The organism is Actinoplanes sp. NPDC049118, from assembly GCF_040648555.1.
In the GTDB taxonomy this organism is placed as follows: Bacteria; Actinomycetota; Actinomycetes; order Mycobacteriales; family Micromonosporaceae; genus Actinoplanes.
In genome coordinates this window covers 57672-107182 of record NZ_JBEZDY010000033.1, presented here as the reverse complement: position 1 = coordinate 107182, position 49511 = coordinate 57672, and the positions used below count along the sequence as shown (strand labels likewise).

Here is a 49511-nt window from a genome sequence, read left to right as displayed (position 1 = left end):
GAGAACATGGAGATCGGGCACAACGTCATGCACGGCCAGTGGGACTGGATGCGCGACCCGAAGATCCACTCGACCACCTGGGAGTGGGACAACGCGGCGCCGGCCGAGCAGTGGAAGCAGGCGCACAACGAGCTGCACCACACCTACACCAACGTGGTCGGCAAGGACAACGACCTCGGCTTTACCATCATGCGCCTCGACGAACAGCAGCGCTGGCGCCCGATCTACCTCGCACAGCCGCTCTGGAACTTCATCAGCGCCTGCGTCTTCGAGTACGCCTTCACCGCGTACGACCTGGAGCTGGTCCGCAACCTGAAGAGCAAGAAGCGGCGCCGGTCACCGGAGTTCAAGGCCCGGCTAAAGCAGGTAGGCCGCAAGATCGGCAAGCAGATGCTCAAGGACTACGGCCTGCACCCGGCCTTGTCCGCGCTGACCGGCTCCTGGCTGACCACGATCGCCGCCAACGCCGTCGCCAACCTGATCCGCAACCTGTGGAGCCACACGGTGATCATGTGCGGGCACTTCCCCAAGGGCGTCGAGACCTTCGAGTACACCTCGATCGAGGGCGAGACCCGCGGCGAGTGGTACCTGCGGCAGATGATCGGCTCGGCCAACATCGACGGCAACCGCCTCATGCACATCATGACCGGCAACCTGTCGCACCAGATCGAGCACCACCTCTTCCCGGACCTGCCGAGCAACCGCTACCAGGAGATCGCGCCGAAGATCCGCGACCTGTTCGAGCGCTACGACCTGAACTACATCAGCGGCCCGCTGCCGAAGCAGGTCGCCTCGGCCTGGGCGAAGGTCTTCCGGCTCTCGCTGCCCAACCGCGGCGCCGCCAAGATCGCCGCGGAGGCTCCCCGACCGGCCGCCGGCCGCAAACAGCCCGCCACCCGCTGGCAGCGACCGGTGACGGATTTGGTCGCCGCGGCGCCCACCGGCTCCCAGGACCGCGTCTCATTTGGTGATCTTGATGGCTCTCTTCCTCAGCGCGGAAACCAGCCGATCCGCCAACGCCACCACGGCGAATCCTTCTGCAATGAACCATCAACATCCTCAATGACTGATCTCGGCTGAGGCCTACGGGACCGGTACGACATTCGAGGCACGGCCACCCGATCGGATGAACCGCGTGCGAAAGGGCCTCGCACCAACAGGGTGCTCGTCAGCAGTCCTGCGACACAGCCGAGCCGCCCCGGTCGACGATCTCATCGTGCCGGGGCGGCGGGTCGGCCGCGTTGCTTGCCCGTATCGCAATGGCACGGAGCTACCGCCGCGCGTAGTAGTCGACCACGGTGGTGTCCGGTACGACTTCGGCGCCGACCGGCTACCGAGCTGGCACGTCGGGGCGCGGCCGGGCAATCGATGGAGGTCACACTGTCGAGCACCCAACCGAGAGAAGACACCCCCGCCGAGACCCGCACTCGGCAGATCAGGCAAAGACCACCGAACGAGCGTTCGTGTCACCGAGGTGTCGTGACCATCCACAACAGACACAAACACAGCATCGGCCCCAGCGGTCGCCACCGGGCGGCGCTTCGCCTCGACAGCCGACACCCCCGCCGCATAGAACGTGCTGCTCAACTGCACTTCCGAGGATCAGGCCAACCCTCGGGGCCCGCAAACGAAAGTCCAACCAAGGAACGAAAGACCCAACAAGATCGACAGAGGCTTTACGAAACCGTACGCCAGTATGGGCAAAAACATGTGTCACAGACCCCCGGATGCATCAACATCGACAAATGAAAAAGGCCAGCTACGCTGGCCTTTCACAAAGTCGGGCTGACAGGATTTGAACCTGCGACCCTTTGACCCCCAGGCTCATTGACGTGATCGTTCCCGCACGTCATTCACGATGCAGGCCTCGCCTGACTGTGCCTGGTATGAGCAGGACGGGCTCGCCGGGCTGGCGGACCCGTTCCAGCCGGCCACGGTCGTCACCGGCCCAGACGCCGCCTAAGGTGGAGGCGTTGATCTGTGAGATGCGGCGTCATCATCCGCGGTGGGGTGTCCGCCGTGTCCTGTGCGAGCTGGCCCGCATCGGTTGTCCTGGTCCGATCCCGTCGCGGATCACGGTGCATCGGATCCTGGTCCGCCACCGCTTAAGGCCCATACCGTTGTGGTTCGTGCGAGATAGCGGGCCCAGGTGCGTGCATCCTGGGCCGGCTTCTGTGCGGTTTCACGCAGTCAGTCCTCTGGTGTTGCGAACGCCACCGGTGTCGCCTCGAGGAGGTACCAGGACCAGAACCTGCGGCGGGCGTGCTCATCGGTATTCGGATCGAGCGACGATCCGCCCGCGAAAGCCATCGCCGACAGCACGGCGGCCTCCCACGCCTGCGGGTCCGCGTCCGGATCCGTGTCCTGCATGTCCCGCGGCATCAGGAAGTCGTCCGCGAGGGCGTATGTGTTCGCGTGTAGGCAGGCAAATCCGGCGGCTCCGGCATCGGGGCGATTGGGTGGAGCGACCGGGGCATTGTCGTCCAGGAATGACAACAGGTCGGCCAATTCGCCCTCGTCCTCGGTGAACGTCAGTTCCGGGTACTGCCAAGTCGTTCCCTCAACCGGAGTCGCGAATGGGAGGTCTTCACCGAATTCCTCCCGCCACAACGGCCAGGAATAGACCGCACAGCTCGCCTGGAGACGCTGGAATCCCGGCCAGAGGTCTACGCTGCTCAACGCGCGTAGTTCCTCGAAAAGCTCCCGCCGCACAGGCTGCGGCAACTCGCCACGGTCGTCGATGCGATCGACGTACCGTCGGCTCACCTCCAGAATCTCGGAGGATTCCATTCGTCAGCTCCCCTGAAGCGCAACTGACCAGAGGTCATTGCTAAAGATGTTTGTCCCGGTGGGATCGGTTACCGAGATGGTGGAGTTGTCGCGCCTGGACTTCGCGGAGAACCAGTCGACGCAGTCGTCACACTTCGGCCTGCTCACCTGAACGTCCGTATCCGGCTGCAGAACGCGCGCCTGCCGCACGGGCGTGAAGGCATAGTAGCGAAGCGTCAACTCCATTGTCATAGCAATGCGGTGTCATGACGCCGATGTCGTGAGGGCTGCCGAGCGTATTGCCGACATCGACCCGCTGATACGGGGCCGGCATTCCGCGCTGTACCCGCGCCCCTGATCGTCGGCACCCTGTCCTTCGCCGGCGTCGGCTGGCACACCAACGGTGACGCCCTGCTCGCCAACACGCCGCCGCGATGGCCCGCGAGCGACACGAAGCCGGCCGCGACGAGCTGGCCCACGAAGCCGGTTCCGCCGTGGCACGCACCCTGCAAGCCGCCTGACCCACCGCACAACCAGGAAGGAATGCCGTTGACCGAACCCCAGCGGAAGGCCCTATGCCGCATCCCCGAAGCCATGCGGCAACTGAGCCTCAGCCGCTCCGTGATCTACGAACTCATCCGCTCCGGCCGCCTGCGGACCGTCAAGCAAGGCCGCACCCGACTCGTCCCCGCGTCGGCCATCACCGAATACGTCTCCCTACTGGAACGGGAGAGCACGAAAGGAGTCGCCGCATGACCAAACGCCGTAGCAGAGGTGACGGCGGGCTGCACTGGGACGAAGCGCGACAGCGCTGGATCGCCTCAGTCACCGTCGGCTACACCCCGGCAGGCAAGCGCATCGTCCGCAAAGCCAGCGGCAGAACCAAAACCGAAGCGAACAACGCACTCCGGAAGAAGATCCGCGAGTACGAAGACGGGCTATCGATCGCCCACACCGGATTCACCGTCGCCGACGCACTCGCCGACTGGCTCGCCTACGGGCTGAGCGGAAAAGCTGCAAGCACTGTCGGCAACTACACCGTGCTGTCGCGTACCCACATCGCGCCGGACCTCGGCGCCCGGAAACTACGTGACCTCTACCTCGACGCGCTGTCCAGGGCGGCGGACCGGATCCCGATGTTCGTCAACGAGTTCGGCACCCAGCAGGCGTCCGGCGACGGCCCGAACAACTTCACCCGGGCCCAGGCGTACCTGGACCTGATGGCCACCAAGAAGATCAGCTGGACCAACTGGAACTACAGCGACGACTTGCGCTCCGGCGCCGTCATCACCGCCGGCACGTGCGGCGCCGGCCCGTACCCGGGCACGAGCCGCCTCAAGCCCGCCGGCGTCTGGGTCCGCGACCGCGTCCGCACCGCCGACGACTTCCCGACCGGCTGAGGTCGGTGGGTGGCCCGGTTCGATGTCCGGGCCACCCACCGATCCGGTCACCGCAGCACGTGCTCGGAGACCCCGGACGCCGCCGGGAGCGGGCCCGCGGCGTCGCGTACCGCGGCGCGGACGGCGTGCTCGATCCGCTCCGGGGTCGGGCCGCCGGTCAGGGCGTCCAGTGCCAACAGTGCGGCACCGGCGACCGGGGGGTCGGTCACCACGCCGACCTCGGCCCGAGGTGCCTGAGTCGCGGCGCCCGCCACGATGCGCTGGTGCAGCACGGGGTGCCGGGCCCGGAGCACCCCGCCGCCCAACACGAGCGCATGTGGCGCGTCCGTCAGGCCGAGGCGGGCCGCGGCGACCCGGTGCTGGGCGAGGATCTCGTCGGCCTGCCGCCGCACCAGCCGCAGCGCCACAAGATCGCCCGCGGCGGCGACCTCGAACAGCACCGGGGTCAGCTCGTACACCGCACTGTGTGGCAGCTCGCCGAAGTGCAGGGCGATGCTGACGCCCTGCACCGTCCGTCGCCCGAAATGCCGGGCGACGGCGTCGGTAAGCCCGGTCGGCTCGCCCCGTCCGTCCTCGCCGCGGGCGGCGTACCGCAGGGTGTGCTCCGCGAGGTCGTGTCCGCCACCCCAGTCGCCGGAGATCGGTCCGAGGGAGGGGAAGCGGGTGGTCCGGCCGTCGGCGGAGCGTCCCACGCAGTTGTTGCCCGCGCCGCACACCACGGCGACAGCGTCCGGGCTGGAGGTGCCGGCCCGCAGCAGGGCGAAGCAGTCGTTGTCGACCACGTACCGGCGGGCCCAGCCGCGGTCGGCGGCCGCGGCCTGCAGCTGGTCCACCTCGATCGGCAGGTCTGCCCCGGCCACGTAGACGCCCGCCAGGTCGACCGGGGTACCGGCGGGCACTCCGGCCCGGGTTCGGGCCTGCGCGATCAGGGAGTCGAGGACCCGCACGGCGCCGGGCAGGCCGAGCGTGTGGGGAGACGAGGTGCCGCCGCGGGCGAAGCCGAGCACCCGCCCGTCGGCGGTGCCGAGCACGACGTCCGTCTTGGAGTTGCCGCCGTCGACGGCGAGCAGCAGTGCCGTCATCGGGCCCAGGCCAGGTGCTCGCCCCCGGCGGCGAGGAGCTTGTCGGTGAGTTGGTCGGCTAGGTCGTGCTGGCCCACCAGGGGATTCGCGAGCAGGGCGCGGTACACCCGGTGCCGGCCGCCGCGCAGCGCCGCGTCCAGCGCCAGTTCCTCGTACCCGGAGACGTGGGCGATGAGTCCGGCCTGGTCGGGCGCGACCGGCCGGACCGGCAGCGGTGCCGGGCCGCCGGTGCCGACCCGGGCGGAGACCTCGATGACCGCGTTGGCCGACAGGTTTGGCAGGGTGCCGTCGTTGCGGACGTTGACCGAGTGGACCCCGTCCTGGTCCAGGCCGTGCAGGGCGGCGATGAGCCCGACCGCGGCCTCGGAGTAGTACGCGCCGCCGCGCTCGCCGAGCAGGGCGGGCTTGGCGGTCAGCGCCGGGTCGCGGTACATGTCCAGCAACCTCGCCTCGATCTGCGCGACCCGCGCGCCGCGGGTCGATGCGCCGCGTGCGGCGCGCACCACGCGGTCGTGGCCGTAGTAGTAGGAGAGGTAGTACGACGGGACGCAGCCCAGCGCGGCCAGCACCGGCTCGTCGATTTCCACCTCGGCGGCCAGCTCGGCGCGGTGCGCGTCGAGGAGTTCGGGGAGCCGGTCGACGCCGTCCACGTACGCGGCCCGCTCCCAGGTCAGGTGGTTGAGGCCGACGTGGTCGAGCACCACCGCGGCCGGGTCGACACCGAGGTATCCGGCAAAGCGACGCTGGAAGCCGATCGCCACGTTGCACAGCCCGACGGCGCGGTGGCCCGCGTCGAGCAGCGCCCGGGTGACGATGCCGACCGGGTTGGTGAAGTCGACGATCCACGCGCCCGGGCGGGCCCGCTCCCGGATCCGCGCGGCGACGTCGAGGACGACCGGCACTGTACGCAGAGCCTTGGCGAGCCCACCCGCCCCCGTGGTCTCCTGCCCGACGCAGCCGCAGTCGAGCGGGAACGTCTCGTCGCTGATCCGGGCCGCCTGACCGCCCACCCGCAGCTGGATGAGCACCGCGTCGGCGTCGGTGACCCCGGCGTCCAGGTCGGTCGTCCAGGTGACCCGGCCGGGGTGGCCGTACGCGGCGAGGATGCGCGCCGCGAACCCTGCGACGATCTCCAACCGTTCCGCGGCGGGGTCGATGAGCACGAGCTCGTCGACCCGCAGCCCGCTGTCGCGCAGCCGGGCGAACCCGTCAACCAGCTCGGGCGTGTACGTCGATGCGCCGCCGACGACAGCGATCCTCATCCTTTGACTCCCGTGAGCGTGACACCCTGCACGAACGCGCGCTGGGCGAAGAAGAACACGACGATGATCGGCGCCATGGTCAGCACGGTGGCCGCGATGACCAGGTTCCAGTCGACGTGATGGACACTGTGGAACGACGCGAGCCCGAGCGACAGGGTCCACGCCTGCTCGTTCTCGCTGGTGTAGAGCAGCGGGCCGTAGTAGTCGTTCCAGCAGTAGAAGAACTGGAACAGCCCGGCGGCCGCGATGCCGGGGCGAGCCATCGGCAGCACGACCCGGATGAGGGTCCGCCATTCGCCGCAGCCGTCCACCTTCGCCGCGTCCAGGTACTCCTGCGGAATGGTGAGCAGGAACTGGCGCAGCAGGAAGATGGCGAAGGCGTCGCCGAACAGCGTCGGGATGACCAGCGGCCACAGCGAGCCGGTGAGCCCGTTCCGGGCCCACATCAGGTACAGCGGGACGGTCACCACCTGCGGCGGCAGCATCATCACGCAGATGATGACCAGGAAGAGCAGGTTGCGGCCGCGGAAGCGCAGCTTGGCCAGGGCGTACGCGGCCGGGACGCTGGACAGCAGCATGAGCGCGGTGGCGGTGAGCGCGTACAGCATGGTGTTGAGCAGGTAGCGCGGCAGCGGGGTGACCTCGAAGACGCGCACGTAGTTCTCGGGGTGCCAGGAGTTGGGCCAGTAGTCGCTGGTCAGTGCCTGGTCGCTGGTCATCAGCGAGATCAGCACCAGGTAGACCACCGGGGTCAGGAACATGACGGCCAGGGCGATGGCGATGCTGTGCCGGCCGATCCAGGCCAGCCGGTTCTGCCGCCGGGCCCGCCGCGCGGCGGGCGGCGATGGCACCACCGTGGGCGGCGTTTCGAGTACGGCGGTCACGATGTCTCCTCCCCGGAGAACGCCTTGGCGCGGCGCAGCAGGATCACGGTGACCGCGAACGCCACCGCGAACAGCGCCACGGCCAGGGCGTTGGCGTAGCCGAGCGCGTGGTAACGGAACCCGACCGTGTACAGCCACAGCGGGTAGGTGAACGTGGACCCTTCCGGGAAGCCGAAAGACTGGGAGATGCCGCCGCCCGTGGTGGCCTGCCCGCTGGCGATCGAGCCCGCCACCGCGGCCTGGTCGAAGTACTGCAGCGTGTAGATGACGCCGGTCACCGCGGCGAACAGGATCACCGGGCGGATCGTCGGCAGGGTCACGTACCGGAAGCGGTGCCAGGCGTTCGCGCCGTCCAGCGCGGCGGCCTCGTACAGGCTGGTGGGCACGCCGAGCACTCCGGCCAGGAAGATGACCATCAGGTCGCCGATGCCCCAGAGACCGAGCAGCACCAGCGACGGCTTGGCCCATTCCGGCGAGCTGAACCACAGCGGCCCGTCGATGCCCAGGTGTGCCAGCGCGGTGTTCACCGGCCCGGTGCCGGGCTTGAGCAGGTAGACGAACGCGATGGTGGCGGCCACGGGCGGGGCCAGCGAGGGCAAGAAGAAGATCGTCCGGAAGAAGCCGGCGCCGCGCTTGAGCTGGGTGAGCAGCACCGCCAGGCCGATCGCGCTGACGATACGGACGGGGACGAACACCGCCACCATCCACAGTGTGTTGCGCACGGACTGGAGCAGGAACGGGTCGTCGGCCATCCGCCGGTAGTTCGCCAGCCCCACCCACTGCGGCGTGGACAGCAGGTCGAACTTCGTGAAGGAGAAGTACACCGCGGACACCAGCGGGTAGCCGAAGAACACCACGATGCCGATCAGGGCCGGGGCCAGGAACGACAGCGTGGTGGCGTGCCGCCGGATCCGGATCGCCAGGGGCTGGGCGCTCATCGTCAGCCGCCCAGGGTCATGACGCTGTTGACCTGCTTGTCGGCCTCGGCCAGCCCGGCGTCAAGGTCGGAGACCTTGCCCGCCTGCCAGCCGGTGAGGAACGTCTGGAAGGTCTCCTGGTACGCCGGCCCGGACTGTGACGGCGGGGTGGTGGAGGAGTTCGGGTTGGCGAAGATGTCCAGGAACGTCTTGAACGCCGGGTCCACCTTCAGCGCCGGGTCGGCCGTCGCCGCGGTCGTGGTGGGCAGGTTGCGCAGCGCGTTGGCCAGCTTGACGATCGTGTTGTCGTCGGTGGTCAGGTACTTGATCAGTGCCCAGGCCGCCTCGGGGTTCTTGGCGTTCTTCGAGATGCCGACGATGTTGCCGGTGACGTAGCCGCCGCCGTAGCGGGCCGGGTCGGTGGTGGGCAGCGGGGCCACCCCGTAGCTGAGCTCGGGCGCCTGGTCGGCGAGGAACGCGAGCCGGTACTCGGCGTCGACGTTGATCGCCACCTGGCCCTTCTGGAACGCGTTGTCCGCGCTGAACTCGTCACCCAGCCCGGCCCGGAACTTCTGCAGGTTCTCGTAGCCGTACCAGTCGACGAGGCTCTTCTGCCAGGTCAGCAGCGTCTTCCAGGCCGGGTCGGCGCCGATGGCCGACTTGCCGTCGGCGGTGAGCCACGTTGCGCCGACGGCCGGGGCGAGATGGCTCGGGGCGTTCTCGTAGAAGTCGAACAGCGGCAGGAAACCGACCCGCTTCAGGGAGCCGTCGGGGTTGCGTACGGTCAGCTTCTTGGCGGCGGCGGCGAGCTCGTCCAGGGTCTTCGGTGGCCCGGCGATGCCCGCCTTCGCGAACAGCTCCTTGTTGTAGAACATCCCGTAGGCGTCGGCGAGGAACGGCATCGCGCACCGCTTGCCGCCGTACTCGGTGTACTGCCGGGTGGTGGGGTTGAGGCCGGACAGGTCCACCTTGTCCCGGGTCAGGTACGGGGTGAGGTCGACCCAGGCCCCGGAGGAGCAGAATTTGCCGACGATGTCGGTGGAGTACGAAAGGCCGATGTCGGGGCCGTTGCCCGCGCCGATGGCCTGGGTGACCTTGGAGTCGTCCTGGCCGGACTTGATCGTCACTTTGACCTTCGGGTGGGTGGTCTCGAACTCCTTGACCACCGTGTCGATCGCGGCGGCCTCCCGTTCGGTGAAGAAGTGCCACAGTTCGACCGTGCCGGACACCTCCGCGCCCGGTTCGGCGATCTTGGTTTCCTGGGCTGCGGGGGTGCACCCGACGGTCAGTACGCCGGCGGTTCCCAGCGCGAAGAGGGCGCGCGGTATCCGGGTGTTCATGAGGGGTCCTCTCGGGGATCTGTAAGGGGTTGGTGATCAGTTGTCGCGGATGGACGCGATGAGGGCTTCGCGGACCGCGGTGAGGCCGGCGTCGAGCGCGCCGAGCAGCACCGCGTCGTCGTCGATGGCGGTGACCGCGACGGCGCTCTCCAGCGGTGCGGCCCGGTGGAGGGCGCTCTCGACGGCGGACAGCAGGGTGCGCCCGCCGGCCTGCGCGACCGGGCCGGCGAGCACCACGAGGCTCGGGTCGAGCACTGCGATCACCGCGGCCAGGCCGACCGCGATGCGGTCGGCGAGCTGGGCCAGGAACTCGCCCGCGGCCCGCGGGTCCGCGGCCGCGGCGCGGACCGCCTCGGGCGAGGTACGTCCGGGTACGCCGTGATCCTGGGCCAGGGCGAGCACGGCCGCGCCGCCGACCAGGTCCTGCAGGTCGACCTTGCGGTGGGTGGAGTCGGGGGCGTACAGGGGCATGTAGCCGATCTCGCCCGCGCCGCCGCGGGCGCCGCGCAGCAGTGTCCCGCCGGTGTCGATGGCCAGGCCGAGGCCCTCGAGGCCGAGCCAGAGCAGGGCGAAGCCGTCGGCGTCGCGGGCCACGCCGCGGCGGCGTTCGGCGACCGCGGCGAGGTTGACGTCGTTGTCGACTCCGATGCTGGTGTCCAGCGCCGCGGCGATCTCCGGCACCAGGCCGGTACGCCCGAGGCCGGGCACGTCCACGTGCCGGATGGTCTGGGTCTGGACGTCGTACGAGCCGGCGACGCCGAGCTGGACGTGCCGGATGCGGTCGGCCAGCACGCCGCTGTCGCGGCGTAGCACGGCCACCGCGTCGAGCACGGCGGTCTTCGGATCGGTCTGCAGGAAGTCGACCCGCAGCTCGACGCGGGAGCGGATCGCGCCCGTGAGATTACAAAGGGCGGCCACCACGGACGGTGCGTCGGTGGGGCCGATGTCACGCACCGACACCGCCGCCGCATACGCCGCGTCCGGGTTGGCCGCGTACAGCTCGGCGTTGGGGCCGGGCCGCCCGCTGTTGTGCCCGACCACGGTGACCAGCCCCGACTCGGTGAGCCGCCGCAGCGCCTCGGAGATGGTCGGTGTGCTGAGCCGCGTCAGCCTGCGCAGATCGGCGCGGGTCAGGGTGCCGGATTCGAGCAGGTGGGCCAGTGCCGCGCTCTCGTTCATGGCACGCAGCAGCTTCGACGAACCGGCAAGACGCGGCACAAGAGCCCCCGGACTAATTGGCAAACTAACTAACAATTAGCTCGGACGATAGGCCGGGTCGACAGGGCTGTCAAGGTCTCGATCGATGAACGAATCGGTGCAAACCGCGCGGCAGAGTACCAACCGGCGTCGATTAATTAAACACTTTGCCAATCATTGATAAACCTACTTAACTGTTGTAGCGTCGCCGTCACCGCCCAGCGGCAGCCCTCAGTCCCTCTTCATGCCGAACCTGCGCGGGTAATCCCCCACCCCCAAGGAGCTCACATGAACAACCACGGCACCCCCCGCCGCCGTCGCACGACGGCCTACCTCGCCGCCGGCCTGCTCATCCCCGGCGCCTCCATCGTGTACGGCCTCATGCCCGCCGACGCCGCGACCCAGCCGCCCGCCGGTACCGGGGCCCTTGTCGCGGCCGCCCCGGCCCGCAAGAACCTGGACGACCCGGCGAAGAAGGAGGTCGCGATGCAGATCGTCTCGGCGGCCGAGAACTCCTCACTCGACTGGCGCGCCCAGTTCTCCTACATCGAGGACATCGACGACGGCCGCGGCTACACCGCCGGCATCATCGGCTTCTGCTCCGGCACCGGCGACATGCTGGAACTCGTCGAGGCGTACACGCGCACCACACCGTCCAACGTCCTGGCCCGGTACCTGCCCGCGCTGCGCAGGGTGAACGGCTCCGACTCGCACGCCGGGCTCGACCCGAACTACCCCCGCGACTGGCGCCGCGCCGCCCAGGACCCGGCGTTCCGCGCCGCCCAGGAGGCCGAGCGCGACCGGGTGTACTTCAACCCGTCCGTGGCGAAGGGCAAGTCCGACGGAGTGCGCGCGCTCGGCCAGTTCGCGTACTACGACGCGGCCGTCGTGCACGGGTACGAGGGCATGGAGTCGATCCGCAGCCGCGCGCTGCGCAGGGCGAAGCCGCCCGCCCGGGGCGGCGACGAGACCAGGTGGCTCAACGTCTTCCTGGACGAGCGGGTCGTCGAGATGAAGAAGGAGGAGGCGCACTCGGACGTCAGCCGCATCGAGACCGCCCAGCGGGTGTTCCTGCGCAACGGCAACCTCGACCTGAACACCCCGCTCGACTTCGCCGTCTACGGCGACCCCTACCACATCGGCTGACGGTACAAAGCATTCCTTCGACCGGGCCTGCCCACCGGCCCTGAGCTGTGCGAACAGGGCCAGCGGGCGCCCGCGCACGCCGGCTGCACCGACAGCCGTCGCGGCCCTCGGCCACCCGCCGGCCATCGAACCTACCCGGCACCCGGATGCGGCAATGCCGGCAGCGGCCGCCGTCACCCAGCGCGTACGCCACATCGATGGGCGTCGCGCCCCTCCCTCACGGGCCAATCGCAAGACCTCTCGCCAACCTGGCCGGCGCACCCAGGCGGGGCCCGCACCGCCACGGGTGCGCCGCATCGACCGAAAGGAGAAGACCGTGATCGATTCCACCGCGCCCCGCGGTCACACCCGACGGGCTGTCCTCGGATCTCTCGCGGCGGCCGCCGTCGCAGGACCCGTCCTGCTCACCCGCAGGCCGGCCCACGCCGGCACCACGGCGGCCACGCCTACGAAACTGGTATGGAGCCCCGATCCGCGCCGCGAAGGCCTCTCGGCGTTCGAGGGGGTGGAGGACGACCGCAGCCAATCTCACCCCGGCACCAGACACATCTACGTGCAAGGCGACGCCTACCGCTTCGACATGCACACCCGGGACCGCGACGGCGACGACCGGCAGCGCAACGAGGTCAAGGGCATGCGCGCCGATGGAAGGATCCTGTCGTTGGGCAACGGCGAGACCTGGCGGATCACCTACGACCTGTTCATCCCGAACACCCTGCGCGGCACCCGCACCTTCACCCACATCTTCCAGCTCAAGCGGCCGGGTAACGGCAGCGCCCCGCTCGCCACCATCGGGCTGCGCCGCGACGACGATGCGGAGTACCTCACCTGGCGGCCGTTCGCCTCCGGCGGCGAACTGGGCAACGTACCGCTAGAGCAGATCTGGAACCGCTGGGCCACCATCGACATGACGTTCACCGTCGGCGACGAGGGCAGCGCCCGCTTCATCTGCCGCGAGGGTGGCCGGACCCTCGCCGATGCCACCCGCGACGGCATCGACCTTTGGCTCGGTGACCGGCTGCGTCCGAAGTGGGGCATCTACCGCTCGCTCGGCGACCCGGGACAGCTGCACAACACGTATCTGCTGCAGCGCAACCTGCGCGCTTACACAACCTGATGTCCTTCGGATTCCCCACAACCCGGACGAACCCCGCTTGCCTCATGCGCACACCTGCCCATGGCCCTGTTCCTGGTCACGCGATAGCTCGATCCCTTGCCGATCGCACCAGACGGTGATCCCGGCCCGGGCCGGCTGAGCCTCAGCCGGCCCGGGCCACATCGCGTCAGACGTTCTCGCCGATGCCGAGCTGGTCTGCAGTTCCTGCGCCCGCTCCGCGGCGGCGCTGGCACCGTAGTGCCGCGGCATGTCCTCCGACGACCAGCCGAGCAGCAGCATCAGGTCGCCGGTGTCACCGCCGGCCTTGTGCCATTCGTGGGCGAAGTTGTGCCGCCACCGGTGCGCGTGGACATGGCTCATCGCCCGCGCGGTCTTCGCGCCGAACCGCACCCTGCGGTCCTTGGCACCCTTGCCGTGCAGGTGCACCGATTGGGTGTTCATGTCGACGTCGGTCAACAACAGGTTGCCGATCTCCGAAAGGCGGGCCCCGGTGTTGTAGTAGAGCCGGATCAGGGCCTCGTCACGGATAGCGGAGAAGTCCTTCTTCGCACGGACGAAGTCGAGCAGCTTCTTGGTGTCCTCGTCCCGCATGACGGGGATGAGTTCTTCTCCGTCTTCGGCTGCGGCACCCGATCCATGGGCAAGGTGTCCATCTCGCCTTCGCCGACGAGCCATTTGCAGAACTGCTGCAGCCCTTTGTGCTTGTTCAGCGCCGTGGACGCGGAGCGGGTCTCGATCATCCAGGACTGGAATGCCTCGATGTGCCGTTTCTTCTCCGCGGTCGGATCGAGCGCCGCGCCGGAGCCCTGGTATTCGCTGTCGTCGGAGCGCAGGTACCGGGCCAGCTGGGCGACGGCGAGCAGGTAGTTGTAGCGGGTCGTTTCCGGGCGGTTCGCGGAGCCGTTTCTGGAGCCGAGGTGCGGGCGATGTCCGATACCGATGTGAGTTTGTCGGATTGCCCGCGGGCAGGGAAGCCGAAACCGCTCGTGCAGCTCTGTGAGCCAATGCTCCCGTTGTCGAATCCGGGAGGGTCTGCGACGCTCCCCGGCTGTGAGAGTCAGGGTGCGTCGGCCTCACCGGTCGCTCAGGCCTTCGTCGATCGCGACCTGCGCTACGTACGGATGAACGACACGCTCGCCGCCACGCACGGCGGCCCGGTCGGCGACCAGCTCGGCCGCACGGTCCAGGAAGGCAACCGTACCTCGCACCGATCATCGTGCCGCACTACCGCCAGGTGCTGGACAGCGGCAAGCCGCTGCTGAACCGGGAGGTCACCGGCCCCTGCCCGGCCCAGCCCGGCCGCACGGGCCGGTGGCTGGCCAGCTACTACCCGGTGCGCACCAACGGGGAGACCGTCGGGGTCGGCGTGGTGATCATGGACATCACCGCCCGCGCCGAGGCCGAGGAATTCCGGTCGGTCGTCATGGACAACATGGCCGAGGGGCTCTACACGGTCGACGCACGCGGCACGCTGATCTCGATGAACCGAGCCGCGGCGAGCATGCTCGGCTGGTCCGAGGACGAGTTGCGGGGCGAGCCGATCCACTCGATGGTCCAGTTCTGCGGCGACGGCGGCCCGTCGAGGAGGTTCGGCTCGTCGTCGACCAGCAGGATCCGGGGTCGATCGACGGCGCTGGTCATGCAGGTCCCCCGAGGTGCGGATCACCCGAATATATCCGGTATCGGCCGTTCCGCTGAGCGGTTTGGCGGCAATCTCGGGGTGGGAGGCTCGGCCGCACACGGTCGATCAGTCGGGCACCGCGCAGGCGGCGACGGCCCGCTTTCGTCCGCACCTGGCCGGCAACCCGCCCTGCCCGGATAGGCAACCGACCCACCCTAGCGTGAGGTGGCCAGGAGCGGGACACGAGGGAAATGCGGTGGTCATGAGCGTAGCTCTGCAGACGATGGTGACTGAAGAGTGTGCTGATCGAACTGATCCGGTTGTCAGCCTTGCCGGCATCCTTGACGGGCTGTCCGCCTCGGCCCCGGATGCCGAGGTGCGGCTGGCGGCCGCGCTGGAGGCGATGGAGACCGACTCGCTGGACGACTTCCGGGCCATCGAGGAGTCCGCCGAACACGCGGAGCGGTTGGCGGCCGACGTCGGCCGCCGCGACCTGCAAATGCGGGCGCGGCTGGTGCGCGCCGCGACGCTCATCATGCGCGGGGACATCACGACCTCGGGCCGCATCGCCCAGGAGGCGAAGGAGTGGGCCACCGAGCACCGGCACGGCTACGTGCTGGCCCGCAGCCACCTCGCGGTGTCCAGCTTCCGCCGTCACCTGGGGGACGCGCCGGACGCGCTTGCGCACGCCGTGGAGTGCCTGGCGTACACGGGCGACGACGTCCCCGCCGGCATCCGGGCGAGGCACCTGTGCCATCTCGCGGTGACGCTGTGCGAGAGCGGCTCGCTGGAGGAGGCCTACCGCCGCTACCGCGAGGCGTTCGACGTCGCGACGGCCATCGGCGATCTCGAAATGTCCCTGCGGCTGCTCAACAACCAGGCCTACACCGCGTACAAGACCGGCGATCGCGAGGAGGCCCGGCGGCGCATCGAGGAGATGCGTGCCTTCGTGGCCCGGCACGGCATCGCGATCAGCCTGCCCTACCTCGACACGATCGCTCGCATCGAGCTGATGTGGGGCCGGTACGCCGAGGTCGAGGAAGCCCTGCGCCCGATCCTGGAGGGCACGCAGCGGTCCGTCGACGAGCACACCCTGGCCGAGTCCCTGGTCACCGTGGCCGAGGCGCAGCGGCTGCGCGGTGCCGTGGCGGAAGCCCAGGCCAGTCTGGACCGGGCGGTCGTGGTGTGCGACGAGAGTGAGCTCCCGTCCGTGCGGGCCCGGGTGCGCGAGGAGCAGGCGAGGCTGTTCGCGGTGGCGGGACGCTTCCAGGAGGCGTACGAGGAGTACGAGATCTTCCACGCCGAGACGCAGGCGCTGCTGTCCGCCCAGCGGGAGGCGCGGGCCCGCACCCTGCAGGCCGTGTTCGAAGCGGACGAGGCGCGCCAGGAGAGCGTGCGGTTCCGGGAGATGGCTCAGCGTGACCCGCTGACCGGTCTACACAACCGCCGCTTCGTCGACGAGCAGCTGAAGCTCCTGCTGGACCAGTCGGCCGAGCGCGGTACCCCCTTGTCGGCGGCGCTGATCGATCTCGACTACTTCAAGCGCGTCAACGACACCCTGTCGCATGCCGTCGGTGACGCCGTGCTGCGCCAGGTCGCCGACATCCTCGCTACCACCGCCACCCCTTCGTCGGTCGTGGCCCGGCTCGGTGGTGAGGAGTTCGTCCTGATCCTGCCCGACACCCGCCTCGACGAGGCGGTGCGCCACTGCGAACGGGTGCGCATGGCCGTCGCGAACCACCTGTGGCAGCCGGTCACCGGCGAACTTCCGGTGACCGCAAGCATCGGTGTCACCGCCGTCGCGGCCGGAGCCGCCACACCGTCCGCGCTACTTGCCCAGGCGGATCGCAACCTCTACGCCGCGAAGCGCAGCGGCCGCAACCGGGTCGTGACCGACCCAGCCTGACGCCGACGAAGGCCAACACCGCGGTGCTCAGCACCGCGGTCTGGCCACCGAACGGACCCAAGAATCAGCACAACCCGATATGAGCCGAAGCCGATCCGCTGCCGGGCGGATCGATCAAAGGCAGCTGGCAGGAGGCACGGCTACCGATCGTCGAACACGTGTGCGACAACTCGGGTTGGTGTGGGCGTTGGAGCAGCTCGCAGGGCCTGTGACGGACAGCGAAAGTTGTCGGACAGTCGTAGCTGTCGCCGCGATCAACACGCCCCGCTGGGCTCGACGGTCAACCAGTAGTCCAGTGACGCTCCGCCATCAAGGCAGACCTAGTGCCCAAGACCAAGGTGCGCACTTCTGCCGAAGGGTTAGGCCGGCATCGCCCGCTCCACGATCGCCGCGGTGTCGACGCCGCGGGGGGAGCGTGCCGAAGATGTGCGCCTGCTCGAGTGCCCGCTCCGAGTAGCCCGGGAGGTGTCCGGGGCGGGGTCACCTATGCCGATTACGAAGATCCGGTTGTCCGTGTTCGGTGGAGGTTTCGTCGGCGGATCGCCGTGTCGATGAGGCAGGTGGCGCTGCCGATGAGTAGCAGTAGCGCGCCGGCTATCAGTGGTGCCGCGACTCTGGGCCCGGTGACCGGCAGGCCGTCGGGACCGGCGGCCCCCGGCATCGATGGTTCGGGCTGCTCGGGAGGGGTGGGCGTGGTCGGTTCATCTGGACCGACGTGGACGAGGACGGCTACTTCGTCGCACAGGCGTCGGGCTTCGGTTGCGCAGCTCATGTATCTGAAGGTGTCGAGTCCGACGAAGTGGGGTCCTGGTGTGTAGATCAGTGGCTGCTGCGGGCCGAGGTCACCGGTTGCGCCGAGGATGGCCCGTACCTGCGTGGCGGTCGAACCGGTGACGGTGCCGTTCGCCGGTGGGGTGATGACGATGGGGCGGATCGCGTCACCGAAGTCGTTCGCGGTGACGTCGATCGTGACTGGTTGCCCCGTGAGTGCGGCGGCGACGACGGGGTTCGCCACCGGGTAGATCGAGATCGCCACGGCCGCCTGGGTGCACAGCGGCGGCCCGGGTGTCGTGCACACCTGGCATGTGAGCGTGTCCTGCCTGGTGGAGGTGCCGCAGGGACGAGGTGAGGGTGCGGTCGGTGTTGACGGAGGCGGTCCCGCGGGTTGGCTGGGTGTCCACGGTGACGGTCGCAGCGGTGCCGGCGGTGTCGTTGCTGAGGGCGCGATGGTGACAGCGGTTCCGGCGAGGGTGTTGATCGCGTCCTCGCCCGCCACCGGTAGCACGTCGATGTCGACGCGGGCGGTGGCGCACACGTCGACGGCGCTTGCGGTGGCGGAGCAGACGTCGTAGGTGAACGAGTCGGCACCGACATGATCGGTGTCCGGGGTGTACCGGACCGCGCCGGACGTGATCTTTGCGGTGCCGTGCGCCGGCGTGCCGGCGCGGACGATGGGGCCGACGTCGCCGACATCGTTGGCGTCGACATGCGTGATGTCCGCAGCCACCTCACGGCCACGGAAACCACAGATTCCCTCCCAGGGTACTGGCTTACGGCGAACGGCTACGACATCGACGGGACGCGGGATGGCCGGTAGGACGTCGGCCGCGGCGCAGGTGCAGGTGGCCGCGATGCTGGCCGCCTGACCTGCGACGGGCAAGATCCGTGCAGGGATGCGACCACCCGGCGACCATGTCGCCCCGAAATGACCTCAGGGGATATGCATCTGCATGCATATCCCCTGGTCAGATTACGGCCTCACATCCGACTCCCACGGCCCGACGGACTCGACGAAGGAAACCGACACCAGCTCACGGGTCCGCAGGTTATAAATCGTGTCTCCGCACCTGGCCTCGGTGGCCGGATGAACGATCCGGTCCCAGCCGTAGCCTCCGCAGCATGCCGCCAGCACGAGGAAGAAGAGCGAGCGACAGCGCTGACCGGCGACCTCGCCGGGTGGGGTCCGTTCCCGGGCGTGATCGGATGGCTCGCCCGGCGGAGCGGCCTCGCGACCCGGACCGCGGTCACGAATGGCGGCTTCGCCGAGGCGGATCGGGCCCGGATACCAGCGCTCAGCGGTTGAGCCGACTGCGGTATGGCTGGCTATGGCGTGGCGGGCGCCCGCACGCCGTCATCGGCCGTCAGGCGCACCTCTCCGTCGGCTTCGCGCACGCACCGGGCGTTGCGTGCGGACAGGGCGTGAAAGTCCCGCAGACATCCCGCGATGTACCCGTAGCCGACGGCTTTGGGATGCAGGGACTGGGAGACCAGGTGCGGTCCCGGGCCGATGCGTAGACCCGGCAGGTCCACGAACGCTCCCCACATCCACTCCTGACTGCTGTCGATGCCCGGGGAGCAGGCCTGCCGGCCTTCCAGGGCCGCCGTGAGGTCGAGAAACCGCACCCCGGGCACCGTCTCGGCCGCCTGACGCAGGTATTGGGCGATCATCGGGAAGACGGTGTCGTGAACCCATGCGATGTCGGAATCCCGGAACGGGCAACCGTGCAGTACCCGCGCCGCGCCCCGGTAGCGGGTGCGTCCGCCCGACGGGGACGGATAGGACTGCAGGACCAGTTCGTAGGAATCATCCCGATACCCTGCCTGGCGCATGACCGCTCGGATGTCCCGAAGATCACCAACGACGCCTTCCCGGATGGTCGCGAGCTTCTTCGGTAGTCGCTTGTCCCACCATCCCGCGCACGCCTGCCCCCCGACGTACGCGAGAATACAGTGGATGGTCAGCCCTACGGACGGAACGTCGTTGGCGCCGACGGTCAGCACGATGCTTCGCACCTCGTAGCGGCGGGCGACGGCCTTCAGCTGCTCGGCCTGTGGCGGCTCGCCATACCGGCGCGTGCCACCCAGCCGGACGTCATCGGTCGTCGCCGCCGAGCAGGCCAGGTTTACCGTCGTGGTAACCCCGCTCAGCTTGGCCTGGTGGATCTCGCTCATCGACGACCGGTGGCAGTAATGGCCGAACTCGTTGCTACCGGGCTCGTAGTCGCCGCCGCCCTCACCGGCCGACAGGCTGTCGCCCATCGCAACGACGGCGGTCGGACGCGTCGATCCGGCGTCCGCCGCGGCCGGTGCGGACGCGCCGATGCTGAACGTGGTGATCGCGAGTACTCCTGCGGCAACCGCGGCGAGCAGGCGGCGAGGTCGACCGGGAAGGTGCTGTGGCGTCATCGGTGTCCTTCCGTGGATATCCGGCCATCAGGCCGGGGAGGAAACGGAACCCCCGCGGAGCACGGCAGGGAAAGCCGTTCCGCGGCCAAGACTCATAGACGTCTGTAAGCGTGTCGCTGCGAGGCTCACTGAGTGGTTCGCTAGCTTGCGAGCCATGTCCAGGGCTGCGAAGCGGGCGTTCAGGTACCGCTTCTACCCGAGCGCCGAGCAGGCCGCTGAGCTTGCCCGGACGTTCGGGTGTGTCCGGTTGGTCTACAACATGGCGTTGCAGGCCCGCTCCGAGGCGTGGACGCTGCGCCAGGAACGGGTCAACGCGGCCCGCAACCTTTTGGCCGCCGGACTGGCTGTGGCAGCCTGCGGAGACGGTGCAAGACCTCAACGAGAGTCCTCTCGGACGGGGCAGTCGTCGGCGAAACAGCAAAACCCGAGGGCTACCAAGGGAATCCCCGTCCCTTAGGGCCGGGAGAATGTCAACTCACGTTCCTCTTCCGATGTCACGAACCGGGCGACCAGAGTGGATCGCGGGAAGGGATGATTGACGCCCTTCGATCAAACCGATGTTGAGGCAACTCTATGAGACTTTCCGACCACGTCGAGCATGCGATCACAAACGTGATTTTAGGCACATAGTGCTGCACGCATCCACAGTGGATGGTAAGCGCCGCCATTGCGGAAAATGCCGTGCGACGGACAGCCGGTGAGCCGTAGCGTCTTCACCGCAAGGCCGACGTCAGACGGGGGACGAAATGACGAATCGAATCCGCGCGCTGTGGCAACGTTCCAGTCAACGCCGGGGTGTGCCGCGGCGTATCCCTGAACCGAGCACGTCCAGGCTATGGCTTGAACTTGGCGCCTGGCGCCCGCCGCCACAGGACGGGCCGCTCGAAACCTCCCGCGAGATCGCCCTGCGAAGGCTACGCGAAGAGGACCAGCGGCTCACAAGGTGGTAGCGCCGGTCTGATCACAGCAGGTAGGACGCCAGGCCGATGCCCTGTTCGCGCAGGGCGGTGGCGATCGGTCCGGCGATCTGCCGCGCCCGCGGTCTCGAAGTAGGTGTGGTCGTCGCTACGGTGGCGTTGTGATCGCAGATGAGGCGGCCGACCGCGCCGAGATCGCGGGCATCGTGCGGACGTTCTTCGCCGCTTTCACCTCCGGCGCGGGCCTAACCGCCCGGCTCGACGCCCTCCGGCAGGTGTTCCTGCCCGATGCGGTGATCGTCCGGACTTGCGGCGGCGAGCCCACCGTCTACGGGGTGGACGGCTTCATCGAACCTGCGCATGCCGAAACCTCATCCGTCCAGGCCATGGCCACTTTGATCACCGGGACGAGATTCGCTGCGGGTTGCGTGCTGTCAGGGCCCAACGCGGCAGGGATACACGCCGATAGCTGCGCGAGGATCATCTGCTGTGCTGCTTCGACTGGCCTACCTCGGCGTGACCAACACGCTCGCGCTGCTCCGCCTCCTACCCATGAGCGACCGCGCCAAAGACGCCGAGATCCTCGCGCTCCGGCATCAGATCACCGTCCTCGAACGGCACCTGCACGGCGAGAGAGTCCGCTTCACGTGGGCAGATCGGGCCTGACTCGCCGCCCTGCTATACCAGCTCCCCCGCGACGTACTCGGTGAGATCCGGCTGCTGGTCCGCCCGGAGACCGTGCTGCGCTGGCACCGCAACCTGATCACGCGACGGCACGCCAGGATCTCCCGCGCTACCCGAGTCGGGCGACCACGAACTATCCGGTCGATCCGCCGACTGGTGCTGCGCCTGGCCCGCGAGAACAGCACATGGGGGTATCGCAGAATCCACGGCGAGTTGCTCGTCCTCGGTGTCAAGATCGCCGCCTCGACCGTATGGGAGATCCTCCACAAGGCCGGCATCGACCCGGCACCGCAGCGCACCAGCGACAGCTGGGCGACGTTCCTGCGCTCCCAAGCCCACGCCATCCTTGCCGCCGACTTCTTCGAGACGACGACGTTGACCGGTGCCCGGCTCTACGTCCTGGCGGTCATCGAACACGCGACCCGCCGGGTACGCATCCTCGGCGCCACCACGCACCCGAACTCGGCGTGGGTTGCCCAGGCGGCCCGGAACCTGCTCATGGACCTCGACGATGCCGGCTGCTGGGTGCAGTACCTGATCCGGGATCGAGATGGGAAGTCTCCGGCGCTGTTCGACGCGATCCTCGCCGACGCCGGCATCACCATGGTGCTCAGCGGTGTCCGCATGCCCCGGATGAACTCGGTCATGGAACGGTGGATCCAGTCCTGCCGCCATGAACTGCTCGACCGAACCCTGATTTGGAACCAGGCGCACCTGCTACACGCACTACGCGAGTACGAACGGCACCATAACAGTCATCGTCCTCACCGGGGTATCGCGAACGCCCGCCCCCAGCGTCCGCTACCCGAGCCGATCACCAATCCTGCCGCGATCACACGTCTGCGCGTCTGCCGAAGTGACCGTCTCGGCGGACTCCTCCACGAATACGATCATGCGGCGTGAGCTGCACAGATGGGTTTTCGGCATCCGCAGGGACACGCTGGGGTGAGCCTGTTCCACGGGGGTATGGGTCGACGGGTACAGGATGGCGCCAGTGAGGTTGGAGTGACTGAGGATCTCGAGGTCGAGCCGAACGCGGGGATGGCTTTGGACCTTCGGGCGTGTTGGGCACCCGAACACGATGTTGTACTCGCCCGGTAATTCAGCCCGTCTCGCCGTGCCTTGATACGTGCGACAGCTCTCGGTCTATCCGTCGCTGTCGTGGGATCGCGTCAACCGTCGAAGGAAGCGTTGATGAATCTCCGCAGCACCGGTTTACCGCCGTGGGTTCTGCGAGTTGCTGCAGCGGCAACCCTTATGGCCGCCCTCATGCTGACGCTGCATTTCCGCGCGAACCTTGTCGTTGAGCGCACCGCCGTCGGTGACGAGGCGTTGTTCTCGATGGCGCGGGAGCTTTGCGGCGGCGCCGAGGGCGCAGCCGTCGACCCGTATCCGGGTTCGCGGGCAAGCTGGGCGTGTGAGTCGGGGCGGTTCACCAGTGAGGGCAGCGCCAGAGACTTCCTCATTGGTACAGGGTTCTTCATCGATCCGCAGCAGCCTGTAAGGGGCGTTGCCTGGCAGGTGCGGGCGGAGCGCGATGGCGTGCAGATCACCGTTGTTGGTGCCGCCCCGGCCGTGCTGGAGCTACACGCCGTTAAGCGTTGGCCGGGCCTGTTGGGATGATAGCCATCGGCGTTGCCGGATGTTCGCGTGTCCGTTGCCTGCGGGCCTGTCCGCCTAGACGGCAGTGAGGCGCGGCAACGTCAGCAGCCGTTCGAGCCGAGGCGGCGGGACCGGTCAATGCGCGGCTTCGGGGCACGGCGCTGCCGCCTTCGGCTCCGCGCCGGCCCCGGCCGCGCAGATCGGAAGCCCTGGCCGGACACGACGAAGCCCGGCACCTCCGGCTTCGGAGGATACCGGGCCCGTTGGTCAAGATCGTCTTGCGTGACTCGGAGTCGGCGATTGCGCCATCGTCGCAGCCGGGATCTGCTGGTACAACACGACCGCATCGGCCTTGAAATCGGGCGGATAGCGCTTGTTCACCCAAGGCTTTCCAAAACTCCTGACCCCCAGGAGTGTCACGGTCCCAGGCTCAGGTTGCCGCGTTCAGGAGGGCAAGCCCCTCATGACAACGACCACCTTTTCTGCGCCAGAAGGCCATTCTTTTTGCAGTCCCGACACACTACATTCTCGCCATGACCCGACCGGATCTACCGCGGCTCGTCGAGCAAACCCGAGCACTGCTGTTGTTGCAGATGTACATGACGGTGCTCGTGTTGTTTTTCATGACGTTGTTGATGAGGTTCTTGACCAGTAGTGCGATGGGCGCTCGCGGCGACAGGTTCGTCGTCATCTTCGTGACCCTGGCGTGTATCCCGGTCGCGCTGGGGCTGTCGGCCATGTTGTTCCGCCGGGGCTGGGCGCTCGGCTGGATGCTTGCGCTCGTCGCGGAGTTGGCCACGCTGGTAGTCGCCATCGCTTCCATCCTTGGCCCGTTCGCGGGCCTTGCAGCGATCATCCTGTTCGTGGTGGGGTCATGGAGCCTGGTCAACCTCTTCCGCGCGGAGGTACGCCGGTTTTTCTTCGGATGACTGCCATTGACCCCAGGGCCGCCTGATGTCGGCCCTGTGCGACGACTGATGCCGAGCGCCTCGACTGCTCACCGATTGCTCACACACGTCGGTAACAGGCCGATCTAGCCGATACCGGAAGTCGCGGCACCTAGCCAAGATCATCGGGCACAGATAACCGTGACTGGAAACATCGGTGTGATCAAGTAGTCGGCAAGGGGGAAGCGGTGTCCGCGTGTCGACTGCATGCCCGTCGCGGGGGGTCATCGCGGGCGGCGAAGGCGGGGGTGTTGTAGACGTCGTGCGGGCTGCCGCGACCCCGGTCAGGCACGGCTCGGTATCGGTCAGGCTCCGTCTGATCCTGGTCGCAGGTTCGAATCGCTGTTGTACGCAACGGCGGGCGACCGCCTCGGGCGGTGGGCCGGATGACGTTCGCCGAGTACGTCAACGACTGGTACGTGCGGCAAGACCTGGCGCTCTCGACGATGCAGAGCTACCGGCGCACCATCGAGGATCACCTACTCCCGGCGTTCCAAGACTTCGCGGTGGCGGCGATCTCGGCGGCCGACGTGGCGGTCTGGGAGAAGCGGGAGCGTGCCCTCGGTTACGCGGAGGCGAGTTTGCGGCTGTGGCGGACCACGCTGCATCTGATCCTGGCCGACGCGGTGGACGAGGGCCTGCGAGAGTCGAACCCGGCCGCCCGGCGGCGCGGGCGGGGTAAGCGTGCCGGCCGATCACAGAAACGCGCACCGGAGAAGACCGTCACGACTGGGCTCGGCGTCCTGCTGCTGGCCGAGCGGGCGGCGCTGCTGTCGGGCAGGGACGACGAGTTCGTCGCGGTGATGACGCTGGGCTTCACCGGCCTGCGCTGGGGTGAGCTCGTGGGCCTGGAGACCCGGCACGTGCGCCCGGATGCGGTGCGGGTCGAGTGGCAGCTCTACGAGTTGGACACCGGGGAGCTGCACCGCTGCCCGCCGAAGGACGACTCCTACCGGACGGTGCACGTCCCAGGCTGGCTCGGCGCGCTGCTGGCCGCCCAGGCCGGCCGGACGGCCAAGGACCCGTGCGGGTGCCACGGCTACCGGTACGCCTTCGGCGGCTACGGCACCGCCAACGGCGCCGCCCGGCGTCCGGGGCCGAAGCTGGTCGACGTCGCCCGCGCCGCCGAGGTCTCGGCCGGGACCGTGTCCAACGTGCTCAACCGCCCGCACGTCGTAGAGCAGGCGACGCGGGACGCCGTGACGGCGGCGATCGAGCAGCTCGGCTATGTGCGCCACGCGCTATGGCCCCCGACGCGGCCAGCTCGGTCGCGTCGCCCAGGCCGTGCCGGTCGGCTGCCGGACGGAACTCCCGCACCACGGACTCCGACGATCTTCGGCGAGCCCGACCTCCTCTCGCTGTCCACGAGTGTCGCCGAGGAGCGGTTAGCGTGCCGCCGCCCGCATCCCCGCACGGGCGGCGGTGCGCTGCCCTCGGCGACGGAGTGAGCGGCCCGTTTCGAGCCGCCTTGAAGACGTACAGAAAGTTTGAACAAGATCGGAAGTCGACACTGTCGAGTCTCAGGACCTGCGTGACAGATCGGTTTCAGGACGTGCGTGACACTCCGCCGAGTGTTGGTGGAGATCAGCGTGACGGAACAGCGGTATCAAGCGGTCCTGGATGTGCGGGCCGGATCGGCGGTGACCGCCGTCGCAGCTCGTTTCGGGGTGTCTCGGCAGGCGGTGCACCGGTGGTTGGCCTGGTATGAGCAGGAGGGCCTGACGGGGTTGGCGGACCGGTCGAGCGGGCCCCGGTCGTCACCGGCTCAGACGGCACCCGAAGTGGAAGCGCTGATCTGCGAGTTGCGCAGGAACCATCCGCGGTGGGGTGCCCGCCGGGTCCTGTTCGAGCTCGGCCGGATCGGTTGCCCCGGTCCGATCCCGTCGCGGATCACTGTGCATCGGATCCTGCACCGTCATGGCCTGGTCGATGAACGGCCTCGCAGGCGCCGCCGGGAGGACTACGTGCGGTGGGAACGCGACCGGCCGATGGAACTCTGGCAGATGGACATCGTCGGCGGGATCCTGCTCGCCGACGGTTCCGAGGCCAAGGTCGTGACCGGAGTCGACGACCACTCCCGTTTCTGCGTCATCGCCGCCGTGGTGTCGAAGGCCACCGGTCGGGCGGTCTGCTTCGCCCTGGTTGCCGCGCTGCGCGAATACGGCATCCCTGAGGAACTGCTGACCGACAATGGCAAGCAGTTCACCGCCCGGTTCAACGCCGGCGGAGGGGAGGTGATGTTCGACCGGATCTGCCGGGAGAACGGCATCACTCACCGGCTCACCAAACCCCGTAGCCCGACGACCACGGGGAAGGTCGAACGGTTCCATCTGAGCCTGCGCCGGGAACTGCTCGATGACCATCCGCCGTTCCTGTCGGTGGCTGACGCCCAGGCCGCGATCGACGCCTTCCGCCGCGAATACAACACTGACCGGCCGCATCAGGGCATCGGCATGGCGTTCCCCGCGGACCGGTTCCGCCCCACCGCCGCCGATGGGCTGCCGTTGACACTGCCGCCGTCGCTGGCCCCGACCGCTGCGGTCCCGGCCCTACCCGTGGTGGTCCCGCCGCCGGCGCCGGCAATCGGACCGCCGATCGGCCTGGCTGTCGAGGTGGACCGGATCGTCCCGGCCTCGGGGAACATGACCATCAGCGGGCACCAGTTCTGGTTCGGTCCCGTGCTGGCCGGGCAGCACGGGACCGTCTGGGCCGACACGACTATGTTCACCTGCTCCGCGCCGGGATCCGGCTCAAGAGCGTCCCGTCCCGGTTCAGCCTGACCCAGCTGCACCAACTGCTCACCGGCGGCGGCCGCCCAGCGGGTCCGCCACCCATCGCTTCTGCCCCGGCCGCACCCGGCGCCGCCGTCGAAGTGGACCGGACGATCAGTGCCTGCGGCCTGCTCAGCCTGGCCGGACGGCAGCATCCCGTCGGCTACCACCTGGCCGGACGCCGCGTCACCGCCCGCATCGACCACGGTGGTCATCTTGGTTCCTCCTGGTCGTGACGGGTGGTGCCCGGCGGTCGGGCACCGGCACCCATCCATGCCGACCGGTGTCGAGGGATCAAGCCGGTAGCGGGGGCGCACTGGCAGGCGCCGTCTGTGAGGCTGCGCCGGATGACTGCGGCGTGCGGTAGAAGGCTTCGGTGTCCGCGGCGGCGGCGCGCACGAGGGCGGCGGCGAAGCTGCGGGCCTGTCCGGGGGTGAGGTACAGCTGCACGCCGCCGTCATCGTCGATGGTGAACTCGACGTGGGGGCGTTCCAGGTCGGCGGGGTCGGTGCCGATCCAGTCCGGTTCCTTGTCCCAGAACGCGGCCCGTATGTGCGCGGCGACCAGGGCACATGCCTCGTCGTATACGGCCACGGTGGTGGGTGGGCTGCGGTGCAGTGCCGTGCCGGGCGGGTCGAGGTCGTCGTGACGGCTCTCGGTGCACCATGGCGGGCAGGACACCGGACGCGGCTCGAACAGGGGGGCGCCGGGTGCCGGGGTGGACTCGTCCATAGCGGTCTCCTCACGTCCACTTCTTCGCAGCGTTCGGCGATCTCGGGTTCGGTGTCGAACAGCTCAAACCTCCGTGGACCAGCGAGCTGGTGCCGTGACCACGAATGTTCACGGTGTTGATTGACACGCCGTCTGGCTTGTCGGGTGGCGGCGGTACAGGCTTCAGGCTGTGAGGGTGGCAGATCCCGTTCGCGTACGGCTCAATGACCAGGGAGGTCACCAGCTGCTACGTATCACCCGTCGAGGCACCGGTTCACCGATCCGACTACGGCGGGCGATGGTCGTGCCGGCGATCACGAAGTTCACCGGTCGGTGACGCCCGCCGAGCTGTTCGCCAGCGCGCGGGTCGCCCGCCTGGCCACGGTCGACGACACCGGCGCGCCGCACCTGGTGCCGATCGCCTTCGCCCTGGTCGGCGACGTCATCCACAGCGCGGTCGACGACAAGCCGAAACGGCATCGCAGGCTGCGTCGGCTCGCCAACGTCGCACGCGAGCCGCGGGTCAGCGTGCTCGCCGACCAATACGACGACGACTGGACCCGACTGTGGTGGGTCCGTGCCGACGGCACCGCCGCCGTACTGCCCGACTCGGCTGAGGGGCTCGCGGTCCTCACGGCCCGGTATCCGCAGTACACGGCCGTACCGCCGGCCGGGCCGTTCCTGCGCATCGAGGTGCACCGCTGGTCGTTCTGGTCTGCGCGTTGAGGGCGAGGCGCGATGTGCGGCTGAGCGGGCCCGCCGCTTGACCGTCTTCAACACTGTGAACGTTCGTGGTCACGGCACTGGTCGACGCACCTCGACCCGATTCTCGGACACGTTCATTGGTCCGGCTTGCCGTACTGCGGCGAGGATGGTCTCGGCCGTACTGTTCGCCTCGGCTCGCGCCAGCGCGTCGGGAACGGTGCCGTAGACGTCAGCGGTGAATGCGTGGCTGGAATAGCCCAACAAGTGCTGCACGGTGTGCAGGCGGGCCGAGCCGTGCAGGCCGGATCCGGCCGGGTTCGCTGGACCCGCCTTCAGCTGACCCGCCAAGGCCGCCTCGCACTACGCGCCCAAACTGATGCCCTGGCACACCCTCGTCGCCGCACCCGGCTGGAAGCCGTCCCGACCGAGCTGGCGTTGCGGCTGAGCAACCCTCCGACCGATGTGCGGGATGCCGGCGTCAGGACGGCGGCACGAGACCCAGCCGGCTGCCCGCGGCGAGCAGGTCGGCGGCCACCCGGTGCGCGACGCCGGCGTCGTCGTCGGCCGGGTGCAGCACCACATAACCGTCCGCCGGCAGGCGGGCCGGCCGGGTACCGAACGGCAGCACGGCCGCTGCCCGCCGGTGGACCTCGGCCGGCAGCATGCCCGGGGCGGCCTCGATCACGAGGGCGCCCGGGATGATGCGCTCGCTCGACAGATCGAGCGGCGCCGCCACCACGACCAGTGTGCTGCCGAACGCGATCGCGCCCGGATCGTCGGTCAGGGTGAGGCCGACGCCGGCGAGGTCCAACTGGTCGACCAGGCGGGGCAGGGGCCGCTCGTCGCGGTCCTCGTCCGCGGACCGGCTGATGCACAGCCGCAGATCGGTGATGCCGGTCAGCGCCCGCCCGAGCACTCCGGCGTACCACCACAGCCGGGGTATCGGGCCGATCATGCCGACGGTCAGGGTTCCCGCGCCGACCAGTCGGCGGGCCTCGGCGGCCAGCCTGGCGGCATCGCCCAGCGCGCCCAGCGCGGACCGCGGCAGCAGCGTGTCCGTCCCGGTCGACCGGTCCCGGTAGGTCACGTGGGTAGCGGTGTCGGTGAGCGCCGGAACCAGGCCGGTACCGTCCGCGGGCAGCGACCGGACCGTCTCCGCCGTGGCGGACAGATCGACGTGCTCGGACAACGTCCACAGGTCTTGGTCCTCGAGCACCCGAGTGTGGACGGGGGTGGGATCAGTGTCGGTGGTGGGCACCCGCCGAGAGTGCCGCCATCGGCATGATCAACGCTATCGCTTCGCTATCGAAGCCCTTAACCTTGGCGATAACCGAACTTTAGGCGTCCGGATGGCGGAGACCGGTCAACTGGTTTCAGCGCGGCGGACCGGCCGCACGAAACGTCGGATCAGAGGAGTTACCGCCATGATCAAAGCCATCGCCGCCCTTGCCCTGGCCACCGCTGTCGTCGTCTTCGGTGGCGCCGGCCAGAGCCTCGCCGCGAACGCCGCCGACAGCACCGTGATCGTGGTGGCCGCCGACAGCGAGGGTACCGGGACTGGCACGGGAACGATCCCCCCGCCCGGCGACAACGACACCATTCGGTCCGACACCCACTGGGGCTGACCGGTCAGGGTCAGGCGGGGCCCTGACTGAACGACGGCGCCTGCGGACCGATCTCGGCGGCCAGCCGCGCCGCCTGCTCGGTCAACCGCTTCCCCTCAGCGGAATCCAGCCCGGTAAGTAACGCGTCGGCATGGCCGAGGTGGCCCCCCGCGGCGGACCTGTCACCTTCGAGAATCTCCACCTCGGCGAGAAGAACCAGCGCCTTCGCTTGCCAGAGCGCCGCGTTCAGCCCCGCGAAACAGTCGGCGGCTTCCCGCAGGTGACGCACCGCCGCCTTCCCGTTGTGCCGGGCGAGGGTGACCTCGCCGAGGGCGAACAGCGCCTGCCCCTCGAGCCACCGGTCACCGATCTCCTGAGCCAGCCCGATCGCGTGGCTGAGGCTGGTGTGTGCCGCCTCCAGCCGGCCCTCTCGATAGCGCAGACTGCCGAGCGCCTGCAACGTGTACGCCTCGCCGACCTTGTCGTCCAGGTCGCGGACCGCCCGCAGGGTGTGGTGCAGCGCCCGACGTGCCTCGTCGAGGTCGTCGCAGCCCAGATGCAGTTCGGCCAGGCGGAAGGTCACCTGCGCCTCGACCCGCACGCATTTCGCCTCGACGCAGATCTGCAGCGCCTCGTCGAGCATCGCGCGCGCGGCCCGCGAGTCCCCGTCGTCGATTCGCAGCCGGGCCAGGCTGGACAGGATGTGCGCCTCGCCCATCCGGTCACCCGCCGTCCGCATCCCGGCCAGCGCCAGCGCGTAACGGGTGGCTGAGTCCCTGGTGTCGCCGCGCAACCGGCTGATGAACGCGATGTTTCGCTGGACCAGCGCCTGCCCGTGCACGTCAGCGATCTCGGTGAAGGTGTCGAGGGCGGCGGTGAACGACACCAGCGCGTCGTCGAGCCGTTTCTGCGCCATCGCGTAGGTGCCGAGGGCATAGTTGGCCGCGGCCAGCCCGCGGGCGTTGCCGGCCTGCCCGGTGACCCCGGCAGCCAGGGTGGCGGTTTCCGCCCAGTCGTCGTAGTAGCCGCGTGCCTCGAAGAGGGTCACCGAGGTGAGCGAGAGATCCCAGCACGCCTCGTCGAGACCGTCCGCGGCGGCCTGCCGAATGGCCGGCACGAGGCCCCGACGTTCCCGCTCCCACCAGGACAGCGAGTCGCCGATCGGCTCCGGCTGCTCGCCGTCCGGCGGGAGCCAACGCTCGGCGGTGCCGTGCAGGACCGTGTACTCGCCGCCGTATTCCCGGCGGTGCGCCTCGTCGGAAAGACTCAGCCAGCCGCCGAGATAGCGGGCGAGCGCCGCACGCTGCTCGGCCGGGCTCTCCTCCTCAGCGGCCTGTTCGAGGCCGAAGACCCGAATCAGATCATGGAACCGGAACCGCGGGGGATGCTCACCGGTGATCGTGGCGGCCGTCAGCACTTCTGCCTCGACCAGGCTCTCCAGCAGATCCTCCGCCTGGTGCAGGGTGGAGTCGAGCAGCGCGGCCGCCGCCCACCCTGGGAAGTCGGGAGCGTGGATCAGCGCGGCCAGCCGGAACAACCGACGGGCAGGTTCGGTGAGGCCACGGTAGGTGAGCGCAATGTTCGAGCGCAGTTCGAGGCCCTTGTGGGCGAACTCGTCGAGCCGGTGGGTCACGTCGGCCAGCCGGCGGACCAGGTCCGCGACCCGCCAGTGCGGCCGGGACGTCAGCCGGGCGCCGGCGATACGCAGCGCCAGGGGCAGCCCTGCGCACAGCTGGACCAGTTCGGCGCAGGCTTCCGGCTCGGCGGCGGCGCGCTGGACCCCGATGAGCTCGGTGATCAGATCGAGCGACTGCCCGGTGTCCAGGATGTCCACCGCGATCCGGTGGGCGCCGGGAAGGCCGGAGAGCCTGGTCCGGCTGGTGACAATGACCGCGCACGTCGGACTGCCGGGCAGCAGCGACAGAACCTGCTCCTCGTCGGTGGCGTCGTCGAGAACCACGAGCATCCGCCGGTCGGCCAGCTCGGTTCGGTACATCTCGATACGTTCGTCGCGGTCGTCGGGCACCGACGTCCCGGGTACACCCAGCGCACGCAGGAAACGGGCGAGCTGCCGGGTCACGCCCTCGTCGACGTCGGAACTGCGCAGGTCGGCATAGAGCTGACCGTCCGGAAACTCGCCGGCCAACTCGTGCGCGGCCCGGACGGCGAGGCTGGACTTGCCTACCCCGCCCGGCCCCGAGATGGCCACCACCGGCATCGCGTAGTCGCCGGCCCCGGTGACCGCGGACCGCACGTCGGCCAGCTGGGTGCTGCGGCCGGTGAAGTCGGCGATGCTGGGCGGCAGCTGGCGGGGCACCGTCCGTGCCGAACGGACCGCGGCACGCTCCTCACCGGACCGGGCCGAGGCCTGCCCGGGGGCACCCACGACGCGCGGCAGGTCGAGGGCCGGGTCGCGGGTGAGCACCGCCCGCTCGGTCTCCTGCAGTTCCGGGCCGGGATCGACGCCGATCTGGTCGGCGAGGATCGCCCGGGCGCGTCGGCCGGCCTCCAGCGCGTCGGCCTGCCGGCCGCAGCGGTACAGCGCGATCATGAGCAGGGCGTGCAGGTGCTCGCGCAGCGGCTGCTCGGCGACCAGCGCCCGCAGTTCGCCGACGCATTCCTGGTGCCGGCCCAGGGCGAGGTCGAGATCGAGGCGTTCCTCGAGCACCGCGGCGCGCTGCTCCTGCAGCTGGGTGCTCTGCCGCTCGACGGCCGTGCTGACGATCCCGGCGAGCGCCGGCCCGCGCCACAGCGCCAGGGCGGCACGCAGGTCGGCGGCGGCCTCGGTAGTCCGGCCGTCCGCGGCATGTGCGCGGCCGGTGGCGACCAGGGCGTGGAACCGGTCGATGTCGAGCTGGTCCGGCGCCAGCGTGAGGACGTAACCGGGGGGCTGGGTGCGGATCGCCATCGTCTGGCTGCCGGCGATCAGTTTCCGTAGCACCGAGATGCAGATCTGGATCTGGCTACGGGCAGTCGGTGGCGGGTCGTCGCCCCAGACCCCGTCGAGGAGATGGTAGACCGGCGTGACCCGGCCGGCATTGAGGGCCAGGATGCTCAGCACCGTCCGCTGCCTGGGCCCGCCCAGGTCAATCGGTCCACCCGCGGTGACAAGCTCGGGTGGACCGAGAAGACGAAGCTCCATTCGGCCCCCCATTTCCGACTGTCGTCGACCCTAACAACCGCGATCAACTACGACCTATCACCCGAACGGATCGCAGGCATTGTCCGCCTTCCGGACTTGCCAAGTCTGGCACGACAGGATTGGCCCGGCCTTCGGGCCGGTATCGACGATGCCCACAGCGCCGATAGCCGGTGGAAGGCAAATAACTAGGGCAGCCCGCGATCGTCTGTACATCAGCCGGGAGGCCGGACCGGGGGTCCCTGGTCACCGCTGAAACACACAGGGAGCACAAATGCCTGATGCGATCCGCGTCACAGTGATAGCAGCGGATCCGTTCCTCGAGGCGGGTGCCATCAGCACCCTGCAGCGGGGGGCGGGCCTCACGGTTGTCGCACCGGAAGAACCCGCGACCGTCGCGGTGATCATAGTGGACACGATTGCCGAGTCGACCTTCGACCTGATCCGCGCCGTCCGTGCCGGCGACCACCACCCGGAGGTCGTCCTGGTGGCCACCGAGATCGACGCCGGCCACGCGCATCACGCCATTGCGGCGGGCGCCCGCGGGCTGCTGCGTCGCCGGAACGCCAACGCCGACCGGCTGCTCCGGGCGGTGCTGGCGGCGGCCTACGGCGACTGCACAGTGCCTCCGGACACGCTCCAGCGACTGATGACCGACGAGGTCGCCGCGCCCGCACCGATCGGCGGTCGGGGCTTCCCCGGACTCAGCGAGCGGGAGCGGGCGGTGCTCAACCTGCTGGCCGAGGGCCACGAGACCGGTGAGATCGCCAAAGCCCTGGCGTACTCGACGCGAACCGTGACCAGTGTAGTGCAGGACATCACCCGCCGTTTCCGGCTGCGCAACCGGGCGCACGCGGTCGCATACGCCCTGCGGATGGGGCTGCTGTGAGCCTGGACGTCGGACCCGAGACAACGAAGGCCACCCGCGCCCGGGTGCTTGTCGGTTCCCTCAAGCTCGAGGCGCAGGTCGTCACGGCCCTGCGCCAGGCCGGCATCGGGGTGGTGGAGCGCGCCGGGGCGCACCCCCCGGAGCCGGTGACGATCGCCGTTGCCGCCACCATCGACGCGGCGCTCGACCTGTCCGGCACGACGCCGGCCCTGGTGCTGGCGGAGCAGCTCAGTCCCGGTGGGCTGCGGCGGGCGCTGCGCACCGGGGTTCGCGCCATCCTGCCGCTGACCGGGCTGGACGCGCAGCGACTCGGTGCCGCCGTCCGGGCCGCCGGGCACGGTGACGCGCGGATCCCGTACGACGTCCTGGTCCGGTTGTGGAGCCGACAGCGGCCCGGCACCGCCACGTCGACGCTGACCCCGCGGCAGACGACCGTGCTCGCGCTGATGGCCGAGGGGCACGGCAATGCCGCGATCGCGCGGGCGTTGTCCTGCTCCGAACACACGATCAAGAACGTGATCTACGAGATGATGGGCCGTCTACAGGCCCGCAACCGGGCGCACGCGGTGGCCTGCGCGGTCCGTGCGGAGTTGATCTGAGAAAGCAGACGAGGCACCCGGGCCGCGACGGCCCCGGTGCCCCATCCGCATGGTGGTCAGGAGGAAACGGCCGCCATCTGACGCCGCAGACTCAGCGGGCGCATGTCGGTCCAGATCAGTCCGATGTGGTCCAGGCACTCCTGTCGAGTTCCATGGGTTCCCTCGTCCTCCCAGCCGGCCGGCAGGTCCCTGTCCACCCGCCACAGTGAGTACTGCTCCTCGTGGTTGCGTACCACTCGCCAGCCACCCTCGTCGTTCGGCGTCATCGCCTCGTCCCTCCTTCTCACTGCATCGACCTGGCACCAGCCTGGCCCGGACGCCCGGGTCGCCGGCAGGGAAGAACGCGCAGAAACGGCCGTTCAGGGCTGCCGGTCCTTCCCTGCCGGACACCAGGCCCGCCGCAGCAAGGTTGCTCTCAGCCGGGCGGCGCGACCGAGCACCGAGGCAACCCCGGCAGCAAACGGAGGGAGTCGCGCCATGTCGGACGATCCGGAGAACGTACTCCTGCCGGGCGGGAGGTGGCGGCTGTGGGAGCATTTCGCCCTGCGCGGGCCGGGTTTCCCGGCTCACGGCGTGCTGCGCATGGCGCCCGACGGGCTGGCCACCGAGGCTGACAAGTTCGGTCCTGACGACCAGCGCAGCGGCCCGGAGTGGGCCGGCTTCCTCGAGCGCTTCGACGAGGCCGCGGTCGAGACGGCCCGGCTGCTGCAGGCCGTGGCCGCCGAGCCGCGCTTCCGCGCCGCGGTGGCCTGGCAGAACCCGACCGTCCTGCGGACCGGTATCGCCCCGTTCCTGAACTGGACCCCGACCGCGGCCGGCCGCACCAGCATGCCGCGGCAGCGGGAGGAACTGGTCGCCCACTACTGGCAGCGGTTCTGCGTCAAGAACGACACCATCGGCTTCTTCGGCCCGGTCGGCTGGGGACGCTGGGACACGTCCACCCGACACCCGCGGGTGCAGACCGGAACCGGCCCGATCGCCGCGTCAACGGTCTACTTCGCCAGCTGGGCCATCGACGCGCTGGCCCGCACCCTCGACGCCGATCCCGCCATGCGTGCCTGGGTGCCGCCGCGTCGCGTGCCCTACCTGCACGTGGCCGACGACCACGTCCGCATGCCCGGCCGCCCGGCCCGCCGGATCGCTCCCCTTGACCGCGCCGTGCTGGTGCTCTGTGACGGGACACGCCGGATCGACGAGATCGCCGCAGCGGTCGGTGTCACGCCGGCCGAGGCAGCCGAGATCGTCACCGGTCTGGTCGGGAGCCGCTGCGTCACCTGGCGCCTGGAGGTGCCGGCCAGCACCTGGCCGGAGCGGGCGCTGCGGAAGATCCTGGAACGCATCACCGACCCCGCGGTCCGGGAGCCCGCGCTGGCGAAGCTGGCCGTGCTGGAGCACGGCCGCGACGCGGTGCAGGCCGCCGGAACCGACGCGGCGGCCCTGACCGAGGCGCTGAGCACGCTGGAGACCGACTTCAGCGCGCTGACCGCCGCCAGTGCCCAGCGCTCCAAGGGCAGCCGGACGGCGCCGTGCCGCGGCATGGTCTACTCGGACAGCCGGCGCTCGGCGACGGCCACCATCGGCACCGCGATCCTCGACGAACTGGCGCCGCTGGAGCTGTGCCTGACCTCCGCGAGCTGGCTGACCGGCCGGTTCGCCACGGTGATGGAGCAGAAGCTCCGGACCGTCTACGACCGGTTGGCCGCCGGCGGGGAGAAGGTAGACCTCGGATCGCTCTGGCTGTCCAGTCTGCCGGCGCCCCACCCAGACGCCACCGCCGAGATCACCGCGCTCAGCGCGGAACTGAAGGCCAAGTGGGCGCGGATCATCGCGGCGCCGGAGGATGCCAGCCGGGTGCAGCTCAGTTCGGCCGAGATCGCCGAGCAGGTACGCGCCGAGTTCGACGAGCAGCCGGCCGGCTGGGCCACGGCCCGGTATTTCAGCCCGGACCTGTTGCTGGTGACCGACAGTCCGGAGGCCCTGGACCGCGGCGAGTTCACCCTGGTGCTGGGCGAGATGCACTGCGCCATCAACACGATGGCCGCCTCGCTGTTCGTGCACCAGCATCCCGACCGGGCGGAGCTCGTCGCCGAGACGGACCGTGACTTCCCCGGCCCGCGCCTGCAGTCGATGCTGCCCAAGGAACTGCCGCTGAGATGGTCGGTGCGCAGCCGGCCCTCGCTGGAACGCCCGTACGACTACCAGGTCGCGCTGGTCGACCAGACCTGTGACCCGCTGCGGGAGCGCTCGCTGCTGTCGGCCGACATCGAGGTGGCCGACCGGGGTGGTCGACTGGTCGCCGTCCTGCCCGACGGGGCCGAGTTCGGAGTGCTGGACGTCTTCGGCAACGCGCTGACCCAGCGGGTGATGGACCAGTTCAGCCTGCGCCCGGCCGGCCCGCACACCCCGCGGGTCACCATCGACCGAATGATCGTGGCCCGGGAGACATGGCGGGTCGAGGCCACCGGCCTGACGTTCGCCGCCGACAAGACCGAGGCCGGCCGCTTCGTCCTTGCCCGGCAGTGGCGGCAGGAACGGGGGCTGCCCCGGTTCGTGTTCGTGGTCTCGCCGACCGAGCCCCGGCCGTTCTACGTGGACTTCGACAGCCCGGTCTACGTCGGCATCCTGGCCAAGGCGGCCCGCCGGCTCGCCCGGACCGACCCGGCGGGGCTGCTCACCATCAGCGAGATGCTGCCCACGCCGGAGCAGACCTGGCTGACCGACGACCAGGGCGACCGGTACACCAGCGAGCTGCGGTTCGTCGCCGTGGACCAGCATGCGGTCGGGGAGGCGTGATGCGGACCCTGGTCGACGAGATCGAGGCGCACGCCGCCGCGGACCCGGACCGGGTCGCGGTGCGGACGCCGGACACCGAGGTCAGCTACGGCGAACTCGCCGAGCGGATCCGCGCCCTCGCCGCGGTCCTGCGGGAGCGTGGTGCACGTCCGGAGCGGGTCTGTGCGGTCGCGCTGGAGCGCGGGGTGGACGCGGTGGTCGCGGTCGCCGCGGTGATCCGCAGCGGTGCGGCGTTCCTGACCCTGGACGTGGAGGCACCCCCGGCCCGACTGGCCGGGCTGGTCGGTAGTGCCGGGGCCGAGATGGTGGTGACCACCACGACCCTGGCCGAGCGGCTCGAACTGCCCATCCCCGGGCCGGTGGTGCTGCTGGACGAGCAGCCGGTCGCCGCGTCGGCGGACCGGTCCCGGTGGGATCCGCAGCCGTCGTCGCTGGCCTACGTGAGCCACACGTCGGGGTCGACCGGGGAACCCAGCGCGGTGCTGATCGAGCACCGGGGCATGGACTCTTACCTGCGGTTCGTGGCCCGAGACTACGGGCTCGGCGAGCGGACGGTGGCGTTGCAGGTCGCCCCGCAGGGGTACGACGCGTCCATCCGCGACACGTTCGCGCCCCTGCTGGCCGGCGGCCAACTGGTGCTGGCCCCCCGGTCGGTCGTGCTGCGCCCGTCGGAGTTCGCCGACGCGGTCCGCCGCTACGGGGTGAACACCCTGCTCAGCGTCACCCCGTCGTTCCTGTCGTTCCTGGCCGGGCAGAGCGACCCGGCCGGCCTACTGGACGGGATCGGTCTGGTGGTCAGCAGCGGCGAGTCACTGCGACCGTTCCTGAACGCCGGCGGACGCAGCCTGATCCGCGGCGAGCTGATCAATCAGTACGGCCCGACCGAGTGCACCATGACGTCGACCCGGCATCGGGTGCCCGAGGTGCCCGACATCACCGTCGACACGGTCGGGAGCCCGATCGACGCGGTGGTGGTGCGGCTGTTCGCCGCCGAGATGACCCCGGTAGCCGACGGGGCCGTCGGCGAGGTGTACCTGGGCGGTGCCGGGGTGGCCCGCGGCTACCACGGCGACCCGGTCCGCACCGCGCATCGGTTCGTGCCGGACCCGTGCGGCCCGCCGGGTTCCCGGCTCTACCGCACCGGCGACCTGGCCAGGCAGGGCCCGGACGGGCTCCGGTTCGAGGGTCGCTGCGACCGGCAGCTCAAGATCCGGGGCTATCGGGTGGACCCGGCCGAGGTGGAGGGTGCCCTGCTGCGGCATCCCGCTGTCACCGAGGCGGTGGTGACCGGCGCGTTCGACGACCGCGGGCGCGGCTACCTGATCGCGCACGTCATCGGCGACCTAGCGGCCACCACCGACGGCGCGCTCCGCGCGCACCTGGCCGGGAGTCTGCCACCGCACCTGTTGCCCCGCCGGTTCGTCCGGCTCGGTGAGCTGCCGCGCAACCGCAGCGGCAAGACCGACCGGCGGGCACTCGCCGAGGTGACCCGGTGATCGCCCCCGTCCGGTGCGACCTGCCGGAGGTGGCCGACGTCCGGACCGCCGCCGATCGCATCGCCGGGCGCCTACACCGGACCCCGCTGCTCGGCGGGCCGGCCGGGCTGCTACTCAAAGGGGAGCACGGGCAGCACAGTGGCTCTTTCAAGATCCGTGGCGCGCTGAACGCGGTGCTGGCCACCGGGGCCGCAGAGGTGATCACCGGTTCCTCCGGAAATCACGGCATCGCCCTGGCCACGGTGGCCCGCGGGCTGGGTGTGCGGGTGACCGTGGTGGCGGCTGCCGGCGCGAGCCCCGCCAAGCTAGCGCTGATCCGGGAACTCGGCGGGCGAACCGTCTCGGTGGCTGGTGGGGTGGTGGAGCGCGAGGCGCACGCCCGGGAGCTGGCCGCAGCCGGAGGCGCCGTCCTGATCCCCTCGTCCGACCACCCGCTGGTCATCGCCGGGCAGGGCACCGTCGGCACCGAGATCCTCGAGGACGCGCCCAGCACGACGACCATCTACGTCCCCACCGGTGGCGGCGGGCTACTCGCCGGGGTCTGCCTCGCCGTGACCGGCCGACCGGTCCGGGTGGTGGGTGTCGAGCCGGCCGGCATTCCGCGCTACGCACGGTCACTCGCCGCCGGTCACCCGGTGCGCCTCGCCCCGAGCGACACGGTCGCCGACGGGCTGCGCGGCGAGCAGCCGGGCCGGTTCACGTATCCGATCATCCGGGACCACGTCGACGACCTGATCGCGGTCTCCGACGCGGAGATCCGCGCCGCCGCAAGTCTCCTCGCCCGGTACGGCGCTCGGGTCGAGCCCAGCGGCGCGGTCGCGGTCGCCGGTGCGCTCCGGGCCGGCCCCGGTAACGGCGACGTCGCGATCCTCTCCGGCGGCAACACGGCCGCCGCCCTCAGCCGCCGCACCATCGAGCACCGCCACCTTCGCCCCGCGCCGGTCAGCTGAACCGGCACCCACACAACCGCCCTGTCCCGGTCAGTCGAACCGGCACCCACACAACACCTAGGAGCACGCCATGACCGTCATCTCGACCACCAGCACCACGACCCTCTTGGTCGGCGTCTTCCGCGACGCGCTCGGCCTGCCCGAGGCGGAGGCCGACAGCGACTTCTTCGAGTGCGGCGGCGACTCGCTGTCCGCCTTCCAGATCACCGCGCGACTGCAGGAGGCCCTAGGCGTGGAAGTTCCGGTGGCGTTGGTGTTCGCCTACCCGACGCCCGGCGAACTGGCCGAGGTCGTCGAGACCGACTTCCTGCAGGGGTGACCGTCATGACGCGGACACCGATATTGGGGGAACGCTGGCGGTTCTGGGACGAGTTCGCCGTCCGCGGTCCCGGCTTCCCGGCCGACGGCGTACTCCGCCTCGCCCCGACGGGCGTCGCGGAGGCGGCCGACAAGTTCGTCGCCGGCGACCGGCTCGACGGACCCCAGTGGCAGGATTTCGCCGGTCTGTTCGCACAGGCCGGCCTCGACACGGCGCACGAACTGCAGCACATCGCCCGGCTGCCGGCCTTCCGGGCCGCGGTGGCCTGGCAGAACCGGCAGGTGCTGTCCTCCGGCATCGCACCGTTCCTGCGCTGGGATCCGGACACCCAGGCCCGCAGCAGCATGCCCCGGCAGCGGGAGGAACTGGTCGCCCACTACTGGCAACGGTTCTGCGTCAAGAACGACACCATCGGCTTCTTCGGCCCGGTCGGCTGGGGCCGTTGGGACGACGGGGTCGCCGGTGTGTCGGTGGAGCCCGGCGCCGGCGGCCTGGTCGCCCGGAGCACGGTCTACTTCGCCACCTGGGCGATCGACGCGGTTGCGGCCATGGTCGATCGACAACCGGAGTTGCGGGGGCGGGTGGCGCCGCGCCGCATGCCGTACGTGGCCGTCCGCGACGGTCGGGTGATCGTGCCCGGCCGCCCACCCCAGTCGGCCGACCCGACGGTCGTCGCGGTCCTCGATCGGTGCGACGGAATCCGCACCGCGGACGCCATCGCCGCCGCATTGCCCGGCGTGGACGTTCCGGCGGCGCTAGCCGAGCTGGTCCGACGCCGCTGGGCGGTCTGGCGCCTGGAGCTGCCGGCGGTCACCCATCCGGAGCGGCATCTGCGTGCCTGGCTGGAGCGGGCCGACTACCCGCCCGGGCTGGCCGTGCTCGACGAGTTGGAACGGGGCCGCGAGCGGGTGGCCGCGGCCGGCGACGCCGAGCAGCTAATCGACGCCCTCAGCGACCTGGAGCAGCGGTTCGCGACGCTGACCGGGGCCGCCGCGGTCCGCGAGAAGTCCGCCGGGGCGGCCCCGTGCCGGGCTCTCGTCTACGCCGACTCCCGGCGCGCGGCGACCACCCGGGTCGGGGCCGCCGTCCGGGAGGCGCTGGCTCCACTGGCCCCGCTGATGGCCAGCGCCGGCTGGTTGACCAGCCGACTCGCGGCGACGGTGACCGCACGGATCCACGAGGTGCACCGGCAGTTGGCAGCCTCCGGCCCGGTCGATCTGGCCTCGTTCTGGTTCGGGTGCATGCCGATCCTGCACGGTGCGGCCCGCGACGCCGCCGGCGACCTGCAGCAGGAGTTCCAGCGACGATGGGCGACCGTCCTGGCTCTGCCGGACGACACGGACCGGGTCCGGCGGACCCTTCCCGAGATCACCGCGGCGGTCGCCGACCAGTTCGGTGACCATGGTGGCGGCTGGAGTACAGCCCGATACCTCAGCCCCGACATCATGATCGCCGCCGACGGCGCCGACGCGGTGGCCCGGGGTGATTTCACCCTGGTCCTCGGCGAGCTGCACCTGGCCGCCAACACCGTCGGCTCGTCCCTGTTCGTCAACCAGCATCCGCGGCCCGCGGATCTGCTGGCCGCGACCGGGCGGGACAACCCCGAACCCCGGCTGCTGCCGCTGCTGCCCAAGGAACACCGCTCCCGCCTGTCCATCCGGACCCGCCAGCAGCTCGTGCGGCCCGAAGACTACCAGGTGGCGCTGGCCGACATGACCGCCGACCGGGCCGGGGCACGGACCGTGGCCAGCGCCGACGTGCGGGTCGTCGACGACGACGGAACGCTCACCGCGGTCCTGCCGGACGGCGCCCGTTTCCCGGTCACCGAGGTCTTCTCGCACGTGCTGACCACGCTGGCGATGGATCTGTTCCAGCCGTTGCCGGAGGCCGCGCACACCCCGCGGGTCACCGTCGACCGGTTCGTGATGGCCCGCGAGCGGTGGCGGATCCCGGTTGCCGACGCGACCTTCGCCGCCGAGAAGGACGAGGCGAAACGGTACGTGCTGGCCCGGCAGTGGCGGGAGCGGCATCGGCTGCCACGGTTCGTCTTCGTGGTCTCCGCGACCGAACCACGGCCGTTCTACGTCGACTTCGACAGCCCGGTCTACGTCACCATCCTGGCCAAGGCGCTGCGCCGGCTGGACCGTGCCGACGCACGCGCGGCGGTGACCGTCACCGAGATGCTGCCCGGCCCGGACCAGACCTGGCTGACCTGCGACGAAGGGCTCGGATACACGGCCGAGCTGCGTTTCGTCGCGGTCGACGAACGATAGCTGCGCACACGGCTGCGTCTTCTTCTCTACAAGCGCCCCGGGGCGCGGAGGAGGGTGAGGGAAACACGGTCCGGGGAGGTCCACAGTGGCACTCGACGCAGCGGAACTGCGGTCGGTCAACGACGACACAGCGAAGGCGGTGGCCTCATCCGCCCAGCGCCGCATCTGGTTTCTCGATCAGCTCGCCCGGGGGTCGTCCGAGTCCCTACTGCCCCTGGTGCTGAGGCTCCGCGGCCCGCTCGACGTGGCGGCGCTGCGCCGCTCCCTCGCCGGGATCATCGGCCGGCACGAGGTGCTGCGGACCCGGTTCGTCGCGGTCGGCGGCGAACCGGTTCCCCAGCCGGCCCCCGCCGAGTCGGTCGCCCTGACCGAGACGGCGATCACCGGGTCCGGGGCCGCCGAGGTCGCCGATCTTGTGGCTCGGGAGTCGGCCCGACCGATGGACCTGGCCACCGAGCCGCCGGTGCGGATGTGCCTTGCCCGCGTGACACCGGACGAGCATCTGCTGCTGGTGCTGGTGCACCACGTGGCGGTCGACGGCTGGTCGTGGGACATCCTGCTGCGGGAACTGGGGGCCGGCTACCGCGGTGAGCCGGTGCCGCACCCGGCGATCCAGTACGCCGACGTCGCCCGCGCCGAGGCACAGCGCCTGGACGACACCCGTATGCGCCGGCTGCTGACCCACTGGCGAGACCGGCTGGCCGGACTGCAGCCGCTGGAACTGCCGACCGACCGACCCCGCCCGGCCATTTGGGACGGCACCGGCGACGTGATCCGGTTCATCCTGCCGGCCGACCTGGTCACCCGGGTCGACCAGGTCGCACGCCGGCACCGGGCCACCCGATACATGCTGCTGCTCGCCGTCTACCAGGCACTGCTCGCCCGGTACAGCGGCCGGCAGGACATCGCCGTCTGCACCACCCTCGCCGAGCGTGGTCGCCCCGAACTGGCAAACGTGATCGGCCCCCTGGTCAACACCATCGTGCTGCGCACGGACCTCGCCGGCGGGCCGTCGTTCACCGACCTGCTGGCCCGGGTACGCGCCGGCGCGCTGACCGGTTTCAGCCACGCCGAGGCCCCATTCGACCGGGTGGTCGGCGCGGTCGGCGGGGAGCGCGACCTGTCCCGGCACCCGCTCGCGCAGGCGTCGTTCACCCTGCTGAATGTGGCGACCCATCGGCTGGAGCTGCCCGGCCTGGACGCCGTGCTGGTGCCGCCGCCGCTGGCCAGCACCCAGCTGGACGTGTTCCTCGACCTGACGGCCGAGCGAACCGGCGGGATCATCGCCCAGTTGCAGTACGCCCGGGCACTGTTCGACGCCGACACCATGCAGCAGTTCGCCGACGGTTACGTGGCGCTGCTCGGCGCGGTGCTGGACGACCCGGACGCGCCGGTCGACATGCTGGCGGCGGGGCTCGCACCGCTGCCGGGCCGGGAACGCCGCCGGGTGCTGACCGAGTGGAGCGGCGCGGTGTCGGTCCCCCGTGAACCGGCGGAGCCGTTCGCGGTGGGCGGCGCCCCCGACGTGACGGCCCTGACGGTCGGGGACCGGACGGTCAGCTACGGAGAGTTGGACCGGTTGGCCGGCGGGGTCGCCGCCGACCTACGTGCCGGCGGGCTGCGCCCCGGTGACGCGGTCGGGGTGGCGGTAGCCCGCGGTATCTGGTCGGTGGCGACGCTGCTGGGCGTGTGGCGGGCCGGCGGGGTCTACGTGCCGCTCGACCCGGCGCTGCCCGACGACCGGCTCCGTCACATGATCACCGAGGCTCGGGTCACCCGGTTGCTCACCGACCCGGTCAACGTGGATCGGCTGCCGGACACCGCCCCCAGGGTCGACGTAACGGCCACCGAACCCCGCGACGGCGTGCCGGCCCACCGGCACCAGCCGGGCGAACTCGCGTACGTGATCTTCACGAGTGGTTCGACCGGGTTGCCGAAGGCGGTCGGTGTCGAGCACCGGGCCATGGACGCGCATGTGGCCGCAGCCCGGGAGCATTTCGCGGTGACCGCGACCGACCGGGTGCTGGCGTTCTCGTCGTTCTCCTTCGACGCCTCGCTCGACCAGTTGCTGACCGCGCTGAGCGCCGGCGCCGGCCTGGTGATCCGGCCGGACGAGCAGTGGGCGCCGGCGCAGCTGCTGGCGGTGGTGGCCCGGCACGGGGTGACCGTGCTGAACCTGCCGCCGACCTACTGGGTGGAGCTCACCCACGCGCTCACCGCCCGCGATCTAGGCGCGCTGGCCACGGTCCGGCTGCTCATCCTCGGTGGGGAGGCGGTCCCGCCCGCCGCGCTGGCGCCGTGGCAGGCGCAGGTGCCGTGGGTCCGGGTGGTCAACGCGTACGGTCCGACCGAGGCCACCGTCACCAGTGCCGTGTACGACGTGGCTGTCCCGCACGGGGTCAGGCCGGTGCCGATCGGCCGGGCGCTGGGCCACCGGCGGCTCTACCTGGTCGGCCCGGACGGTGAGCCGGTGCCCGCCGGGGTGCCCGGGGAACTGCTCATCGGCGGCCCCGAACTCGCCCGCGGCTACCTCGGACAACCCGCACTCACCGCCCAGAAATTCACCCCCGACCCCCACCACGACAACGGCGGACGCCTCTACCACACCGGCGACCTCGCCCGCTGGAACACCGACGGCACCCTCGAATTCCTCGGCCGCACCGACAACCAGGTCAAAATCCGCGGCTTCCGCATCGAACTCGGCGAAATCGAAAACACCCTCACCGAACACCCCGCGGTCATCGCCGCGGCCGCGGCCGCCAAACCCGACCCGCACGGCGGCCTGCGCCTGGTCGGCTACGTGGTGGCGGCCGACGGCGAGGCGGTTGAGTCGGCCCAACTGCGCGACTGGTGTGCCCGCTGGTTGGCCGGGCACGCGGTGCCGACCGAGTTCGTCGTGCTGGACGCCCTGCCGGTGACCACCTCGGGCAAGCTCGACCGGGCGGCGTTGCCCGACCCGGCGGCCCCCGTCGGTCCCGCCGACGAGGGGTTCGTCCCGCCCCGCGACGACACCGAACAGGTAATCGCCGACATCTGGGCCGAGGTGCTCGGGGTACCTCGGGTCGGCATCGACGACAGCTTCTTCGAGCTGGGCGGGCACTCGCTGCTGGCCACCATGGCCGTGTCCCGGGTGGCGGCCCGGCTCGATCGCGAGGTCGAGCTGCGCACGCTGTTCGAGAACCCGCGGATCCGGCAGTTCGGCGCGGTGGTGGCGGCAGCCCGCCGGGTCACCAGCGGCGCCGGCGTCGTGCCGGTCGACCGGTCCGGGGCGCTGCCCCTGTCGTACGCGCAGGAGCGGCTCTGGTTCCTCGACCGGATGAGTGAGCTGGGCGACGAGTACGTGTTGTGGTTCAGCTGGCGGGTCCACGGCCGCCTCGACCGGGTCGCCTGGCAGGGCGCACTCGACGACGTGGTGGCGCGGCACGAGGTGTTGCGCACGGCACTCGTCGAACAGGACGGTCGGCCGGTGCAGCTCGTCCGGCACGGCGTCACGGTGCCGCTGGCCTGGGAACGGGCTGACGGCGAGGACCCGGCGGCGGTGCGGGAGCGCGCGGCGGCGTACGCGAAGGGTCGGTTTGATCTGGCCGCGCCGCCAATGATCCGTTCCGGGGTCTGGGGGCTGGGGGACGACGACCACGTGGTGGTGATCGCGTTCCACCATGTGGCCACCGACGGCTGGTCCAAGGAGATCGTCATCGACGAGCTGTCCGCCTGCTACCGGGCCCGGCTGGCCGGGACAGCGGCCGACCTGCCGGCGGTGCCGGTGCAGTACGGCGACTTCGCTGTCTGGCAGCGCGGCCGGGAAGGCCTGCTCGCCCGGCAACTGGACTACTGGCGGGACACCCTGGCCGAGCTGCCGGTGCTGGACCTGCCCACCGACCGGCCCCGGCCGGGCACCTGGTCCGGGCGCGGCGCGGCCGTCGAGGTGACGCTCGACCCACAGCTGGTCGCCGGGGTGGAGGCGCTGAGCCACCGGTTCGGGGTGACCCGCTACATGGTGCTCCTGGCCGTCGCGCAGGTGGCGCTGGCCCGGTGGTCCGGGCAGTACGACGTGGTGGTCGGCACGCCGGTCGCCGGGCGCGGCCCGATCGAGCTGGAGCGACTGGTCGGCTTCTTCGTCAACACGGTGGTACTGCGCACCGACCTGACCGGGGACCCGACCGTGGCCGGTCTGCTCGACCGGGTCCGGCAGAGCGTACTGGGCGCCTTCGACCACCAGGACCTGCCGTTCGAGCGGCTGGTCGAGGACCTGCGGCCGGAACGTGACCTGTCCCGCAACCCGCTGTTCCAGGTGATGTTCGACGTGCAGGAGGGCGGCGCCGGTCGGCCGCGCCTCGGCGACCTGCGGACCGAGTCGTTCGACCTGCCCTGGGGATCGGCGAAGTTCGACCTGACCACCACGTTCCTGGTCTCCCCCGAGCGCTTCGGCCTGGCCGTGGAGTACAGCAGCGACCTGTTCGACGAACAGACCGTACGCCGGTTCGCCACTCGGCTCGGCCGGTTGCTGACAGCGGCCGTAGCCGATCCGTCGACCCCGATCGGACGGCTGCCGGTGCTGTCCGCCGGCGAGCAGGAGGAGCTGCTGGCGCTGGCCGGTGCCGGAGTCACGAACGAGGTGGTCCCGCCGTTCGCACTGTGCGGGGCGCCGGAGGCGACCGCCCTGGTGTGCGCCGACGACGAAATCCGCTACGGCGAGCTGGAGGAGATGATCGGCGGGCTGTCCGCCGGGCTGCGCGCCGCCGGGCTGCGTCCCGGTGACCCGGTCGGGGTGCTGGTCGGGCGGGGCATCTGGTCGATCACCGCGATGCTCGGCATCTGGCACGCCGGTGGCGTCTACGTCCCGCTGGACCCGGCGCTGCCGGTCGACCGGCTGCGGCACATGGCGTCCGAGGCCGGCCTGACCCGGCTGGTGATCGACGCCTCCACCGCCGACCGCCTGCCCGACGTCACGCTGCCCACCCTCGACGTGGCCGACGTGGTGCCGCAGCCGCCCGCCGCGGCGCATCGGCACCACCCCGGCAACCTGGCCTACGTCATCTTCACCAGCGGCTCGACCGGGCGGCCGAAAGCCGTCGGCGTCGAGCACCACGCGCTGGACGCGCACGTGGCCACCGCCCGCGACCAGTTCGCGCTGCGGCACACCGACCGGGTGCTGACGTTCGCCTCGCTCACCTTCGACGCCTCACTGGAACAGATCCTCCCGGCGCTCAGCGTCGGCGCCCGGGTGGTGATGCGGCCCGACGACCTCTGGTCGGTCGAGGAGCTGGCCGTCCAGGTCCGCGCGCAGGGTGTCACCGTCATGGAGCTCACCCCGGCCTACTGGGAGGAGGTCGTCACCGTCCTGGACCGGGTGGTCGACGACCTCGGCAGCCTGCGGCTGCTGGTCACCGGCGGGGAGGTGCTGCCGGCGGCGCCGCTGCAGCGGTGGTTCGCCCTGCTGCCGACGGTGCCGGTGATCAACACGTACGGGCCCACCGAGACGGTCATCTCGGCGACCGCGCACCCGGTACACGAGCCGGTCGCCGGGCGGGTGCCGATCGGCCGTCCGCTCGGGCGGCGCCGGGCGTACATCGTGGACGCCCAGGACGAGCTGGTTCCCGCCGGGGTGCCCGGGGAACTGCTCATCGGCGGCCCCGAACTCGCCCGCGGCTACCTCGGACAACCCGCACTCACCGCCCAGAAATTCACCCCCGACCCCCACCACGACAACGGCGGACGCCTCTACCACACCGGCGACCTCGCCCGCTGGAACACCGACGGCACCCTCGAATTCCTCGGCCGCACCGACAACCAGGTCAAAATCCGCGGCTTCCGCATCGAACTCGGCGAAATCGAAAACACCCTCACCGAACACCCCGCGGTCGACAGCGCCGTCGTGGTGGTCCGGGTGCTGCACGGGGAACGGTCGCTGGTCGCGTACGTGGTGACGGCCGGGGCGGACCCCGCGGAGCTGACCGCCTGGTGTCGGCGGGTGCTGCCCGCGTACGCCGTGCCGGTGGCCGTGGTGCCCCTCGAAGCGCTGCCGCGGACCGTGCAGGGCAAGCTCGACACGGCCGCCCTGCCCGACCCGGAGCCGGCCGAGCCGATCGAGTTCGTGGCCCCGCGCAACCCGACCGAGCAGGTGATCGCGCAGATCTGGGCCGAGGTCCTGGGTGTGAGCCGGGTCAGTGTGCACGACGACTTCTTCGCCCTCGGTGGGCACTCGCTGCGTGCCGTGGCGGCGGCGTCGCGGCTGCGGGCGGCCTTCGACCTGCCGGTCCAGGTCCGGGACCTCTTCGAGCACCCGACCGTCGGTCGGCTGGCCGTCGAGGTGGAGCAGCGGCTGATCGAGGAGATCCTCGCCATGAGCGAGGACGAGATCGACGCGTCGCTGACCGCGGACGACTGACCGGTCGCACGGCCGCCGCACAGCTACCCACACGGCCGTCCACCGGACCACTCACCCACAAGCCATTCATCACCGGACGGAGCCTCCGATGACAACTTCCGAGATCCAGCCCCCCGCCCGTCGCGCCACGCTGTCGGACACCGCCCGCCGCCTGCTCGCAGAGCGCCTGCGCGGCCGGGCCACCGCGACCACCCCGGACATCCCGCGGGTCGACCCGCGGCCCGCGGCAATGCCGCTGTCCGCCGCCCAGCAGCGGCTCTACTTCCTCGACCAACTCGACCCGGGCGGGGTCGGCTACCTGATGCCGGCCGCCTGGCGGCTGACCGGGCCGCTCGACGTGGCCGCTCTGACCGCCGCCGTCGGCGACCTGGTCGACCGGCACGAGCAGCTGCGGACGGTCTTCCCCGCCGACCGGGGCCGGCCGGTGCAGCAGGTGCTGCCGGTCGGCGACGACCACACCGAGGTGGTCGACCTGGGCAGCACCGTCGAGCGAGGCGGCGAGCAGGCCATCGCCGCTGCCGTCCGGGCCGCCGCCCTGCGACCGTTCGACCTGGCCACCGAGCCACCGTTCCGGGCCACCGTGCTGCGGATCGCCGACCAGGACCACGTCCTGGCCCTCGCCATGCACCACATCGTCACCGACGGCTGGTCGCTGGACATCATGCTGAGCGACCTGCGCGAGTACTACCGGGCCCGGCTGGCGGGTGAGCCGGCCGACCTGCAAAGTCTGCCCATCGAGTACACCGACTACGCGGCCTGGCAGCGGGCCGCCGACGAGACCGCCGACCTCGGCTACTGGAAGTCCACCCTCACCGGGCTCACCCCGCTCGAACTGCCGACGGATCATCCCCGGCCGGCCGAGCACAACTACGCGGGTGCCGCGTACGCGGTGGAGCT

At 70.3% G+C, this 49511-nt stretch carries 38 protein-coding genes and 7 pseudogenes (1 of these 45 only partly in view); 27 read left to right on the top strand and 18 right to left on the bottom strand.

Annotated features, from left to right (window positions below; all coding sequences use genetic code 11):
* Both AB0B58_RS36715 and AB0B58_RS36710 read left to right on the top strand, forming a co-directional pair.
* Positions 1-834, top strand: a pseudogene (locus AB0B58_RS36715) (acyl-CoA desaturase); the annotation flags it as partial.
* Positions 835-1886: 1052 nt separating this feature from the next.
* Positions 1887-2033: pseudogene (locus AB0B58_RS36710) on the top strand (IS481 family transposase); the annotation flags it as partial.
* A gap of 157 nt (positions 2034-2190) precedes the next feature.
* Here the strand turns inward: AB0B58_RS36710 and AB0B58_RS36705 are convergent.
* Positions 2191-2790 (bottom strand): Imm5 family immunity protein, encoded by a 600-nt coding sequence (locus tag AB0B58_RS36705; protein WP_360233863.1) that lies wholly within the window; start codon positions 2788-2790, stop codon positions 2191-2193.
* A 528-nt stretch (positions 2791-3318) separates the two neighbouring features.
* On the opposite strand from AB0B58_RS36705, the gene AB0B58_RS36700 reads away from it, so the two are divergent.
* From AB0B58_RS36700 to AB0B58_RS36690, 3 genes and pseudogenes are all read left to right on the top strand, one after another.
* On the top strand, positions 3319-3525 hold the full coding sequence (locus AB0B58_RS36700) for a helix-turn-helix domain-containing protein (RefSeq protein ID WP_360233860.1): 207 nt from the start codon (positions 3319-3321) through the stop codon (positions 3523-3525).
* Positions 3522-3866: pseudogene (locus tag AB0B58_RS36695) on the top strand (site-specific integrase); the annotation flags it as partial. The gene AB0B58_RS36700 and the pseudogene AB0B58_RS36695, both read left to right, overlap by 4 nt.
* Positions 3861-4169 (top strand): annotated as a pseudogene (locus tag AB0B58_RS36690) (cellulase family glycosylhydrolase); the annotation flags it as partial. The pseudogenes AB0B58_RS36695 and AB0B58_RS36690, both read left to right, overlap by 6 nt.
* A gap of 47 nt (positions 4170-4216) precedes the next feature.
* On the opposite strand, the gene AB0B58_RS36685 reads toward AB0B58_RS36690, so the two are convergent.
* From AB0B58_RS36685 to AB0B58_RS36660, 6 genes are read right to left on the bottom strand one after another with little or no spacing between them, the layout of a single operon-like run.
* Positions 4217-5251, bottom strand: coding sequence for a BadF/BadG/BcrA/BcrD ATPase family protein (locus AB0B58_RS36685; protein ID WP_360233857.1), 1035 nt, complete (start codon positions 5249-5251; stop codon positions 4217-4219).
* Positions 5248-6513 (bottom strand): 6-phospho-beta-glucosidase, encoded by a 1266-nt coding sequence (locus tag AB0B58_RS36680; RefSeq protein WP_360233854.1) that lies wholly within the window; start codon positions 6511-6513, stop codon positions 5248-5250. The genes AB0B58_RS36685 and AB0B58_RS36680 overlap by 4 nt, the downstream gene beginning before the upstream one ends.
* A complete protein-coding gene (locus tag AB0B58_RS36675) occupies positions 6510-7397 on the bottom strand; it encodes a carbohydrate ABC transporter permease (RefSeq protein WP_360233851.1) in 888 nt (295 codons plus the stop codon). The genes AB0B58_RS36680 and AB0B58_RS36675 overlap by 4 nt, the downstream gene beginning before the upstream one ends.
* Positions 7394-8335 carry a sugar ABC transporter permease gene (locus tag AB0B58_RS36670; RefSeq protein WP_360233848.1) on the bottom strand — a complete coding sequence of 314 codons (942 nt, stop codon included), beginning with the start codon at positions 8333-8335 and terminating at the stop codon, positions 7394-7396. Before AB0B58_RS36670 ends, AB0B58_RS36675 begins: the two co-directional genes overlap by 4 nt.
* Before the next feature lie 2 nt (positions 8336-8337).
* Positions 8338-9654: an ABC transporter substrate-binding protein gene (locus AB0B58_RS36665; protein WP_360233845.1), complete on the bottom strand. Its 1317-nt coding sequence runs from the start codon at positions 9652-9654 to the stop codon at positions 8338-8340.
* Positions 9655-9690: 36 nt separating this feature from the next.
* Positions 9691-10833, bottom strand: coding sequence for an ROK family transcriptional regulator (locus AB0B58_RS36660; RefSeq protein WP_360233842.1), 1143 nt, complete (start codon positions 10831-10833; stop codon positions 9691-9693).
* 306 nt (positions 10834-11139) lie between these two features.
* Here AB0B58_RS36660 and AB0B58_RS36655 point away from each other — a divergent pair, with 306 nt between their 5' ends.
* Together AB0B58_RS36655 and AB0B58_RS36650 are read left to right on the top strand one after the other, a co-directional pair.
* Complete coding sequence (locus AB0B58_RS36655; RefSeq protein WP_360233839.1) at positions 11140-11997, top strand: chitosanase; 858 nt, start codon at positions 11140-11142, stop codon at positions 11995-11997.
* A gap of 316 nt (positions 11998-12313) precedes the next feature.
* The gene (locus tag AB0B58_RS36650) at positions 12314-13114 is read left to right on the top strand and encodes a hypothetical protein (protein ID WP_360233836.1); all 801 of its coding nucleotides are present in this window, start codon (positions 12314-12316) and stop codon (positions 13112-13114) included.
* 42 nt (positions 13115-13156) lie between these two features.
* Here the strand turns inward: AB0B58_RS36650 and AB0B58_RS36645 are convergent, their stop codons facing one another.
* From AB0B58_RS36645 to AB0B58_RS36635, 3 genes and pseudogenes are all read right to left on the bottom strand, one after another.
* Entirely contained in the window at positions 13157-13789 is a 633-nt protein-coding gene (locus tag AB0B58_RS36645; protein ID WP_360233833.1) for a tyrosine-type recombinase/integrase, read from the bottom strand.
* A gap of 44 nt (positions 13790-13833) precedes the next feature.
* Positions 13834-13947, bottom strand: a pseudogene (locus AB0B58_RS36640) (hypothetical protein); the annotation flags it as partial.
* Between the two features lie 240 nt (positions 13948-14187).
* Positions 14188-14322, bottom strand: a complete 135-nt coding sequence (locus AB0B58_RS36635; RefSeq protein ID WP_360233830.1) for a hypothetical protein — start codon at positions 14320-14322, stop codon at positions 14188-14190.
* A gap of 8 nt (positions 14323-14330) precedes the next feature.
* On the opposite strand from AB0B58_RS36635, the gene AB0B58_RS36630 reads away from it, so the two are divergent.
* Together AB0B58_RS36630 and AB0B58_RS36625 are read left to right on the top strand one after the other, a co-directional pair.
* Positions 14331-14936, top strand: coding sequence for a PAS domain-containing protein (locus tag AB0B58_RS36630; RefSeq protein ID WP_360233827.1), 606 nt, complete (start codon positions 14331-14333; stop codon positions 14934-14936).
* A gap of 61 nt (positions 14937-14997) precedes the next feature.
* Complete coding sequence (locus AB0B58_RS36625) at positions 14998-16641, top strand: diguanylate cyclase (RefSeq protein ID WP_360233824.1); 1644 nt, start codon at positions 14998-15000, stop codon at positions 16639-16641.
* Between the two features lie 493 nt (positions 16642-17134).
* On the opposite strand, the gene AB0B58_RS36620 is transcribed toward AB0B58_RS36625, so the two are convergent.
* From AB0B58_RS36620 to AB0B58_RS36610, 3 genes and pseudogenes are all read right to left on the bottom strand, one after another.
* On the bottom strand, positions 17135-17677 hold the full coding sequence (locus AB0B58_RS36620; protein WP_360233881.1) for an Ig-like domain-containing protein: 543 nt from the start codon (positions 17675-17677) through the stop codon (positions 17135-17137).
* A gap of 315 nt (positions 17678-17992) precedes the next feature.
* Positions 17993-18148 (bottom strand): annotated as a pseudogene (locus tag AB0B58_RS36615) (Ig-like domain-containing protein); the annotation flags it as partial.
* 596 nt (positions 18149-18744) lie between these two features.
* Positions 18745-19827, bottom strand: coding sequence for a GDSL-type esterase/lipase family protein (locus AB0B58_RS36610; RefSeq protein ID WP_360233821.1), 1083 nt, complete (start codon positions 19825-19827; stop codon positions 18745-18747).
* Here AB0B58_RS36610 and AB0B58_RS36605 point away from each other — a divergent pair.
* The 7 genes and pseudogenes from AB0B58_RS36605 to AB0B58_RS36575 all read left to right on the top strand — a co-directional run bounded on the left by AB0B58_RS36605 (position 19742) and on the right by AB0B58_RS36575 (position 26757).
* On the top strand, positions 19742-20284 hold the full coding sequence (locus AB0B58_RS36605) for a helix-turn-helix domain-containing protein (RefSeq protein ID WP_360233818.1): 543 nt from the start codon (positions 19742-19744) through the stop codon (positions 20282-20284). The two genes, AB0B58_RS36610 and AB0B58_RS36605, sit on opposite strands and share 86 nt — an antisense overlap.
* Before the next feature lie 949 nt (positions 20285-21233).
* Positions 21234-21410, top strand: coding sequence for a hypothetical protein (locus AB0B58_RS36600; protein ID WP_360233815.1), 177 nt, complete (start codon positions 21234-21236; stop codon positions 21408-21410).
* Between the two features lie 174 nt (positions 21411-21584).
* Positions 21585-22331 (top strand): integrase core domain-containing protein, encoded by a 747-nt coding sequence (locus AB0B58_RS36595; RefSeq protein ID WP_360233812.1) that lies wholly within the window; start codon positions 21585-21587, stop codon positions 22329-22331.
* A gap of 366 nt (positions 22332-22697) precedes the next feature.
* Positions 22698-23051: a hypothetical protein gene (locus tag AB0B58_RS36590; RefSeq protein ID WP_360233809.1), complete on the top strand. Its 354-nt coding sequence runs from the start codon at positions 22698-22700 to the stop codon at positions 23049-23051.
* Positions 23052-23563: 512 nt separating this feature from the next.
* Positions 23564-23959 (top strand): hypothetical protein, encoded by a 396-nt coding sequence (locus AB0B58_RS36585; protein ID WP_360233806.1) that lies wholly within the window; start codon positions 23564-23566, stop codon positions 23957-23959.
* Positions 23960-24363: 404 nt separating this feature from the next.
* Positions 24364-25212, top strand: a pseudogene (locus AB0B58_RS36580) (LacI family DNA-binding transcriptional regulator); the annotation flags it as partial.
* Between the two features lie 321 nt (positions 25213-25533).
* A complete protein-coding gene (locus tag AB0B58_RS36575; protein ID WP_360233803.1) occupies positions 25534-26757 on the top strand; it encodes an IS481 family transposase in 1224 nt (407 codons plus the stop codon).
* Positions 26758-27042: 285 nt separating this feature from the next.
* Here AB0B58_RS36575 and AB0B58_RS36570 read toward each other — a convergent pair whose 3' ends face one another.
* Positions 27043-27480: a DUF6907 domain-containing protein gene (locus AB0B58_RS36570; RefSeq protein WP_360233800.1), complete on the bottom strand. Its 438-nt coding sequence runs from the start codon at positions 27478-27480 to the stop codon at positions 27043-27045.
* 312 nt (positions 27481-27792) lie between these two features.
* Between AB0B58_RS36570 and AB0B58_RS36565 the strand changes: the two genes are divergently transcribed.
* The gene (locus AB0B58_RS36565; protein ID WP_360233797.1) at positions 27793-28185 is read left to right on the top strand and encodes a TIGR03668 family PPOX class F420-dependent oxidoreductase; all 393 of its coding nucleotides are present in this window, start codon (positions 27793-27795) and stop codon (positions 28183-28185) included.
* Between the two features lie 69 nt (positions 28186-28254).
* Here AB0B58_RS36565 and AB0B58_RS36560 read toward each other — a convergent pair whose 3' ends face one another.
* Positions 28255-28512 carry a hypothetical protein gene (locus AB0B58_RS36560; protein WP_360233794.1) on the bottom strand — a complete coding sequence of 86 codons (258 nt, stop codon included), beginning with the start codon at positions 28510-28512 and terminating at the stop codon, positions 28255-28257.
* 130 nt (positions 28513-28642) lie between these two features.
* Positions 28643-29422 (bottom strand): hypothetical protein, encoded by a 780-nt coding sequence (locus tag AB0B58_RS36555; RefSeq protein ID WP_360233791.1) that lies wholly within the window; start codon positions 29420-29422, stop codon positions 28643-28645.
* A gap of 166 nt (positions 29423-29588) precedes the next feature.
* Between AB0B58_RS36555 and AB0B58_RS36550 the strand changes: the two genes are divergently transcribed.
* Positions 29589-29789, top strand: coding sequence for a hypothetical protein (locus AB0B58_RS36550; RefSeq protein ID WP_360233788.1), 201 nt, complete (start codon positions 29589-29591; stop codon positions 29787-29789).
* A gap of 10 nt (positions 29790-29799) precedes the next feature.
* Here the strand turns inward: AB0B58_RS36550 and AB0B58_RS36545 are convergent, their stop codons facing one another.
* The gene (locus AB0B58_RS36545) at positions 29800-32910 is read right to left on the bottom strand and encodes a BTAD domain-containing putative transcriptional regulator (RefSeq protein WP_360233785.1); all 3111 of its coding nucleotides are present in this window, start codon (positions 32908-32910) and stop codon (positions 29800-29802) included.
* 271 nt (positions 32911-33181) lie between these two features.
* Between AB0B58_RS36545 and AB0B58_RS36540 the strand changes: the two genes are divergently transcribed.
* Together AB0B58_RS36540 and AB0B58_RS36535 are read left to right on the top strand one after the other, a co-directional pair.
* Positions 33182-33796 (top strand): LuxR C-terminal-related transcriptional regulator, encoded by a 615-nt coding sequence (locus AB0B58_RS36540; protein WP_360233782.1) that lies wholly within the window; start codon positions 33182-33184, stop codon positions 33794-33796.
* Entirely contained in the window at positions 33793-34395 is a 603-nt protein-coding gene (locus tag AB0B58_RS36535) for a response regulator transcription factor (protein ID WP_360233779.1), read from the top strand. Before AB0B58_RS36540 ends, AB0B58_RS36535 begins: the two co-directional genes overlap by 4 nt.
* Positions 34396-34451: 56 nt before the next feature.
* On the opposite strand, the gene AB0B58_RS36530 is transcribed toward AB0B58_RS36535, so the two are convergent.
* Positions 34452-34661 (bottom strand): MbtH family NRPS accessory protein, encoded by a 210-nt coding sequence (locus AB0B58_RS36530; RefSeq protein WP_360233776.1) that lies wholly within the window; start codon positions 34659-34661, stop codon positions 34452-34454.
* Positions 34662-34872: 211 nt separating this feature from the next.
* Between AB0B58_RS36530 and AB0B58_RS36525 the strand changes: the two genes are divergently transcribed.
* From AB0B58_RS36525 to AB0B58_RS36495, 7 genes are all read left to right on the top strand, one after another.
* A complete protein-coding gene (locus tag AB0B58_RS36525) occupies positions 34873-37188 on the top strand; it encodes a lantibiotic dehydratase (protein WP_360233773.1) in 2316 nt (771 codons plus the stop codon).
* Positions 37188-38684, top strand: a complete 1497-nt coding sequence (locus AB0B58_RS36520; RefSeq protein WP_360233770.1) for an amino acid adenylation domain-containing protein — start codon at positions 37188-37190, stop codon at positions 38682-38684. Before AB0B58_RS36525 ends, AB0B58_RS36520 begins: the two co-directional genes overlap by 1 nt.
* The gene (locus AB0B58_RS36515; RefSeq protein ID WP_360233767.1) at positions 38681-39634 is read left to right on the top strand and encodes a pyridoxal-phosphate dependent enzyme; all 954 of its coding nucleotides are present in this window, start codon (positions 38681-38683) and stop codon (positions 39632-39634) included. Before AB0B58_RS36520 ends, AB0B58_RS36515 begins: the two co-directional genes overlap by 4 nt.
* A 70-nt stretch (positions 39635-39704) precedes the next feature.
* Positions 39705-39953 (top strand): acyl carrier protein, encoded by a 249-nt coding sequence (locus AB0B58_RS36510; RefSeq protein ID WP_360233764.1) that lies wholly within the window; start codon positions 39705-39707, stop codon positions 39951-39953.
* Positions 39954-39958: 5 nt separating this feature from the next.
* Complete coding sequence (locus AB0B58_RS36505; protein WP_360233761.1) at positions 39959-42226, top strand: lantibiotic dehydratase; 2268 nt, start codon at positions 39959-39961, stop codon at positions 42224-42226.
* An 85-nt stretch (positions 42227-42311) separates the two neighbouring features.
* Complete coding sequence (locus AB0B58_RS36500) at positions 42312-48614, top strand: amino acid adenylation domain-containing protein (RefSeq protein WP_360233758.1); 6303 nt, start codon at positions 42312-42314, stop codon at positions 48612-48614.
* Positions 48615-48702: 88 nt separating this feature from the next.
* On the top strand, positions 48703-49511 hold the beginning of the coding sequence (locus AB0B58_RS36495; protein WP_360233755.1) for an amino acid adenylation domain-containing protein. The gene runs 6421 nt beyond the window's last position; the window shows 809 of its 7230 coding nt (coding positions 1-809); its start codon is at positions 48703-48705; its stop codon lies beyond the right edge, outside the window.

What these genes read in the sequence shown, in the direction of transcription:
- AB0B58_RS36705 (WP_360233863.1), bottom strand. Translation starts at nt 2,790, where the DNA reads ATGGAATCCTCCGAGATTCTGGAGGTGAGCCGACGGTACGTCGATCGC.
- AB0B58_RS36685 (WP_360233857.1), bottom strand. Translation starts at nt 5,251, where the DNA reads ATGACGGCACTGCTGCTCGCCGTCGACGGCGGCAACTCCAAGACGGAC.
- AB0B58_RS36680 (WP_360233854.1), bottom strand. Translation starts at nt 6,513, where the DNA reads ATGAGGATCGCTGTCGTCGGCGGCGCATCGACGTACACGCCCGAGCTG.
- AB0B58_RS36670 (WP_360233848.1), bottom strand. Translation starts at nt 8,335, where the DNA reads ATGAGCGCCCAGCCCCTGGCGATCCGGATCCGGCGGCACGCCACCACG.
- AB0B58_RS36665 (WP_360233845.1), bottom strand. Translation starts at nt 9,654, where the DNA reads ATGAACACCCGGATACCGCGCGCCCTCTTCGCGCTGGGAACCGCCGGC.
- AB0B58_RS36660 (WP_360233842.1), bottom strand. Translation starts at nt 10,833, where the DNA reads ATGAACGAGAGCGCGGCACTGGCCCACCTGCTCGAATCCGGCACCCTG.
- AB0B58_RS36655 (WP_360233839.1), top strand. Translation starts at nt 11,140, where the DNA reads ATGAACAACCACGGCACCCCCCGCCGCCGTCGCACGACGGCCTACCTC.
- AB0B58_RS36645 (WP_360233833.1), bottom strand. Translation starts at nt 13,789, where the DNA reads ATGGCTCGTCGGCGAAGGCGAGATGGACACCTTGCCCATGGATCGGGT.
- AB0B58_RS36625 (WP_360233824.1), top strand. Translation starts at nt 14,998, where the DNA reads ATGAGCGTAGCTCTGCAGACGATGGTGACTGAAGAGTGTGCTGATCGA.
- AB0B58_RS36605 (WP_360233818.1), top strand. Translation starts at nt 19,742, where the DNA reads ATGCTGAACGTGGTGATCGCGAGTACTCCTGCGGCAACCGCGGCGAGC.
- AB0B58_RS36610 (WP_360233821.1), bottom strand. Translation starts at nt 19,827, where the DNA reads ATGACGCCACAGCACCTTCCCGGTCGACCTCGCCGCCTGCTCGCCGCG.
- AB0B58_RS36590 (WP_360233809.1), top strand. Translation starts at nt 22,698, where the DNA reads ATGCTGACGCTGCATTTCCGCGCGAACCTTGTCGTTGAGCGCACCGCC.
- AB0B58_RS36585 (WP_360233806.1), top strand. Translation starts at nt 23,564, where the DNA reads ATGACCCGACCGGATCTACCGCGGCTCGTCGAGCAAACCCGAGCACTG.
- AB0B58_RS36570 (WP_360233800.1), bottom strand. Translation starts at nt 27,480, where the DNA reads ATGGACGAGTCCACCCCGGCACCCGGCGCCCCCCTGTTCGAGCCGCGT.
- AB0B58_RS36550 (WP_360233788.1), top strand. Translation starts at nt 29,589, where the DNA reads ATGATCAAAGCCATCGCCGCCCTTGCCCTGGCCACCGCTGTCGTCGTC.
- AB0B58_RS36545 (WP_360233785.1), bottom strand. Translation starts at nt 32,910, where the DNA reads ATGGAGCTTCGTCTTCTCGGTCCACCCGAGCTTGTCACCGCGGGTGGA.
- AB0B58_RS36540 (WP_360233782.1), top strand. Translation starts at nt 33,182, where the DNA reads ATGCCTGATGCGATCCGCGTCACAGTGATAGCAGCGGATCCGTTCCTC.
- AB0B58_RS36530 (WP_360233776.1), bottom strand. Translation starts at nt 34,661, where the DNA reads ATGACGCCGAACGACGAGGGTGGCTGGCGAGTGGTACGCAACCACGAG.
- AB0B58_RS36525 (WP_360233773.1), top strand. Translation starts at nt 34,873, where the DNA reads ATGTCGGACGATCCGGAGAACGTACTCCTGCCGGGCGGGAGGTGGCGG.
- AB0B58_RS36520 (WP_360233770.1), top strand. Translation starts at nt 37,188, where the DNA reads ATGCGGACCCTGGTCGACGAGATCGAGGCGCACGCCGCCGCGGACCCG.
- AB0B58_RS36510 (WP_360233764.1), top strand. Translation starts at nt 39,705, where the DNA reads ATGACCGTCATCTCGACCACCAGCACCACGACCCTCTTGGTCGGCGTC.
- AB0B58_RS36505 (WP_360233761.1), top strand. Translation starts at nt 39,959, where the DNA reads ATGACGCGGACACCGATATTGGGGGAACGCTGGCGGTTCTGGGACGAG.